The following is a 57,671-nucleotide window of genomic DNA, read 5'->3' on the forward strand; positions in this document are numbered from 1 at the left end:
ATTGGAATCAAGAAATGCTCTTCTCAACTTTAAAATGGTAAAGTAATAGCGAATAGCGTTCCTAATGCCTTTATGTGCTTTGTTACGAATTAACCAAATAATAATTTGTATCAAAAATAAGATGATTACAATGCTAACGAACAGAATGTAAATATTTTTGTTGACTCCCAAATTAAACTGGGAGTCAACGTAGTGGATTACTATTGTTCCTACAGCAATCAGAAAGCACACGCCATAAAAGAATCTTCCGTTTTGTTTTCTGATTGTCGACAATTTATTGTTTTTTAACATTGATTTTCTCAACGTCTTTGAATCGAAGTATTAAATCAAACCCAATAACAAATGACTTTTCTGGTAAAAAGTCTAGCAAGCGGAGATAATCCCCTTTTTGAATATCGATACGTTCTTTGTTGTTTAGGGCGGTTACATCAAATGTATTTAAGATGTTATTATCCCGTTTAAATCCAGTTTTTTTATCCACACCGTAATCAGTGTCATCTTTAGTGATTTGTAGAGTTAAAGTAACGCCTTTCTCATTTGGATCTTTTTTACTTACATACGGTCGTTGTGAAACTAGTCTGAACATATTTCCTGTGTTGTTTAGAAATTCCTCTGCTTTAAACTTTGTTTCGGTGAAAACCCATGCGTTTGCAATCGGCATTGTGCATAACCTCTTTCTCTGATTTAATTTTAAAACCAATGTGTTGATTGACTAAAAGTCCTTTCTAATAAATCTTCAAGAACTTCAATTGTTTCTTTCAATTCACTACTATCTTCAATCTCAAGGCTACATAAACCTAACAGTAAAGGTACTGTCTCTTTTTGGGGGAAACCTTTTAGTCTGTAACTCTTTAGCAGTTTAATACTGCTATAAACGAGTTTTTCTCGTAATGCCCATTGATATTCCGTCAAAAAATTAGTGATACTTGGAGCGTGTACATATGACCAATCTTGTGTATCAGTTTTAAGCACTTTGTATAGCGAGATAATCACCTCCTTTTTGAGTTTATATAGCCATTTATCAGTATTTGTTTCCTGATAATATTATTATATGGCATTTCATAAAACATCTGAATCCCTTTTAAATTGGAGATTTTCAATATGTTTTATCGTTATTTCTTTTTATTCGTGTTAAAATATAAGTAAAATTGAAAGAGGTAGATAGTATGTATGAAGAAATTCTGAACAAAGAGTATCTAACGACTAATGAAATATTACATTTGATTGACTTTAAGTTTAATTACACATTTGAGGGGAAAAACGAGGACGATCATTTGGTAACTGCAGATACATGGCGTAGTTATCTTAAACAGTTTTATGATGAAAAGGAAGATGAAGGAAAAGATATATCTGTATATTATGATAAATTAAGAGGTGGAAATAAAAATAGAACATACCAAATCGATTTTGTAGAAGAAATTATTGAATTTAGGTCGGACAGAATAAAAAAACTGCTTAATAGTGATCGTAAAACAATGATTGATAAAGATTGGGTTAGTTTAAATAAAGTGCTTATGGGATGGTCGGATAAGGAAGTGCCTAAAAGTGTTTATGACAAAAGAGTTATTATAACTGAATATGCACTTAGAAAAGAAAATAGATTTCCTACAATAACTGAAGAGGAAAAGGTAAGAGTCAAAGAGCAGTTCATTAATGCACTCGTTGATGAGTTGTTTGATAAAGAGAAGATAAATGAGGATGTAGAAGAATGGATTACAAATGGAGAACTTATTCATGGTTATGCAGAACCATTCGAAATGATTGAGGGTGATGAAGGTCCGATAGGTTTCAGACTCGATAGAAAAAACTATTTGAAGAATAGCGTTATTAATGAAATAAAAAACACTTGAACATAGAATATATTGTCGTTTTTCCTTTTCAGCTCCCCCAATTATAATCTTCTAATTCGTCTATAAAGCGGAGACGAATTATCGATTATGTAAAGGGTCTTCGTTCTTCGGATGTTATGAGTCAGCCAAGTAGGATAAGGGTGCGTAAGAAAGTAAATGACGCTTTTAACGCACCCTAATTCATTGGGCTTCCCCAAAACATATACGAATCACTTGATAGCTTTGCTACTTACGCCACTTGACATTAATCGATGCGGAAATTTTCTATGTGGTGACCAAAAAGGTCAAAAATTCATAGAGAGGTTGATCTACATGGAAACTATTTTAGAGATTGTTCGCATTGAACAAATTATTCGCGAGGCAGAAGAAGGAGTAGATTACATTATTCGTAGTCCAGAAGATGGAGCAAAGGTAGCATCTCGCTTTATAGGTCGTGATGATCGTGAAGTATTCTTTGTTATGTGTTTAAATACGAAAAACAATGTTATCGCAGTTCATCGCTGTCATGTTGGTTCGTTGAATGCTTCGATTGTACATCCACGTGAAGTGTTTAAATCAGCAATACTAAATAATGCAGCAAGTGTCATTGTTGCACATCAGCATCCAAGCGGTGATATTACACCATCGACGGAAGATATTAACATTACAAGAAGATTAGTCGAGGCTGGAAAGTTACTAGGCATCGAAGTGCTTGATCACTTAGTAGTAAATAGTGATAACAGTTTTACTAGCCTGAAAGAAAGAGGCTATATTTAAAAGGGAGAAACAACTCCCTTTTTTCTTCAAGATATATTTGTATTTGTCATTTAATAAATGTAAGCTTTAGTAGTTTTTTATAAAAATATCTACAAAAAACTTGTAACGTAATTGAAGTTCGGGAGTTAATAGAGTGAAGGGGGTGAAAAGGCATGGAATTTGAGGAAATATATGACCTCTACTTTCAGGATGTGTATTTGTTTACAACATCCTTATGCGGTAATAGAAGTTTAGCTGAAGAAATCACACAAGAAGCATTTTTTAAAGCATTGAAGTCCATTGATCGTTTCGATGGATCCAAAGATATCCGGGCTTGGCTGTTTACTATTGCTAGAAATACGTATTTTTCCCATCACAAAAAAAACAAAAGACTGATTCATTCTGATTCTTATAATGACGTACCGGATACAGGGGTCACCCTGCTAGATAGTTTAACGAACGAAGAAGATGCCTTTGTCATCCACCAATTCATTCACACGATGGCAGAACCCTATAAAGAAGTTTTTTCGCTACGAGTGTTTGGAGAATTACCCTTTGCGAAAATTGGTGCGCTCTTTGGGAAAAGTTCTGGATGGGCCAGGGTGACCTATCACAGGGCAAGAAAACAAATTGTAGAGTATACGGAGGCGATAAATGATGAAAGAGATTAACTGCCATATCATTCAGGACATTTTACCCCTTTATGTTGATGAGGTTGTCAGTGATGATACACGGGAAATGGTTGAAGAACATTTGAAGCACTGCGAGGAATGCAAAAAAGAAGTTGCGTTTATGAAACGGGAGCTATATCTTCCAGTCGAGAAGGAAGTCCCCATGATTAAAAATTTAAAAAGGAAATGGCGCAATAAAAAATTGATGGTTTCAGGATTATCCGTTCTACTGACAGGTTTAATACTGTTTGGAGCTAATTACCTTGTCTTCCATCATGACACGCTTATCCCTTATTCGGACTCTCTCGTTCAAATTGAATTGCAGGATGATGGCCGACTTGCTTCTCACTATTACGGAGAAGGTTATTATAGTGTTCATGTTGCCGGTCCCTTAACAGTAGAAATTGACGGTAAAGAAAAAAGGGCTGTTTTTTTACATTACACGAAAACCATTTCAAGTTCTCCTACCAAGAAGTTGTTTAATGGAAAGGATTCTAGAAACGAGCAAGATTTTATATTTTCTTTAGCATCATTAGATGATATCGATGTTGTTTATTACGCAGATTTTGATTCGATGGAAATATTTGACCAAGGGAATAATTGGGAACCTGTCATAGAGCATGCTGAATTGCTGTGGGAGAAATAATATGACCAAAGCCAAAACAATGATTGCGTTTTTTCTGTTTCTCGCTGGATTTTTATTTGTCGGAGAAAGTCATACGTTCTTTCTTGAAAACTTTCAAGATCGCTACGTGCAAGTTGCTTACTATTTAGAAACCGGGGATTCAGAAGATGAGATGCGTCAAACGATTTTAGATAAAGCAGAGAAATATGAAGCAGAAGCCTTTACGATTCAGAAGGAAAATGGAGGAGCATTTTCGCGTACGATTACGGTATACGGAAATGAAGCTGTTCAACAAAATTTAAAATCAGATTGGGGAATTGAGCAAGGGACAACCTCTTCTTTCTTCTCTGGAAAAACAACATTTGTATTCAAGCCTTATGCCGAAACAACAGAGAAAGAATTACAGAACGTTTGGTATATCGGGCAAACGGCAGAGCATCTCTTTCCAATGGTGTATCCTGAGATGGTCGAGTACTCTGGTAGTATTCAAAATAGCCCAATGCTGGATGTATCAGAAAAAGTTGTGGCAGCACTTTGGTTTATGTTAATCATAACCACCTTATTGCTCACCTATTACGACATCGTTTATAGCAAAAAAGAGCAACATATTCGAATCATTTTAGGTGCAGATTCAAATCGAATAATGATTCAAAAGTTTATAGCAGACACCGTCGGATTTAGTATTGCCGCTCTTGCAGCGGTGGTATTATTATTGCCATTTACGAATTCCTTGTTTAGGTGGAACGTATCGTTCATAGGGTTTTTAATTTTAATTTTTAGTAATGGTTTAATTATAGCGTTAGGTATGAGAATCGGAAAACACTTACAAATCAAATCTGTTGCCTCATCAGTAAAAGCTTTGCGAATCAGTCTTGTCATCAAAGGAGCCATTGCAATTCTAACGGCAATTGTATTATCGGTTACAATTCTTTTACTAGTTGAGGGCATCAAGCTTTATCAACAAAAAGACTACTATTCGACAAACTCTAATCGTGTGCATATCGATATTGATTATCCTTATGACTATGAAAAAATGGAATTTGGAGATGGATTTTTTGAAAATACTCCTCCTCTTAGTACAGATGATCAAGTTCGGGATAATTTCATGCGATATGGTTATCGTGAACTCGGTTTATCTCTAGTAAGTTATCAATCTCATGCCGAGGTTTCACCAAAATGGGGAGACAAATATACATTTGCTAATTTATCCGGATTAGTGCCCTATAAGGACCAGATTCCGAAGTGGGATTTCCTTAACCAAAATGAGGGCAATTATATTTTGGTTCCTGAAGGTGCAAATCAATCTGAAATTGCAAATGAGGTCCTAGAAGTTGGTAATATCCTTGGCTTAGATACAGATAACTTGGCAGGTGTATTCACCTACCAAGAGGGACTGTCTGTCATTGCAGAAGGCCATAATGAGGAACTTGAGTACTCATACAAGATTAAAAATCCAATTATTTTGTTGGATACCTATGACTATGGAGCATTGCCGGTTTACCCTGTAACTTATGAATTAAGAGAAGCCGACCATCCCAATGGGTTCATTGCCTACAATTTTGCCTATCTCATGCAATTTACAACTTTGAAACACAAACCAGAAAAAATTGTTGAGTTCAGCCATTTAATTTCCGGGGAAGCCATCAAGTCACCCTTAGTAGAATTCACAGTTATTCATGTAGAAAATTGGTTTGCTGGTCTATGGTCATTGCAAAATAGAAGTCTGTTGATAGCTGTTATACTAACAGTCCTGGTCCTTATCTTGGAAGTCCAAATTTCTATCCTTGCACTAAGAATGGCTTATGAATCGAATGCTCGGGAACTGACGATTAAAAAAGTAATGGGTTTTTCTTTATTTGAGCGTTTTAAAAATTTTTTCCTTTTGACCAGTATTTTGTGTGGACTTTCTTTTGTAGGTGCACTCGTTTGTGCATCAATCTTAAATATTGGCATGATTAACTATTTAGCTTGGGGAAGTATCCTTGTCTTTTTATTAGATATCGGCATTCTTCTCTACTTGACCCGAAAAAATGATTGCTTACAAATCCAAAAGGTATTGAAGGGAGGAATTTAGTTTGGAACAAACATTTATTGAATGTTATGATGTCGGTAAATCATTTGAAGATAAGGTTGTTTTTGATGATTATAATTGCCGTATTGGTAAGGGTGAATTTGTAATCATTACTGGTGAAAGCGGCTGTGGCAAAACGACTTTGCTAAATATGATTGGTGGGTTAGAACCTGTATCTACTGGCACCATCAGAGTCAATGACCTGGATATTACAGATACGAAAAATCTTAAAATGTACTATCGAGATACGGTAGGTTTTGTTTTCCAAAACTTTGCTTTGGTAGAACAGAAAACAGTTAAAGAAAACTTGGAAATGGTCCATCCGAAAGGAAAAACGGATATGACCATAGAAGAAGCTCTTGAGACAGTTGGTCTGGAAGATACATTGCAGCAGAAGGTATATGCTCTTTCTGGCGGTGAACAGCAACGGATCGCTTTAGCTAGACTACGTCTGAAAAATTGCCAGCTTATTTTGGCAGATGAGCCTACGGGCTCGCTTGACCACAAAAATGGGCAGATGGTGATGGAGGCTCTTCACCAATTAAATCGTGAAGGAAAAACTGTACTAATGGTCACCCATGATACAAGTTTGATACAGTCAGGTGATCGATTGATTAAGCTGTAGTATATAAGATTTGAAAATTAATTAAATTCTTATATAAAACAGGTTTTTACGGAAATCTAATAATTGTATTTTACAATCAGCACTATATCCTTTATACAAGCGATCTGGAGAAACTTCTAGAAATGTATGTAACTGTTCCCCTTTTTTCAGTGATGACTTCATGGTGTATAAGTCGTTTATGTTCAATTGATTCTCTAAAAATATTGATTTAACTAATTATCATGGTAAAGGAAGAGTCATCGATTCAAATTTGGTTGGTAGCTTTAATAGATTTAACCGATAAGTATAAATGTTTTACTAGAAATAAGTTTGTTTATCTTACGTTATTATGTTATTGAATTAGGATGATTGTATTCAACTAGCATCATTTTGGTTCAAATTGGTTCAAGTAATATCATTTTCAATCCTTTTTCATACATTTTCATCAATTTGAAAATGCATGAAACGTTGATATAAAGGGATTCCAATGGATTAGGTACACTTAGAATTTACCTGTATATTTCTCAAAACGTTAATTGCTGCAGCCGTTGCGAATTCATTCGCTTACGGATACAGTATGGGACGGAGATTTCGCAGAAATCGAGTACCATTCAATTATACAGTTCAAGGCATTTCTCATTTATTTGGGAAATGTCTTTTTTTATTTAAACACGACTTAGTCCACTAAAAAGTCCACTTTTATTTTTGTGAGAGCTTTTATATTTATTACACGACTATAATTGTTAATGGTCGTTTGGATATCTTCGTGCTTCAAACTGTATTGAATACATTTTAAACTAGGTATGTTATTTAAAAAGAAGAGAGTCATGGGTATATCTAAATTATCGTTGAAAGATTTGCAGTTATTTATAATATTGAATCATCATTCTAAAAAATCGTGTAGAGCTTAGACAAGTATCAGATTGATTAAAATTATAACACATTTTTGAGATAAAATAATTGAATATTTTATCTCAAAAATGTGTTATTATTAAAAATATTAACGGATATGCTGAGTAAGACTTGATTACACTGAAAATAATAAGGGAGGTATTAAATCAGAAAAAATTTAAAGAAGAATGGAAGTTTCATGAGGAAGTAATGATAATAAAGACCAACTAATTTACTGGATATAGTATCATGTTTTTGATTAAAGTATCCAAAATTATCATTACTGTGATAATTTTTTATAAAATGTAAAATAGTATCGAGAGGATTGGGGACTAAATTGGGCAACAAAATATTTTTTGATAATATCTACAAGTTATGTGAACAGATCCGAATGGCATCTGAAGAAAATCAAGAAAATCTGATTTTTCAAGCATGCTCAAATTTAATGAAAAAGCAAAAGGAATTTGGCTTCATTTATGATAATTCAGATTTTATTGAGTTGATTATTAATTATATTTATTATTTTCGACAAACTAAATTTTTTTATCCTGAGGAATATTTTCTTCAAGATACAGTTGTTAAAAAAGGATTATATATGCCTATTGTTGATCGAATGTTATTAAATAAAGAAGTTATAGAAAAAATTAAAAAATACCAGTTGAGAGAGTCTATATTAAAAAAACAACTGAATTTTGACAAGAATAAAAAGTTTTTATACAAATTGATACCGTACTGTGAAATTACTTATGATGATCCTAGCCGAACTAAAGTCCTCTCTGAAAGAATACTTAAATACTCTAAAAACTATAATTTTAATGAAAAGGATATACTCACTATATTTGAGAATTATAGATTATATCGGGAGGGACTTTTAGATTTAAATGAAGCTTTTCCATACAAAGGAAAAAAGGATGTTACTAATAAAAAATATTCTTTGAATAGCGTATATTGCTATTTAAATAAAAGTCTCAAAGATGTAGAAGTAAATCATCCGTCAAGGAAAAAACAAGTTATGTATAGAATAAATAGAGATAGCAATCTAATAGCGGACTTAAAAATCATACATAATCATAGGTGTCAGATTTGTGGAACCCAAATAAAGTTAAGTGATAACAATTATTATTCTGAGGGGCATCATATTAAGCCTATTGGTGGTCCTCATTTTGGTCCTGATACTTCAGATAATATACTTATTGTTTGTGCAAATTGTCATGTCATGTGTGATTATGGAGCTATAAAATTGGACATACATTCATTAAATACTATAGCTAAGCACATTATTAATCAGGAATTTATTAATTATCATAATACAAGTATTTATTTGAAGAACTAATAAATAATAACTTATTTAATATATTACGTTAGCAATAGAGAATTGAAATAAGTTTTTAAGATGTTTATAGATGTCAGGCAGCACACTCCATATAAATCAACTGAAATAGACTCAACTGCTTCATTTTATAATTGGGTGGGAATGATCTAATGAAAAACATAATAATATTAATTAGATACTATGTTGCTAAGATTTATTTGATAATATAAGTTGTAAAATTAAGTCAGATAAATAATAAGGTCATTTGTGGTATATTCAAATTGTATTTCCAATTAAAGAAAATAGAGAAGTAATCAAGATAAAATCATAAATATATTAACCTTAACGCATTAATGTTATTACGAAATTTTTTTATATTTTCAAATTTTTTCAGTATCTAAAGTGTTGAAGACAAAACATCTGTAAGATTATTTCATTCTCTAAGAAAGCTATATAGTTCTCGATTACTTGAAACAAAACAAATAAATAAGAATCAAATTTAGTTCATTGTGAATTATATACCCTGAAAGGAGAAGAAATATTTAAATGAATTACAAGCCGTTTATTTCAAAAGTTACTATAAAAAATTTCCGAAATTTTAAAAGCGTTTCTGTAGATTTGTCAAGACAACATCTGTTGATTGGAGAAAATAATGTAGGGAAATCAAATTTTATAAAAGCTATTCAATTAATATTGGATCCTTCGCTCTCTGAGGAAGAACGATATTTAAAAGAATGTGATTTTAATGAAAGCATTTTAAATCCTATGGATAACAAAGAAATAATTGAAATATCCATTGAGATACAAAATTACGAAAAAAACAATAAGTTGTTTGCTATGCTTAGTGATGCTTGTATTTCCAATAACCCTAATACTATAAAACTAACATATAGATATTTTCCTCAGGTTAAGGATAATGGAAAACAAGAATACGAATATATTATTTTTCAAGGGAATAATGAACATCTGCCCTTTGGTTATCGAGAAAGAAAATACTTAAACGCTAAAGTAATTCCTGCATTGAGGGATACAGAAAAGGAAATAAGAAACATCAGAAAATCTCCCATCAATACATTATTAAAAAATTATCAGTTTGATTTGGACGAACTAAATTTAATTACTGAAGAGCTTAAAAATGTAAGTTCTACAATACTTGATTTAGAAGAAGTAAAACATTTATTAAATATGGTAAATTCAAAATTTAATAATATAGTTTCAAGTGAAATAGATTTGCCAGCCTCATTCAGTTTGACGGACGTTCCATCTGAAAAGCTATTGAGCACTCTAAGGATAGTTTTAGGGGAAAAACAAAGAGGCCTTAGTGATACTAGTTTAGGTATAAATAATCTTCTGTATATAACTTTATTGTTGTTATCTGTAGAAGATAACACTGTTCCCTATATTTTATTAAACGAAACAAAATTAACATTAGATAAAGAAGAAAATTCCGACATTATAGGAAAGTGTTATACGGAAGATACAAATGGGAAATTTTTGATTAATAATGATATTGCAACTGAGGATTTTAAGCAATTATATAGCTTTATGGACAGTTATTATCAAAATAAAGGATTTCATGGATTTACTATACTTATAGTTGAAGAACCGGAGGCTCATTTACACCCAACGCTTCAACGAACTATTTACAAAGAGATATTTTCTCGAGGAATCCCGCTTCTATTTACAACTCACTCTCCACATATAGCTTCGATTGCTCCTATACAAAGTATTGTACATTTTAGCAATAAGGGTAACAGTACTATTATTAATAGTACTGTTAATATACAGCTTAGTGATAGAGAAGGTGCTGATTTACAAAGATACATAGATGTAAACCGAGGAGATATTTATTTTGGCAAAGGAGTTATTTTGGTAGAAGGTATTGCTGAAGAATATTTGATTCCAAAATTTGGTGAAGCTTTAGGGTATGATTTCGATAAAAGAGGAATTATTTGTTGTAATATTAATTCTACAAATTTTTTGCCTTATTATAAATTCTTAAAAGAACTGGGTATTCCTACTGCAATTATTACAGACGGTGATTTTTACTATTTACCTTCTAAAGAGAAAAAGGAATTCCATAAAATGGATTTTAAACATGCTGGGGCTCCGATGAGAGGATATGAAGGTCAAGAAAGAATGGAAACTCTATTAGTTAGATTAGGGAAAGCTAAGGAAGAAGAATTCCCAGAAAACTTTGAAGAAGTACGTGATTTATTGGATAAAACAGGGATTTTTGTGGGAGATAATACGTTAGAAACAGATATATTCAAACAGGCACACGACGAGATGCATAATGAAATTATTATATCCATATTTAATGAGTTAACAGAGGGGAAAGATGTCCATAAAGAAAATTTTAAACAAAATTTTCATAATATGGATTTTGATAAATGTTTAGAGGCAATTGAAGGTTCTACTTCGAAAATTGGTAAAGGAAGATTTGCACAGACTTTATCATTGTCTGTTAACAACAAAATGATTCCTAATTATATCAAGAAAGCGATTGAATATATTGAAAATTCAATTTAGGAGGGAGATTTTTGGAAATATATTTTGATTTATTAGAAAAAATTAAATCCGATCCATATCAATCTGCTGCTTATGAATACGAAGGTAATGCAATTGTTAAAGCCGGTCCTGGGAGTGGAAAAACAACTGTTATTATTATGAAGATTAAGAAGATTTTATCAGAGAAGGTTTTTTATCCAAGAGGATTAGCTTGTATTACTTACAGCAATGCAACAACAAATCACTTTTCAAAAAAGTTAGCAGAGATAGGAGTGTTTGTTAGAAAAAATGTAGTTTTATCCACTATACATTCCTTTTGTTTAAAAGAAATAATCATTCCCTTTGGTGACTTAAGCAATAGTCAAATATCATTTCCTTTAAAAATAATGTCTGATGAGACTAGGAAAATTATTTTAAATAAATGCTTAAAAAAGAAAAATCTCGGAACAATTTCATTAAATGACTTCGATATTTTACGAAGTGAATACCATTCTCCAATAAAGAAGCATAAAAAAGTATCAGAAGAAGAGATCGAAGTTATTATTGATTACGAAAACACATTATTGTTGAGTGGTTATAGTGATTTTTCTTTAATAGTTAGTGACTCCTTAAAATTAATAAATGAAAATGAATATATTCGTAAATGTATAGAAGCAAAATTTCCATGGATTTTAATTGATGAGTATCAAGATTTAGGACAAGGATTGCATGAAATAGTGTTAATACTGAGTCAAAAAACAAAAATTAAATTTTTTATCGTAGGAGATCCTGATCAATCTATATATAGTTTTCAAGGAGCTAATCCAGATTTATTTTACCAATTATACGATAACCCATCATTTAAACAATTTGAATTAAAGAGAAATTATAGGACAACACAATATTTAATTGATAAAACACTAGGTGCTTTGGATATGGACAATCGAGAATACGAATCAGGAGTTACTTCTGATTATGACTCTAAATTTTTCTTTATTGAATGTGAAGAGAATATGGTAAGTCAATATATGTATTTAGTTAACGATTTAATACCAAATTTAAAAGAAAAAGGAATATCGTTAGAAGAAGTATGTATTTTACTTGCCACAAATAATCAAATCAATGAATTGGCAGAAGTTTTCTCTGAAAATGGTATACCATTTTTTATAGAAGGTTCATATTTTTTGAAACTAAATTCCGCAAGTTGGATAATAAAAAGTGTAAATTATGTTAATCATAATTCAAATTTTAAAGATTTGTATTCAAATTGGGAAAGGCTAAGTAATAAAAGAATAAGAGATAAAGATGCTTACTTTAAGTTGTTCAAAGTTCTAAAAGATAGTAGAATGTATCAAGATAACTTAGCTGAATGGTATAATTTTATTAATACATCAATTGGATTTGAAGAGCTATTGAGTTCATCAGAACTAGCAATTGAACAAAAGCAATATGAACAATTTAAAGAGGAAGTTCTAACAAAAGAAATGAGTTTAGAAGAGTTTTGTAATAAAACAAGCAGTTCAAATAAAGTAACTATATGTACACGTCATAGCTCAAAAGGTCTAGAATTTGAAGTAGTAGCTTTGTTAGGTATGGAGGAAGGCAGTTTTCCTTATTTTTTACATAAGGAAGGTACAAAAGAATACAGAGAGCAAGAAAGAGTTTTTTTTGTATCATTAACTAGAGCGAAATACGGCTGCTACCTTTTAAGGTCTAAAGTTATATCGGGGATTAATAAGTATGGTAACAATTATGTGCATGAGAAAAATCCGTCTGTATTTTGGGAAAAACTATATCAAACAACACAAAATCTAGATTAATTACATTATGTTAACTCTGTCATAGTTTATTCGACTTAAAATTCACAGTAGTAAACTATTTTCTCGCTGCCCCTTTTTAGTTGAAATTTCGCCAATTTTTCACCAACTATTTCTGAATTTAATTGAAGTAAAAAAGTTTAATGTAAGCCTTTTGTATTAAACTTTTGACTCCTACTGACATCACTTGAAACCCTCGCAAAATAGAGAATCGTATTCGTAACTATGTTTGATTTTATTAGGAATGGCACAGCCATACATTGCTTAATTCGCTACTTTAAATAACCTTCTTAAGAATGAAAGTAAATGAAACTTATTTTAATTATAGACGGTCACTTTCTTGCTTTATAAAGAACATGTAATGATTTTTAATTTAATAATTTATAAAAGTCAAAAACAAGGTCTTAAGAAAGCTCGTAAAGTTTCTCAATTTTCAAAATATTAACTATGTTAACCCTTTTGAATAACACAATCCATCCATATCAAAAAGACACTTCCCATCTAAACTAAGAAGTGTCTTTTCGCTATTAATCTCTAAAACCCTAAACCTCAACCACCACACCCTCCACAACCTCAAACGGTCCTGGCGTTATCTACGATCTCTTGTTCCCAAAGAAGTCAGTATCAAAGTTATAGGGTAATCCATCAGCTTTTTCGTATGCCATATCGGCATGATAGCTTTTGCCTAATACGTCAGTGGAAACTAAATCAACGCTCGTTCCGCTCAAACATTCCGCGTCTTTAACTGTAATCTTAACAGCCCCAGTCGTTGGATCCGTTGTAATATCAAAACCATTGTTCTCATAGACTGTTGCTTCCGCTTCATGACGACTTGGCAAGGCATCATTCAGATAAAGATTACCATCTGCTGCTACAGGCAATATGGCATTTCCGACAAAGAAGTCTTTAGCATCGTCACCTAAAGCAATGAGTTCCTCTTTAGGGTATTCCCATAATTGTTTATCGTTGGCATTTGGATGCTTGTTATAGCTGCCTAGTCCAACAGGGTACAAGTAACAAATGGAATCGTCTGGCACGCCATCCATCACTGTTTTTCCATCATCGAGTACTTCGCGTGGTTTAAGTGATAAATGTTCAGATGATAGGTAAAGAGTTGCAAGCACCGTTCTATTGAATGTTTAAACCGATTAAAGACGCAAATTGTACGGCTTGAGATGTGGATACTTTACATCCTTTTAAATGCTCGATTGAAACAAGCAAGGAATCGAAAGTGGATGTACTAATATCACTATCTTTTAAGGGGGTATCTTCAAAATTAGCGCCATTCAGATTACACGACTGAAAATCTACTTTTTTAAGCTTACAGGCAAAAATATCGGCACCTTCTAATGAAGTATGATCAAAAATGACCTTTTCAAGTTTTGAGTCACTCAAGATAACCATATTCAGAATAGATTCGCTAAATAGGGTATTACCGATATAAGACTCAGTTAAGTCGCAGCCAAGCAATTTACAATTCAGAAACGCAACGCGATTCATGGATGCCTTACTCAAATTAGCGTTGGATAAATCACAATTCTCAAAGCGTACATCGGTAAGATCAATTCGGCTGAAATCCGTATTTGTGAACTGGCAATTTTTAATGACTGTTTTATAGAGTTGTACGCGACCAACTGATTCGTTGGCGAAATCTGAATCAGTAACTAGACACATTTCAAGAGAAGGTTCTTCTTGGTCAAAAATAGCTGTAAAGTTTTTCTCGGTGAGATTTTCTGGGATTTTGGGTGCATCAATCTTCATTTTGTATCTACCTGCCTTTGTTTTATATATGCTATATTAACATTAATCGTTTCATTTTAAACAGATTGAGAATCTTGTTTTTTATAAGAGCTAAACTTATAGAGCAAAAAGGAATGGTCATATTGAAAATAATTGAAACGGAAAGATTATATTTAAGGGAATTGGTCTTAGAAGATGCAGAGGAACTATCGAAGGTCTTGTCTGATCCAGAATCTATGACATACTATCCTGAACCATTTAGCAAAAATAAGGTGGAAAAGTGGATTGAGTGGAATCGTGATAATTATAAACGATATGGGCACGGTTTATGGGCTGTCATTTTAAAAGATGGCGAAACGTTCATTGGAGATTGTGTCATCACAATGCAAACGATTGAAGAAGAAACAGTACCAGAGATTGGCTTTCATATCATAAAGGACTATTGGAATAAAGGATATGCAACAGAAGCTGCTACTGCCTGTAAGGATTATTCGTTTCGTGTTTTAAAATATCCTCGGGTCTTTTCGTATACCACAGTTGAAAATATTTCCTCCCAAAAGGTAGCGAAGAAAATAGGAATGCAGGAATATAAGACATTCTTTAAAAATGGCGAACAACAAATTGTTCAAGTAGCCTTTAATACTGAAGATGAAGTGATTGTGTCCAGTGAAGGTTAGGGAAAAAATAGAGGAGAGCACTATGGATATTAGATTATTAAGTGATAAGGAAAAGCCACCTATGGATTTGTTATTGTTAGCAGATCCGTCTCCAAAAATGGTTGAGGAATATCTAAAAGAAGGAGAGTCCTATATTGCCGAAAGTGACAATCAGCTTATTGGAATTTATGTATTACTTCCTACAAGACCAGAAACTGTGGAGATAGTGAATGTTGCAGTTGCAGAAAAATATCAAGGTAGAGGCATAGGGAAATTCTTGGTAGTAGATGCAATCAAAAGAGCTAAGGGAAAAGGTTATAAAACAATTGAAATTGGTACTGGAAATTCAAGTATCGGACAACTTGCTTTGTATCAAAAATTTGGATTTAGAATAACTGGTATAGATATAGATTTTTTCATGAGACATTATCAAGAGGAAATAGTCGAAAATGGCATCCAGTGTAGGGATATGATCCGTCTATCGCAAGACCTATAAAAAATACTTACTTATCAGACATTATCCTCAATAACTGATTTAATATTTTGTTCTCTTTCTACTAAAACAAGCATGACATATACTTAGCTTGAGGAGAGTGAAGCATATGTCGAAATATAACTGTTCATGTTTTTGTGGGTCTGTAAGATTTGAAGCTAGCTTAACAAGTTATAATATGTCTGTTTGTCATTGCTCAATGTGTCGTAAGTTAACAGGATCTACTGGATTTGCCAGTTTAGAATTTAAAGATGATATCACTTATATTTCGAGAGAAAACTTAGGGACATATGATTCATCTCCTAATGCAACTCGAGGATTTTGTAAAAAGTGTGGTACAAGTTTGTTTGATCACTACAAACCAATGAATGCCTACTTTGTCCCGCCAGCAATTATAGAAAACTTACCTGATGAAAAAATTAAATTGATTGAAGAAATCTACTATGACAATAAACCGTGTTATTATGTGGTTGTTAATAATATCAAAAAATGTTAGTCGATTATACGTTAAAGACACCTTCCAATTTTTGGCAAGGTGTCTTTTTGATTTGGAATAAATGATCTTAACGAAACATAATTGCCCTCTAGAACTCCTTCAAATACCAAGCATCCATAGCTGAATGCTCTGACCCAGGTAAGGGTTCTTGTAACAATGTGAATCCAAATTTTTCATAAAGTAAACAGGCGGTTTTTAATTGCTGCATGGTTTCTAGGTAGCACATATCATAATGCGTAGCCGCAAATGTTAGGGCAGTTTCCATTAATTGATTGGCGAGTCCGAGACCTTGTGCTTGTGGGCTTAAATATAGTTTTTGTAATTCACAAACATTAGTGTGACCATTGAAGGGCGCTATCCCAATGCCACCAACAACGTCGCCGTCTTGTTCAACGACCCAATAGTTGGCATGGCTTAAATCATTATAATAAGTGTACAGATCATGAAGTTGTGGGTCAAAATAGGCTGAGCCAGTAATTGCGAGTCCAAGTGATTCTAATGAGCGTTGTATAATGGTTTTTACTTTTGAATTATCTTCTTTTTTCATTTTTCGAATCGTCATAACCAATCTCCTTAAGCGATACTTAGCGCTCACTTTCAACCTTTCGTGCTTCATTTTTAAGAACATCATCGATAATCTGATCAAGGGTGGTCGTTTCAAGAACCTGTTCGAGCGCACGTTGAGCACTAATAAAAATAGGATCAATTGTCTCTTGGATATTTCTGCCAACGATACAGTTGGGATTTGGATTGTCGTGGATGCTGAACAATTCATTGTCGTTCACAACATGAACGGCTTTATAAACATCAAGCAAGCTTATCTCAGCTAGTCCCTTTACAAGTTTAGCGCCTGCTACACCGGGGCGAACGCTAATTAAATGTGCTTTCTTTAGCATACCCATAATCTTTCTAATCATAGCTGGATTGGTATTAACGCTCTTGGCTAAACGTTCTGACGAACTGATGTCATCTTTATTAAGTTCAATTAGTGTGAGTATATGGATGCCAACTGAAAATCTACTGCTAATCGACATAATCAGTCTCCTTTCTATCAAAAAGCTGTCACTCTCTTAGTTACAAGTCTATTATAGCGCAAAAAACGTGATTTGTTGACATCACCCTAGCTTGTAACTATAATGATTACAAGTTAGAGTTTGTACTAAAAGTAAGTGGGAGGAAGAAACATGAAAATTGGAATTATTGGTGCCAGCGGAAAAGCAGGACAGTTGATCCTAGAAGAAGCAGCGACCCGTGGGCACGAAGTTACAGCGATTGTCAGAGACAAAACGAAAGTAAAAAATACAGAAGTAGCTGTCATTGAAAAAGACATTTATAGTCTGACAAAAAATGATACCACTCAGTTTGACAGTATCGTAAATGCGTTTGGTGCGCCTATCGGTGAAGAACAAGCTCACGTTGATGCAGGACATGCTCTAATTGAAGCTGTTAAGGGAACAGATACACGAATCATTGTCGTTGGTGGAGCAGGAAGCTTGTATGTAGACGAAAACAAGACGCTTCGTGTCATTGACACACCAGATTTTCCAGATGCGTTTAAACCAACCGCAAACGGACAAGCGAGAAACTTCGCTGAGCTCCAAAATACAACGGATGTGAAATGGACATTTATTAGTCCATCTGCCGTATTTGATGCAGACGGAAAGAGAACAGGATCATATCAAACAGGCAAAGACCAACTCCTTGTGAATTCAAAAGGGGAGAGCTACATCAGCTATGCAGACTACGCTGTTGCTGTTTTGGATGAAATAGAAAACTCACAACACATCAATGAACGTTTTACGGTTGTTGGTGAGAATGAATAGATTGAGAATATGGACGAAGACACTTCCGATTTTGGGAGTGTTTTTTTAGTAGACTAGGGGATTATACGTTCAGCCATCAATGTCTAGCTCCCAAGTCCTGACCTAGTGAAAAAAAGATAAATTTGCCCCATTGCGCGCTTCGCTGCTCGCTAACGCATATCATTCGACTAACCCGCTGAAGCGTGAAGTCTCCTGACAATTCAGGGTCAAATTTCCTATTTTTTCATAGGCCAAGGCGGACTTATCCGCAAAACAAAGATCAGATGGTGAGTTTGAAGAGGTGGATGACGATGTCGATTGGCATGGTAGTGTATGAGGCTAGTATCTTAGTCGTTATCTTAAATGGGATGCGCTTATTACGGTATCGGTGAATAAAGGTGTCAAACTTGATGCGGGTCAATTTTTTATCGATTCAATTCATTTATAATGGGGTTATCAGATAGAAATAAAGGAGAATGCCACATGAAAAAAGCAGTTATTCAACTGGAAACATTAGCCTGTCCATCCTGTATGCAAAAGATTGAGAATGCCGTCAAGGGATTAACAGGTGTTGACCAATCCAGTGTTAAAGTGCTGTTTAATGCGAGTAAAGTACGTCTAGATTTCAATTCAGCCTTAATCGAACTAGCTGACATTGAAAAAGCCATTGAAAAATCAGGTTATCAAGTGCTTAAATCTAAACTGAAGCCAGCCTAAATAACAAGGAAAGAGTGAGAAAAATGTCTGAAAAAACAGTTATTAACCAAATGAATCAATATGATGAGACACTAGATTTATATACTCATGCGATTAAGCGTGCGCATGGCGACCATCATCCAGAGGTTTTTGAAATAAGAGAGCTCTTTGAAACAATGAGACAAAAAATAACAAACGTAGCAGAGGGTCAGCTTTATTTAAATGAGGAATTTAATCGACTTAGAACGATTACGCATGATTACAGTGTTCCAGACGATGTTTGTCAAACCTATGAGAAAACAGTTGAGATGTTGTCAGAATTAGATAGAATATACTATGAGTAGAGTTGTTTAAAAAAAGGAGATGTTATTTTGGATCAAGACCAACACTGCCATCACCACCATGCACCCTGTGTTCGGATTGTACCGATTTTTAATCATTTAGAAGATGAGCAAATGGCTATTATTGCCCGTTCTGCCAAGTCCCGTCATTTGAAGAAAGGAGAAATCCTGTTTCGAGCCAACGAAGGGGGAGATACGTTGTATATTATCCATTCGGGAAAAGTTCGGATGTACCATTTGTCGGAATCAGGCAAGGAACAATTGGTTCGTATATTGAATCCGGGTGACTTTACAGGTGAATTAGCTATTTTTCAAGCAACGAGCCGCCATGAAAACTATGCCGAAGCTCTACTAGATACCGATGTTTGCTTAATTAAGCGAGAGGATTTGCAAAAATATCTCGTCGATTATCCGCAGATTTCATTGAAGATTCTATCGGAACTGACGATGCGCTTGAAAGAGTCAGAAAAACAAACGACCCAAGTTGCAATTGAGCAGGTTGAAAATCGCATTATCTCATTTTTAGCTGAGAATGTTGGTCAGGATAGTGGCAATAGCCCAACTGTTACCTTACCCATGACCAAAAAAGATTTAGCTTCCTACCTGGGAACCACCCCCGAAACCATCAGCCGCAAATTCAGAGACTTAGAAGAACGGGGACTCATTGAACAGCTTTCCCAAAAGACCATTAAAATCGTTGATTTAGATGAGTTGTTGCTTGATAGTTAATAATCAATACTCAAAGAAACGCCTCACACCACTACGAATAGGTGGTATGAGGCGTTTTTCTAGTCGACTGACTCGTTTTTATGCCTCTACTCGACATTTTACCGAGATTGGACTAGTCAAAATGTTAAGATGATTCACATAAAGTTTGTCTTGCGCCGACCACTTTTTACCCCTATACTATTGAAGGCATAGGTAGTTATTGAGAAGAGGGTATATCATGAATAAAAAAGAAAAAATGCAAGCACTGATTGCTAGCAAAAAAAGTAGCGGCAAAGTAAAGCATAAAACAACTGCTCCTAACGACGGCAAGTTTATGCGCAAAGCTCCTATTTTGCATAAATAAAAATGAATAAGCAAAAGCCTCCTATTTTTAATAAGAGGCTTTTTACTTATTGAAGAAGTTATTTTTTCTTTTGAATCACCATTTTGGTTGCTTCCATTAAGACAACGGCAACAACGGCTAGGCCAGCTGCAATGCTGAATGAGGTCCAACCAAACACTGCAGGGATAGAGAAAATGCTACGAATAGCAGGGAGTAGAGTCAATCCGTAAAGAGAAATCGATAATCCAACGGCTGCTAGAATGGCTTTATTAGAGAAGAAGCCTGCTTGAACAGCGGTTTGTGAATTCGAACGAGCTGGAAAACTTTGCAAGGTACGAGATAGAATCAAAGTTGTAAAGGCCATTGCGACACTTAGTTGTGGCGATTGTTGCAGGCCGATAAACTGGGAAATGATAACAGCCACTGCAATCAAGCTCCCGCGGTAAATGACTGAAACCAATGTATCCCCAGAAAAAATGCCTTCTTTAGGATTACGTGGCTTGCGTGACATCACGTCTGGTTCACCTTTTTCCATTCCCAGAGCAATAGCAGGGAAGGAGTCGTTCACTAAGTTGATAAAAAGGAGCTGGATGGCGGTAAAAGGGTTAGCCCAATCCATGATTAAGGCGAAAATAATCGCAATAATCGCACCTAGGTTACCTGCGAATAAATAGGCAACAGCTTTTTTAATATTGGCAAAGACATTTCGACCAACTTCAACTGCTTTAATAATAGAGACGAAATTATCATCGGTTAGGACCATAGCTGCGGCATCTTTGGCTACGTCAGTCCCACTTCCCATCGCAATCCCGATGTCGGCTTGTTTCAAAGCAGGGGCATCGTTGACGCCGTCGCCAGTCATAGCTGAAACATGACCTTTTCGTTGCCATGCCCGTACGATACGGATTTTATTTTCGGGCGATACACGCGCATAAACCGATACTTTTTCCAAAATAGAATCGAGTTCGTGGTCGCTTAAATGATCCAGTTCATTTCCGGTTAAAGCTAAATCATCTGCTTCAGCGATACCAATGTCCTTAGCAATCGCTTGCGCTGTCGTTTTATGATCACCTGTAATCATAACCGTTTTAATACCTGCGCCTTTAGCTGCTTCAACGGCAGCAAACACTTCTTCACGAGGCGGATCAATCATGGCAAGTAAACCAACAAAAATTAACTCATTTTCATCGTCAAAGGACAAATCACCGTCATGCGATAGAGGTTTATAAGCCATAGCCAGAACACGAAGGGCACGTTTGGCAAAGGCTTCATTTTGTTCTTGAATGGTTGCCAAGCGTTCAGGCGTAAGTGGCAGAACTTCGCCATTCACTAAGACAGATTGACTACGGTTGAAAATAACATCGGGACCGCCTTTTGTAAGTAAGACACGTTCGCCGTTTATTGTATGGCGGGTAGACATGAGTTTTCTTTCTGAATCAAAGGGTAATTCTGCTTCACGCGGTGCCTTATCACGCAAGTCAGCGGCTGACTGATTTAATTTTTGACTAAAGGCAACCATAGCGACCTCAGTTGGATCACCTAATTCATTGCCATCAGCACTAATCGTCGCATCATTTGCGAGAACGGCAATGTCCATTAAGCGCCTCTCATCCATGCTCCAGCTTTCTGGTTGACTACTGAACGAGCCTGTTTGACCATTTGCTAAATACGTATCAACAACCGTCATTTTATTTTGCGTCAGTGTTCCGGTTTTATCAGTTGCAATAATGCTCGTTGAGCCTAATGTTTCTACGGCAGGTAATTTACGAATAACGGCATTTTTCTTGGCCATCGTTTTCGTACCGATTGAGAGAACAATAGTGACGATCGACTGCAAAGCTTCGGGAATAGCTGCTACAGCAACTGCAACTGCGAACATGAAGGCGTTAAGCAGGGCCATGCCTGCATCTTGTGAGCCGTCGATAAAAATACGAGCAAGTTGAATCGCTAAAATGACAAGCGATAAGAGTAAAATCCCTAGACCAAGTCGTTTGCTAAAGTGATTTAAGTTTCGCTGTAGCGGTGTTTCTTGTTCATCGGCATTAGAAAGTAAGGTTGCAACTTGTCCAATCTCGGTATCGTTTGCTGTTTCGGTAACGATATAATTAGCACGACCGTAAACAACCAGTGAGCCACTGTGGACCATATTTAAGCGATCACCAACGGGAACAACTCCTGTAATATCAATGACGTCTTTCTCAACAGGCTCTGATTCACCAGTTAGCATTCCTTCGTCTACTTTTAGAGAGCTTTCTACCACTAGGCGGCCGTCTGCTGGAATGTAGTCACCCGCATCTAATATCACCATGTCGCCCGTGACTAATTCACGAGTCGGCACGGTTATTTTTTTACCATCACGCATAACTTTTGCTTCAGGAATGGACAACCTTTTTAAAGCATCCAGCGAGCTTTCTGCTTTACGGGTCTGAACGACGCTGACGATAGCGTTCAATAGCAACACCGCAAAAATAATGAGTGACTCGAGCGGATGGCCCATAACCATTTGAATAGTTGCAACGACTAATAGGACAATCACCATCGCATCTTTAAAGGTATCCATAAATAATTTAAAAAGAGACGCTTTTTCCTGAGACGCCAACTCATTGTAGCCATGAGTAGATAGGCGTTTTTTTGCTTCGTCAGAAGATAGGCCATTTTCAGATGTTTGCAGTTCCGATAATAGGTGGCTCAAGGATTTCTGGTAACTTGGCAAGTGGTAATCTTTCTCGGGCGACGGTTGGTTAGGTGTTTGTTGGTTTAATGTATTAATCTGTGGATGAATGTGTTGTTTTTTCATTTATCAAAGTCCTTTTCTATTTTTAGTTTTTTGTCAGTTTGATTCATTCAGTCGTTCGGTTACACCGTAGACACCTCCGGGTAGCTAAAAAGGGAGAAAAAAAGAGACTCATGCACCAATCTATCCTCTTAGGATAAATGGGCATAAGTCTCACTAATTAAGGCAAGCACAGATGATCGTGGATCAACTTATTGTTGACACTTGCCACAGCCGAAGCCGCTAGTTACTCCCTTATACGGGCTACTGATTAAGTTCTTACATAATATACTATAGCATTTAAAAAAATGCAAGAAAAAGATTTAGTGAAAAATATCTATTGTTAAAAAGTAAACGAAAGTATATAATGTTTGTAAAATAATAGACGTTATAAGGAAGTGTTTAAAAATGGATGTAAATGAGTTGTTTTGGGAATCATCAATTGAGGAAATATCTAATGGTTATAAAAAGGTAGATGACTGCTATACGTGTTTGCTATGTGGCGAGGCGTTTATGGATGGTATTATTTATCAAGTCGATGAGCAATTTTATGAAGCAAGTAAAGTTGTCCAGCTTCATCTTCATATGCAACATGACTCGGTCTTTGATTACTTATTAAAACTAGACAAAAAATACACTGGCTTATCGGACCATCAAAAAGAGCTGATGTGTTATTTCAAAGTGGGCATGGCTGACAAAGAGATTGTAGAGAAAATGGATTTAGGAAGCAGCTCTACCGTTCGAAACCATCGTTTTAAATTGAGGGAAAAAGAAAAACAAGCAAAGGTATTTTTAAGTTTGATGAGCTTATTAAATGATAAGGAAAAGAAACAAACAGAGGAACGTTTGGTTCATTTCCATAAGGGGGCTAAGATGGTGGACGACCGTTATATCACAACCGAAACAGAACGGGAAAAAATCCTGGCAACTTTTTTCAAAGATAACAAGTTGACTGTTTTTCCAAGCAAAGAAAAACGCAAGCTGATTGTTCTGCAACACATAATCACTTTTTTTGATAAGGATAAGCGTTACACGGAAAAAGAAGTGAATACAATTGTGAAAGACATCTATCCTGATTTTGCGACTATTCGACGTTATTTGATTCAATACGGCTTTATGGATCGGAATCAGGATTGTACCGAATACTGGGTAAAGGGGTAGGCGAGGATGAATATTGAATTGACACGTTTTAGAGTAAAGAGTGGTCAAACCGCTATGGTGGATGAGTGGCTGGCATTTTTAAATGAACATATGGCGGACGTCTTAGTAACGCTCGAAAATGAAAAAATGTATGTGGAAACAATCTTTAGAGAGGTGTTAGACGGTCAGGAGTATCTCTATTGGTACTCTGTTCAAGGCGAAGGTGGTCTGGAAGTGGAAGAATCAGACCATTGGATTGACAAGAAGCATCTCGAATATTGGGAAGCCTGTATCGATAAAACCTTTAGACCCGTCGATTTATCGACAGAAGTTGTCATGATTCCCCACCACATTCAGACAGCTATGGTAAAATAAACCTAATATAAAGAGGGAGCAAACATGGACATCAAAGCGATCTACAGCGATTTACCACAACTTGAAACAGACCGGCTCATTCTTCGAAAGTTAAAAAAAGAAGATGTTTCAGACATTTATGAATACGGCTCCAACGATCAAGTGTCTCAATGCACCACTTGGCCGACTCATCAAACACTGGCTGATTCACAACCCTATTGGGGAAAAGGCTTGATGACTGAGGCTGCAAAAGAAGTGATTCGTTTTGGCTTTCAACAGATGGATTTAGTTCGTATTCAAGCCAAATGTTTGACTAAAAACATTGGATCGAGACGAGTTATGGAAAAGGCTGGTATGACCTATGAAGGCACGCATCAAAAAGGTTTGAAAATATAAGGTCAACACTGGGATGTTCATGTTTGCGCCATTGTTAAATAAAGGAGGGGTTGGCTATGTCATCGATTCTATTTCAGCCTATTGATCAAACGAACGAAGAAGCAGTCAAATCACTTCGTATCAAAAAAGAGCAAGAAGAGTTTATTGAATCAGTAGCAGATTGCCTTAAAGAGGCAGAAGAAGTAGAAGAGTGGCAAACTGTAGCGATTTACTTTGATGATAGGCTTGTTGGTTTTGCGATGTATGGGTCGTTTGGCCCTAAACGGGACACATGGATTGACCGAATAATAATCGATCAGGCTTATCAGGGTAAGGGAATTGGGCGAGGCGCTATGCTAGCGCTAATTGACCGCGTTAGCAAGCTCTATGATGTTCATACCATCTATTTGAGTATCATCGAAACCAATCACGCTGCCCACCATTTATATAAAAGTATTGGCTTTAGCTATATCAACGAAAAAGATCCGAACGGCGAATTGATTTTTAAATATACGAAATTAGAATAGAGGAAACCAATGTACACAGATAAAGAAGTGACGATTCGTCCAATTGAAGATAAAGATTTGAAGCGCTTATGGGAATTAATGTATAAGGAAGAGGCACCCGAATGGAAAAAATGGGATGCGCCCTATTTTCCACATAAAGCAGTTGCTTACGATGTCTTTTTAACAAAAGCAACGAATTGGATCAATGAAAAAGATATTTGGGGAATCTGTCTGAATGATGAATTAATCGGAGTAGTGACCTATTACTTTGAGGATCAACAAAAGCATTGGCTCGAGTTGGGGATTGTTATTCATGAAGGCCAAAATTGGGGCAAAGGAATAGGAACGCGTGCTTTGAAAATGTGGATGGATCATGTTTTTCAATCGGTTGAGGTTGCTCGTGTTGGCTTGACGACTTGGTCAGGAAATGCGCGCATGATACGTGCTGCTGAAAAGTTAGGGATGCAGATGGAAGCGCGTATTCGAAAAGTCCGATTCTATGAAGGCGAATATTATGACTCGATTCGAATGGGTATCCTAAGAGAAGAATGGCAACAATAATAAAGAGGTTCAGCTGCAGAAATGTACTTGAACCTCTTTATTTACAAAAAATCCAGAGGTTCAGTGCTTGAAAGTAGCTTGAACCTCTTTATTTAAAAGGAATTCAGAGGTTCAGCGCTCAAAAGTAGTTTGAACCTCTTTATTTATAAAAAATCCAGAGGTTCAGCGCTCAAAAGTAGTTTGAACCTCTTTATTTAAAAGGAATTCAGAGGTTCAGCGCTCAAAAGTACTTTGAACCTCTTTATTTACAAAAAATCCAGAGGTTCAGCGCTTGAAAGTAGTTTGAACCTCTTTATTTATAAAAAATCCAGAGGTTCAGCGCTCAAAAGTAGTTTGAACCTCTTTATTTATAAAAAATCCAGAGGTTCAACGCTCAAAAGTAGTTTGAACCTCTTTATTTAAAAGGAATTCAGAGGTTCAACGCTCAAAAGTAGTTTGAACCTCTTTATTTAAAAGGAATTCAGAGGTTCAGGTGCAGAAATGTACTTGAACCTCTTAATTTACAAAGAATCCAGAGGTTCAGTGCTCGAAAGTGGCTTGAACCTCTTAATTTATAAAAAATCCAGAGGTTAAGCATCGAAAAGTAGTTTGAACCTCTTTAATTATCCCAAAAATAGAGGTTCAACCACGAAAACTCACTTGAACCTCTGAATTTCTCCAAAACCATCCAGTAATCATCCTATTGCGATGGCACACAACATATCCAAATCGTCACTGCATTACTTTTGTGCAAGCGCCTAATTTTTTTCTCTTTTTTGTGAATAGTATTGAAATGAAACGTTATTTAGAAGATGCTAAACGCTTAGTTTATTCAGCGGATGGGAGTCGTGTATACAACCCAAATGAAAGAACAATCTGGGTGAAAATTGACGATCAAGTGCTAGAAATCGAGTCAGGGCACCATCAATTATAGAAATATTAATAATTCACAAGAAACTTCCCCTTTTAAGATTAAAATCTGTTAAGATAGATGAAAGAATTTCTCATGGGAGGTTATGGAATGAGTTTCACGGCTTTGAGTAAACATATTAATATGGAATCAGTCAAATCAATTTCAAAATTAACAGAAAAAGAAGCTGCTAAAAAAGCAGCCCGAGATGAAGAATTACGCGCGATTATTGAAGGTAGAGACAAGCGCTTTTTATTAGTCATGGGACCTTGTTCCGCAGACAATGAAGACGCAGTCTTGGAGTATGCGAGACGTTTATCTAAATTACAGGATGAAGTAAAAGATAAAGTTTTTATCGTTCAACGCGTTTATACTAATAAGCCACGAACAAATGGCGATGGCTACAAAGGTTTATTGCACCAACAAGATCCTGCAGGCGAAATTAACTTAGTTCGTGGTATGGTAGCTGTTCGTAAAATGCACAAACGAGTGCTTACTGAAACGGGTCTGACAACAGCAGATGAAATGCTTTACCCAGATAATCTACAATTTGTAGAAGATTTAGTGAGCTATCATGCAGTAGGGGCGCGTTCTGTTGAAAACCAACAGCACCGTTTTGTCGCAAGTGGGATTGACCATCCAACCGGTTTGAAAAATCCAACAAGCGGCAATATCAATGTGATGTTCAATGCTGTTTATGCAGCTCAACAAAAACAAGAATTAATGTACAACGGTGCAGAAGTAGAAACGAGCTCTAACCCCTTGGCCCATGTTATTTTACGTGGTGGCTTAACCGATGCTGGGGAATTTGTACCTAATTACCATTACGATGACTTGTTGAAAACAATTAAGGCTTACCAAAAAGGAAACTTTAAAAATCCGTTTATTATGATTGATACGAACCATGATAATTCAGGTAAAAACTACAACGAGCAAATTCGTATCGTTCAAGAAGTTCTAACCAACCGGGACTGGAACGAAGACATTAAGGAATATGTTCGTGGCTTTATGATTGAAAGTTATTTGGAAGACGGCCGTCAAGAACCGGGCGGGAGCGTATTTGGCCAGTCGATTACTGACCCATGTTTAGGCTGGGAAAAATCAGAAGCACTAGTCAGATATATTGCGGACCATGTTTAATATGGCAGAATTATATTTGCGTTTTCCAACACGAGCAGACGGCGACAAGGTCATGGCTTATCGACAATCTTTTATTGATTCAAACGACTCCATGGATGGCACATCTGGCTTAGCTGATTATGACAATTACGATGATTGGTTCGTTCAGATTGAACTGTTTCAGAAAAAGGAAACCGTGCCAGCTGACAGAGTGTTATCTGATACCTTTTTAGTTGTTCGAAGAGAAGACGACGCCATTATTGGAATGGTCAATAACCGTTACGAATTAAATGATTATCTATTAGCGTTTGGCGGCCATATTGGCTACAGCGTTAAACCGTCAGAGCGCCGTAAAGGCTATGCTAGCCAGTTACTTCATCTGGCACTAGACCATTACCGTGCGAGGGGCATTGACCGTGTCCTTTTGACCTGTGACAAAGACAATATCGCCTCTGCCAAAGTCATTCAACACAATGGTGGCCAGCTAGAAGATGAACGCCAAGAAAACAATCGCATCACTCAACGCTATTGGATAGCTGTTTCCTAATGGGAGCAGCTATTTTTGTTTTTTTTTAAAATAAACAAGGTGAGTGCCTCGACTACGCTTGCGCCAGCCAAAAAAGAGAGGTTCAGCGTACGAATTGCCTTGAACCTCTTAATTTCCTCATAATCCAGAGGTTCAGCGACTAAATAAGCTTTGAACCTCTTAATTTCCTCATAATCCAGAGGTTCAGTGGCTAAATAAGATTCGAACCTCTTAATTTTCTAAGAATCCAGAGGTTCAGCGACTAAATAAGCTTTGAACCTCTTAATTTCCTCATAATCCAGAGGTTCAGTGGCTAACCAAGCTTTGAACCTCTTAATTTCCTCATAATCCAGAGGTTCAGCAGCTAAACTAACATTGAACCTCTTGATTTTCTTATAAAACAGCCTAAAACTAGTCCTAAAATTTTTTACAGTCATCTACATCTTCTTAAAACAATTCCGACAAGTTCAATACTCACTAAATCGCCGCACCACTCTTTTAGCAACTTTGGGCTAGGTTTGACATCTGGAAAAAGTAGTTCAAATTCTGCAATCATCCTGCTTACCGCTACAGACTTGCTTTCTCGGCAGCCACACTTGTCACAAACTAAATTTCGATGGCGACTGATGGTATAGGTCTTGTCGCAGTCTAAGCAGAATATCCCCTTATTCAAAGATTCAAAAGAGTATTTTGGCAGTTTTTCATAAGGATTACGCTTTAATTTTATATTTTCTAAATAGCTGCCAATCCGATGATGATAGTCAGTCAAAGGCCCTGAGACCTTCTCCAGATAATTGAAATAGTTGACGAGTTGCGACAGCAACACAATAGGTAAATCGGATTGATTGCCATACAAGCAAAATTGCTCGTGGGTAAAAATTAATTTCCGTTCAATCGGCATGTTGATGCCGCCATCTTTCAGAATAGCCTCCAGCACATTACTCGCTCGGTGGAGTTGAATGAGTGGGTTTGACCCTAACTTCTCTTTTTTTCGGTCGTAAAATTCGCCGTCTTGGTAAGTGTAACTGCCTTTGTAATGTTTGACATCCAATAATAAAATACGATCAGATAAAATAATGACAAAATCCAACTGAGTCGTGACGCCACGTGATAAAAGTAAATCATGGCAGACTAGCATAGGAAACGAGCAACGTTTAAGCTGAGCGAAGAGATAGGCCTCACCGTCATAGCCATCTTTTTGGCGTAGGTAATGTGGGTCATTTTCTGTCAATCGTTTGTTTAAATAATCATAACTAGTTAAATAATCTGATTTTTCTAGCATTTCAACACCTCCTATAATAAAATACGCAAAACCATCACTATTCCGTTTTATTCCCAGAATATTAAAATTAAATTAAAAATAACATTGACAAGTGAGAGTATTTTCATTAATATAATCTTATATTAATAAAAGGGAAGGAGAGAATAGATACATGGATTCGGTTAAATCAATCAACATCTTGGATATTTTATTATTAAGCGCGTTATTAGACTTGTAGAATTAGTCTTTATAAGGAGCTTAATGACCATGCTTGCTGTAAAGATTATTTTTTTCAAAAATGACATCTAAGCGGGCAATGGATAAGAATCTAGGACATGTATCAGTTCTTTCGTTCTATGCAACTATAAACCCCCGACTTAGCAACAGGTCGGGGGTTATTTTTGTATAGCAATCACACTACAGATAGAGAGGAATAACAACGATGACAGCAGACAAATATGTAAAATGGAACGGCACACCACAAACTGAGGCAATTGAACTATTAAAAACAGGCGGAAAAACAATCGTATGTCCCACAAAAGTAGGGTATATCATTGGTACGACAGATCGAGCGGGGCTAGAGCGAAAATTCTCAGCTAAAAACCGTAAGCGTAACAAACCGGGCGTTGTTCTCATTGGATCACTTGAACAATTGGATGCTTTAGCTGAAATGACTCCTGCTATTCGCGAATTCTATGAAAAATGTTGGCAAGAAGATGTGCTACTAGGCTGCATTTTACCTTGGAAAGAATCTGGTAAACAGTATATTCCAAATGATGGTTCGTCTGAATTAATGACAGACGTTCGCGGCACAAGCTGTTTTGTTATTAAATTTGGCGTTCCTGGTGAACAAATTGCCGCAGCGCGTTGGAGTGACGGAAACGGCATGTTCTTTGCTAGTTCTGCTAATCCTTCTGGAAAAGGAAACCGTGGTGTGGTTGCAGGAATTGGTGAACGTATTGAAAATGAAGCAGATTTAATTATTGAAGGCGACGACTATGTGCGTTCGATTCAACCAGAAAAAACAGTTGAAACACGCTACGAACAAGGTGTGATGATTTCTTTCGTTGATAAAGAAGGAAAGCTTGTGCCTGACCAAGGTGACCAACGTTCTGTTACACCAGCGCCTGTTTTAATCCGTAAAGGGTTGGATGTTGAACGTATTATGATGCACTTGTCTGATGGTTATAACTCATGGGATTACCGCCACGGTGAATACTACTAAAGCCCAATTACATTAAAAAGGAAAGTAGGGAGGAATCATTAATGAAGCAAACACTATTTGACAAAGTCTGGCAGCAACATGTGTTAACGGGAGAAGAAGGCAATGCCCAGCTGTTATATATTGACTTGCATATGATTCATGAAGTTACTACGCCTCAAGGGTTTGAGAGTCTACGTTTAGAAGGTAGGAAATTAAGAGCTCCCGACAAAACCATTGCGACTATTGATCATAACGTCCCCACTAAAAATATTTTTACTATTAAAGATGCCATTTCAAGAAAACAAATCGAAACCTTGCAAAGAAACTGCCACGAGTTTGGTATCGAGCTGATGGATCATGGGAGTGAAGGGCAAGGGATTGTTCATATGATTGGACCGGAGCAAGGTGCCACGCAACCTGGTAAAACAGTGGTCTGCGGCGATTCCCATACCGCCACGCACGGTGCTTTTGGAGCCATCTCATTCGGGATTGGCTCCTCAGAAGTGGAGCACGTTTTTGCGACACAAACACTTTGGCAAAAGAAACCAAAAAATATGGGCATCAAAATTACCGGGCAACTACAGAATGGTGTTTATGCAAAAGATATTATGCTGCATTTGATTCACTCTTATGGAACTGATTTTGCGACCGGCTATGCGATCGAATTTTATGGAGACACGGTTAGTAGTCTATCGATGGAAGCACGAATGACCATGTGTAACATGGCGATCGAATTTGGAGCTAAATATGGCATGGTCGCACCAGACCAAAAAACCTTTGATTATTTAAAAGGAAGACCTAAGGCGCCGAAAGACTTTGACCGTGCCGTCGCATATTGGGAGACACTGTATTCAGATCCGGATGCTGCCTTTGACTATGTTTTAGAAATCAATGTATCCGAATTGGCCCCTTATGTGACATGGGGAACAACGCCAGCTATGGGTCTACCGTTTGGAAAAGCATTTCCAGAGATTAGTGACCATAATGATGAGCGTGCCTACCAGTATATGGAGTTGAAGCCGGGCATGATAGCGACAGATATTCCGCTACAGTATATTTTCATAGGTTCATGCACCAATGCACGTTTAGAAGATTTGATTGAGGGTGCGAAGTATATTAAAGGTCGTAAAGTAGCTGATCATATTTCAGCTTGGGTTGTTCCCGGTAGTCGGCCTGTTAAACGTGCCGCTGAAAAAATGGGAATTGCTCAGCAATTCATTGACGCAGGCTTTGAGTGGCGAGAGCCGGGATGTTCAGCTTGTATTTCTATGAATGCGGACCGCGTACCACCAAAAACACATTGTGCTTCCACAACCAACCGTAACTTTGAAGGCCGACAAGGCAAGGATGCGCGCACACATTTATGTAGTCCTGCTATGGCTGTTTTAGCAGCTGTTAAAGGATACTTTTATGATACGCGGCTAGACGATAGGGAGGTGCCAGCACTATGAGAGCTTTTACCGTTCATACCGGTAAATCGGTGGCGATTATGGAAGATAATATTAATACTGACCAAATTTTACCGAGTGCCTATTTGAATCGTATTGAAAAAACAGGTTACGGCGAATTTCTTTTTGATAACTGGCGTTATTTATCGAAAAATCCAAGAGTTGATAATCCTGACTTCATCTTGAATCATCCAGATCGAAAAGAAGCATCCATCTTAATTACAGGAGATAACTTCGCTGGCGGGTCTTCAAGAGAACATGCTGTTTGGGCATTGAATGATTACGGCTTTAGAACTGTCATTGCCGGCGGTTTTAGTGATATTTTTTATATGAATAGTTTGAAAAACGGTTTGCTTGCACTTACTTTACCGTTGGAAGACCGCCAAGAACTTTCCTCGTTAACAAGCGAGGAGACAGTGACGGTAGATTTAGAAAAACAAATTGTGAGCTCTCCTTATAAGGAATATCCTTTTACAATAGAAGAAGAATGGCGCCACAAATTACTAGGCGGCATTGATGATATCACCGAAACAATGACTTACGAAGAATTGATAACCGCATATGAAGAAAAATGGAATGATTTTTTTGCCTTTAAGTAAAAGGAATGCAGAACCTCTCTAATTATACTAGGGGGTTCTGTATTTTTTTCTGGCAGACTAGGGGATTATAAGTTCAGCCATCAATGTCTAGCTCCCAAGTCCTGACCTAGTGAAAAAAGATAAATTTGCCCCATTGCGCGCTTCGCTGCTCGCTAACGCATATCATTCGACTAACCCGCTGAAGCGTGAAGTCTCCTGACAATTCAGGGTCAAATTTCCTATTTTTTCATAGGCCAAGGCGGACTTGTCCGCTTTTCTTATTTGTGTTTTTCGAAAACCCCTGGCTACGCCGGGGGTTCCAAAGAGCTTCCAGCGTGGGGCAAAAAAACCTCCTTTTATGCTAGAATATGGCTGGTTTCCCGACCGGCACATTCACAATAAAAGGAGGTCGTCCCATGCAGGACAAGAATAGTTTAGCACACAGCAAATGGAGATGTAAGTATCATATTGTTTTTGCCCCAAAATATAGAAGACAAATCATTTATGAAAAGTACCTCTAAAGCATCGGTCAGATTATTCGCGAACTTTGCGAGCGAAAAGGTGTCGAAATCCATGAAGCAAATGCTTGTCGGGATAATATCCACCTGTTGGTTAGTATCCTGCCTAAGCTGAGTGTTTCCCAATTCATGGGTTATTTGAAAGGTAAGAGTAGCTTAATGATAGTCGATCGGCACGCCAATTTGAAATATCGGTATGGTAATCGGAAGTTCTGGTGCCGTGGATACTTTGTGGACACCGTGGGCCGGAATAAAGAACAGATTCAAGCGTATATTCGAAATCAGCTGAAAGATGATTATATGAGTGATCAATTGACGCTTTTTGAAGAGTTTGATCCATTCACCGGAGAAAAGAATAAGAAAAAATAAGAGATTCTTTAGAATCAGCGCGTGAATGTGGTGCAGGAGGGAGACTTTTCAGTAGGCCTTTCAGGCCCAGGCCGGCAATAGAGGCTTTCAGCCGAAGAGCAAGAGAGTGGGAAAAAAGGCGTTTAGCCCCGAATCGTTGGACCGAAAAAACGCAGGGTGGTCGTAGACCATCCGAGTATTATTCGGGAAACGCATGTCGGGGCTGCCTTTTTGAGCACGTTTGCGCAACAATTATTCGTATATAAAAAAGGGACTGGAGTTATTTCCCAGTCCCTTGATTATTATGGTTTGATGTAGGCGTAACCCGCACTTTGAAGCTCAATGAGATCAAGTACACCTGCTGGAACGATAACGACATTTTCTGGAAGCTGTTCCTTCGTTATATTGTTAGCATGGAGAGCATTATTGCAAGCATGAAAGTGAACTCCAGACATTTTAATAAAGGAGAGATGTTTCTCTTCTAGAAATCCATTGATTGCGATTCCGTTGACTAAAATGACAGTGTCTATTTCTGGAGCGATTTTTACCAGGTTTTTGACGTTTTTTGTAGTTTCTTCCCATTTCTTTAATTCATCGATATGAAAGACAACTTTCATAATAACACCTTCTTTTTAATTCTTTTCTACCTTTTTCGAAAGGCTGCTTCAACAAATCCAAGAATGTAAGTTTCTAAATTTTTTGAACCTTCTTTTCTTTTTTTCAATATGTATATATGAGAATCGAACAATAATCCTACTAACAAAAATTAGGTATGGTGAGACTCCTGTGGAAAGATCCTTTTTTATTTTTGCCATGAGTTCATTAAAGGGGTTGCTTCTGTAATCAGCGGAGGAGAGATTCAGAATAAGGTTTAGAATTTTTTTGTTTTACTATAGTAGAAGCGATAAATAACAAAAAGTAAAAAAGATGGAATGATAAGGTATTTTTACCGTATCATTCCATCAAAGAAACCTTTCTGAATTTTAAAACGTCTTAAATTAAATTGTTTCTAAATGCTGTTTCTTTTTGTGAGTAAAGAAGAGAATCATGCAGATATTACTTATTAGTAATAATGCTACAAATAAAAAAACATCTGCTCTTATTGTACCTCCAATGGAAATAGATTGTCTCAAGGCATCAATTGCATAGGTCATTGGTAAGAACCGGTAAATACTTTGGAAGAAGTTATTTGATAAAACAATTGGATAAGTTCCTCCTGAACCTGCTAATTGTAGGATCATGAAAAGTAGCATGACGAATGAACCGACTTTTTCTAATAAAAGATTGAACAGCGTTACGATTGACATAAACGTCAATGATTCTAAAATCAAGAAACCGAAAACTCTCAAGGGATGGAGGGTAGTCATTCCTAAAATATTTGTTAAAACAAGGAATACAAGAGCAGCTTGCAAGATAGCAACAATCCCTAAAACAGACATCTTGCTTGCCCACCATCCGATAGCTGAACTTGGCTTTTTCTTTGGATCGAAAGCATCATACATCATATTGACAGTTAATGAACCGATGAATAATGCTACAGACATCATATAAGGCGCCATCGAGGTACCATTATTTGCAACTCTGGCTTTATCCTCATGCATTGTTTCAATAGGTTCTGAAACAGCCTTAGCCGATTTTTTATCGGTATTGATTTGCTGAATTTGTTCAGAACTTGCAGAGAAACGTTCACTCAATTGTGATAGTCCCGTTTTCACTTCTCTTAACGAATGTGTCACTTGCTTTTCGCCATCTGCCAATTGTGTGCTGCCGTGAGCGATTTGAGATGCTCCCAAAGTGAGCTGACTCGTGCCCGAAACAAGATGATCGCTGTTTTCAGTTAACTCCTCGATGCCTGCTGATAATGATTTTGATCCGGTCAAAAGGGCGTTTACTCCTTCATTTAATGCTGGAATACCATCATTTACGGTTAATAGCCCTTCAGATAAGGAAGTTGCACCCTCTGTTAAAGTTGGAGAGTTCTGCATTAGTTGGCTCGTCCCGTCTTTCAAAGATTGGCTACCTGCCTGCAATTGTTGTAAGGAAGCAACTAAAGCAGGGATACGATTGTTTAACTGACTGGTTCCGTCAGCGATTGCTTGAGCAGCGGGTGCCGCTTGCATTTGGATATTGTATAAACCATTGACTGCAGCAGTCAAAGCTGTTGTTGCTGCGGAACTACTAGTAGACAATTGGTCAGCTCCGGATTTTAGTTCACTGACTTTGTCCATGGGGATATTTTCTAGAGCAGACAAAGCATTAGCAAGATTTTGCAGATCAACTTGTGAGCTGCTTAAGGCTGACATAATTCCTGAAGTATCGATTGATAAACGATCCGCAGCTGCTTCTGTATTGCTCATCTGATTTTGCATGGTTGACAGAACCAAAGATTTTTGTTCATCTGTTAAAGATAAGCCGCTTTCTGTCAAAGCTTGTATAACTGCGATTGCATTCGTAGCCAAATCTTCTTGGTAACTAACTTTGAGCGTATCTTTAGCCGCATCCAAATTAGCATTTAATTGAAAAATACTTTCCTGCATGAGTGCTAAATCATTGCTGATAGCTGGGAAGAAGGCGGTGATTTGGTCACTGTTATTTAAGCTGCTTAAATCCAAGTCGGTAAGAATTTGAGAGACTTGTTGAACATAGGACTGAACACCCACAACATAATTCGTTAATTGTTCTTTATCTTCTGCACTCATAGTCACTGCTTGTAAACTTTCAGCTAATTTTTGAGCACCATCATTTAGCTCTTTGGTTTGGTCTGGAAAAGATTTCGTTTGTTCCACCACTTGACTAAGACCATCGTTTAATTGTGATGTACCACTATTGATTGTATCAACGCCATTTGTATACTGTTGAATCCCTGAAGTTAATGAACGAGCACCGGAACTCAAATCTCCCATTCCCAAACTTAATGTTGGAAGTTGACTGGACAGTGAACGAATCCCACTCGTTAATTGATTAGCGCCATCATTTACTTGATCAACACCCGTTACGTATTCTTGCAAGCCAGCTTGAAGTGTTTGGCTGCCTTCCGAAAACTCCAATGAACGAGCGGCTAATGTTTCTAGATTTTCTTGAATCATTTGAGAGGCATCTGTTAATTTGGCAGTACCATCTTCTAATTTTTGGCTCCCCTCTGCTGCTTCTGTCATACCTAGCCCGATTTTATCGAATTGCTTCAAAAGTGTTTCACTGTACATTTCAGTAACTTCTGCAGAAACTTGGTTCTTTAATTCAGTCACAGCAGAATCTGCCATCTTAGAGGCGATTAGATTGTGGCCTTCTGAAGTTTGATAATCGATCACCATTTTTTGCGGATTATCTGTTAATAATGTCGTAGCATTCTCAGAGAAGTTTTCTGGAATGGTAATAATTAAATAGTAATCACCATTTGATAGTCCTGTTTCTGCTTCTTCAGCAGAAACAAAATGGTAATCCAAACTCTCATTTTCTTTCAAGTTGGTTATCAATTCATTTCCAATCTCCAATGTTTGTTCTTGAAAGGCTACCGCTTGATCCTTATTTACAACAGCTACAGGCAAATTTTCAACACTTCCATAAGGATCCCATAATGCTCCTAAAAAAATCAAATTATAAAGTGCCGGAATCAACGCAACGGCACCTAGTACAACCAAAAGAAATTTATGTTTCCAAATAAACTCCCATTCCTTTTTGATCATAAAATATCCCCTCATTTCATCAATATAGCTATGTTTTTTCACAAGTGTGAAATTTTTCAATAGCACATTTTTAGACACTTGTAAAAGCAGCTAATTCATGATAAATTGTATTCGAATAGAAGGCAAGAAACAAAATTTTATATCTGTTTGAATTTAGACAGAAATAAAAAAATGCAAAAGGGCCGTGAAAAAATGAAGTATGATTTATCTAAAAAGCCGACGCGTGGTGCACAACGAACGCTGGAAGCTTTTTCCAAAACGATGTTTGCACTTTTAGCAAAAAAAAGCTTTGAGACCATTAGTGTGAATGAAATTTGCGAAATCAGTAATTTTCCTCGCGCTACATTTTATAACTATTTTGATGATAAGTATGACTTGTTAACCTATTGTTGGTATCTATTGAGCCACGAAGTCAAGATTGAAGAAACTTCTTCTAATTCTTCTCAAAAGATACTAACAGTCTTTTTCGATCGTGTTTACGATTTATTTATGGATCACAGCGAATTATTGAACGGTATTTTCAGGAATAATCCCATCAATAGTCCTTTAATTAATAATTTTAGTGCATACTTAAAACAAATCATGCAAGAAATTTTTTATGAATACCTTGATTTTGACAATAAAAATGTGCCTCTCCAATTAGTTGCAGACCATTTTAGTAATACCGTGATGTTAATTTTAGAGGCAATCTTTTTAAAACAACAACCAATAAGTCTAGAACAAGCTCACGAATACATGCATTACCTTGTGGGACACCTATTAGTGGATTCTCCAAGTGACGAAGGATGAGGAAATTTCATTTTTCAAATCAATAAATAACCTTCGATTATCTTCATCTGTTAGCTCGAAAATATTATTTACGTTAACTGCATAAAGTCTACATTTCTTTTACTTAAAAAGAGTTTCTTATATAATAATAAAAACCATAAGAAGCGGAGAGCCCTAATATGAATCGATTTGGAAAAACAATGAAATTTCTTTGTTTTCTGTTGTTTCTAAGCGGATGTGAGCAAAATGTAATTCAGGATATGGGAAAAAATGAAATTAGTTCTGGTTATCGAGTTATTTTAAGTCTACAAGGAAGCGACGCAGTAATGGCTGGTGAGGGTTACGAAACGGTTGTGGTTGACGCTCAGTATCTTTCAGCAGCAGAAATTGCCTCTATGCAAGAACGTGGCCAAAAGGTATTCACTTACCTGAATATTGGATCATTAGAAACCTTTCGCTCCTATTACGAAGAGTATCAGCATTTGACCATGAAACCCTATCTTAACTGGGATGATGAGTACTGGCTGGATGTGACAAATAAGGAATGGCAGAAATTTATAACTTCTACACTGACCAATCAACTATTAGAAAAAGGTATCGATGGTTTTTGGATAGATAATGTAGATATCTATGGACAATCTCCCAATGAGGATATTTATGAGGGAGTGGAAGTCATGCTAAAAGAACTGATGAGCCATGGAAAACCAGTAATTATTAATGGAGGAAATGAATTTGTTCAGTTGTATCTTCAAAGAAATCAGCAAGTGGATGATATTTTAACTGGTGTAAATCAAGAAACAGTATTTTCATCCATTAACTTTGGTGAACAAACATTTGGAACTCAAACGAGTGAGAATCAAAACTATTATTTAGACTATCTGGATGCCATGGATAAACTGGAGAAAGATGTTTTCCTGCTGGAATATATCACTGACAGTCAACTCTCAAAAGAAATACAAAGATATGCTAATAAACGAGATTGGGAATACTATATTTCGGATTCGATTGAGCTGGATGGCAATTAATAGGGATAGGGTTTTACAACATGTAAATAGCACCTTAAATTTTGTTCCACGGTAACTTATTCACTGTGTAGCATTATTTAGGGTGTTTTCTGTAACCTAAGTATTGTAAAGAAACTTTATTGAAATCTATGTATCAATGGTTTCGCGACTACGTTTTTTGTTTCATAGAAGGCGACATAATTTCAGAATAGTTTGAAGGTGCTACCAGAGTCGTCTATGACAACCGAAATTTGCGAAGCAATGATTTTCACTAACTAAAAAGGTCACGGATTATTAATCCAAGATGTCTTTAGTTTTGTCCTGATCAGAATTATTATAATGGAGGATTTTAAAAAAATATGGTGACATAGAGAATTATAGTGAATAGGCTACACTAAGTTAGACAGTAAAATTAAGGTCTAGTAGAATGAAACAAAAGAACCTGAAACGGAGAGAATCTACCATGACCGAAAAAAGAGTACGCAGAACGTTTACGCCAGAATTTAAAAGCCAAGTAGTACGACTTTATGAAAGTGGAAAACCACGTGCAGACATTATACGTGAATATGATCTTACAGCCTCTGCATTTGATAAATGGGTGAAACAAAGCCAAGCTTCTGGCTCCTTCAAAGAAAATCAACGTCTAATGATGGAGAATGATAGTTTAAAGCAAGCCGCGCTGATCAGCTGGAACTTGAATTAAATGATTATGTAAATTGGTTTAATAACATTAGAATCCACGGAACACTTGGTTATAAAATCCCTGTGGAAAATCGATTACAGACCTTATAATATTTGTTTGAAATAGTGTTGACAATCCAATTCCTTTATCTTTTTTCAAGGTAATGTTCAATGACCTAGATATAAAGTAAATACAAAAATCAGTGAAAGGCAGAAGCTTATGAAAAAATTGCTTGCTATATTTTTATTTATTTTTTTCGCATTAGTATTATTAGCTGGAATAGCTTTTGATATTTATACAAATAGTCAGGGAATAAAGGATATCTTTTACGGAACAGCAATAACAAGTCATATGGGGTATAAATCAAATTTCGTTGGAATGTTTACAGCTATCTCATTTATCGTCCTTAATCTACTATTAGTTGCAGGCTATGGCTACTTTTTCTATACAAAAGAGAAAAAAATTAAAATTTTTCCGGCTTTATATGTCAACTAGGGTAACCATATTTAGTTTGGCGAGAATTTTTATGCGAATTTCGATTGTATTTTTATGGATCGGAATAAAATAATTTTTGGTGGTAACGTTTTAATTGGTCCGAGAGTCAGCTTTTTTACAGCCGGTCATCCAACCAATCCTGATCTACGAGCAAAAGATTTTTAATTTGGACTTTCCATCCTAGTAGGAAATCAAGTTTGGATTGGGGGAACGCTGCTATTTTGCCAAGAATAACAATCGTAAAAAACTCAATTGTTGCGGCAGGAGCAGTTGTTACAAAAGATGTTCCCGCTAATTCAATTTTTGGTGGCAATTCAGCTAAAATCATTAAGAAAATAGGAAGGACCGATAAAAAAATAGGAAAAAGAAATGCAAGCGTATTATGAAAAATTAGAAGAAGGGAATCATCCTATGAATCATGATATAAATCTCTAAAAACTTTATTTTCATTCTTGGATAAACGTGTTAAACTTTTCACGAGGTGACAGAATGAAAACGCAACAACAGAAACGGTATCATACTTGGAACGAACATTTAAAAGAAACATTTGGTGAAAAAGTATTTAAGGTAGCTTTAGATGGGGGCTTTGATTGTCCTAATCGAGATGGAACAGTAGCACATGGCGGTTGTACGTTCTGCAGTGTTTCTGGATCAGGAGATTTTGCACAAAGTAGATTGGATCCTTTACCCGTTCAGCTTAGAAAAGGAATCGACATGATGCATGAAAAATGGCCGAATACTACTAAATATATTGCTTATTTTCAAAACTTCACAAATACTCATGCTGAAGTTGAAGTTTTGAGGCATCGCTATGAACAAGTGGTCAACGAAGAAGGAGTAGTCGGTATCATGATTGCTACCCGTCCGGACTGTTTGCCAGACGAGACTATTGCTTATCTGAGCGAATTGAACGAAAGAATGTATATGTGGGTAGAACTCGGGCTGCAGACCGTTCATGAAGAAACAAGTGAGAAAATCAATCGCGCTCATGACTATGAGACCTATCTGGAGGCTGTGAGAAAATTACGTGCCCATAACATTCGTGTCTGCACTCATTTAATTAATGGCTTACCGGGTGAAACTTACGAAATGATGCTGGAAAATGTGGAACGAATGATTGAAGATTCGGATATTCAAGGCGTAAAGCTTCATTTATTGCATTTGATGAAGAACACAAAAATGGTTCGAGACTACGCTCAAGGAAGATTGGAATTCTTGGACATGGATACCTATGTTCAGCTGATATGTGATCAATTAGAGATGATTCCGAAAGAGATTGTTATTCATCGTCTGACAGGGGACGCACCAAGAGACACGTTAATCGGTCCAGAATGGAGTCTGAAAAAGTGGGAAGTGCTGAATGCGATAGATGCTGAAATGGAAAGAAGAGGCAGTTTTCAAGGGTGCAAGGATGTAAGGCTGAAATGAAACAAGGCTAGAAAGATATTCAGACTCTAAAATGATGTTCAGAGACAAAAAAGACTCTGAACGTCTTTTTAGCTAATTTGATTGAAGATTTTTCCTTAAAACTCTACCGCATAAATCAAGGCTGACTACATTTCCACACCACTCTTTGAGAATCGTCGGCGTTTTACCAGCAAGCGTTTCTCGTGTTTTGAACCTTGATGAAACCTTTAGCAGTGTGGGGTTATAAAGCTGTTAATGAAGCCAAACTAGATATTCCAGAAGATATCTCAGTTGTCAGTTTCGATGATACTGAAATGGCCCGTTACATGACACCGTCTCTCACAAGTATTCGCATGGATGTTATCAGAACGTCAGATGGCAAATTGTATCATTTGATCTACCACACTCTAAATAAGAAAATCAATTAAATCGTTATAAATACAATCACAACAAACTTTCGAGCAATATGGAAAGCTTGTTGTGATTTTCTAGCGGACTTTTTGTGCAACCATCAGTGATGACTTGGCTTTAACTCGAAATCAAGTGATCACTTCTAATGAGGCTGTTTCTGTTTAAAGCCGCATTAAAAACGGCTAGCGCTACAAGGTTGTGATGAACTTTTCTGATGAAAAGCAGTCTGTTCAATTGAAGTCAGCACTAAGAGATCGTCTTAATGAGGAACTGTTAGATGAGGAGATACAATTGGATCCGTAAGCTGTGGTAGTATTGACCGACATAATCCACTAATATTTTATAGACATATGGGCTTTTGACAATATGTTGACTAATGTTAGCAATCTTATTAACATTTGCAATAAAAAAACCGATAATAGCATTGAGCCGATGACAGTTATGTCATTAATGGATCCCAAATAATCTGAGAATTATTTGAATTAAAGAAAGATGAGGAATGTTAAGTGAGAGAAAGAAGTGAAGTTGAAATGATAATTCAGTCTTTTTATCTTATATTTCAACCGATTATGGAAGTTCTTTCTGAAACGGAAAGTGACCTCTATGCCTATGAAGTATTATTACGTTCACAAGAAACAGGACGCTTTCCTAACGACTTGTTTTCTGAGTTTATAGATGAAGAAAGTAGCAATCAACTGTTGATGAATTGGTATGAACAGGAATTGAAACATTATTTGCCGCGCTATCCTGATGTTCATTTTGATTTTAATATTCATCCGCAACAGTTAGTCCACGCATCAACTTGGCAATTTCTAAAAAATATGCAGCCATTTAACAAGCAACTAAAAGTTGAATTAACTGAACATGTTCCCATTTTTAAACATGGACATCATTCTAACGATTATAACCTCAATTATTCTATCAAAAGGATTGCAGATATGGGTTATGATATCGCTATTGACGACATTGGTAGCGGTCAAAATACTTTAGATCTCGTTTTAGAAAACAGTGATTTTATTTCATGTTGTAAATTTTCATTACTGCCGTTTAAAAAACTAGAGTTAAAAATGATTTTGAATTTCTTGGAAGTTTGGTTTCAAGTCGCTCAAAAACAAAAGTTTACTTTTATTGTAGAAGGTGTAGATAGTTCATTCATTAAAAATACATTACTTGAAAACAACATTCGCTTACAGCAAGGGTTTTATTGGTCTAAAGGCGATCATCTTTAATAAAGTCATGAACAGGTCTCTTATTTTGAGGCCTGTTATTTTTGTTTGAAAATAAAAAGAAATGGTTGATTTTTTTGCTTTGTTTATGTAACTTTAATATTATAGAACAATAAGCAATTTTTGGTGGTTTTGAGTTAATCAGATAGGTGGGGAAAAGATGCTTCTTCAAACAGCTGCAAATCTAGGAATCCTGGTCTTAAATTGTTATTTCTTACTTAAATCAAGTCATGACTTTACTAATACAAAGTCATTAACTCTTCAAAAAAAACTATTTTATATTTTTATTCAAACGCTAACGGGTCTCTTATTATTAAACTTCGCGACCGTATCAGAAGGAATACCGATTGATTTTCGTTTTGTATTTTACGCAGTTACAATCAAGTATTTAGGTTGGCAAATTACAACGCCGGTGATGTTCTTAGTGACAATAAGTCGATTTTTGTTTCCTTACAATGATGCAGCTATTGTGGCGTCCGGTTTTTCTCTTCTACTAATGATGACCCTTCCATTCGTGGATAGTTGGCTTTCTAAAACGGTAGATGAATTCAGACATCTGTTTGTGTTAATTTCATACGGTCTGATGACGAGTTTAATAATGATATTTTTGATTTTTGATGACTTTAAAAATGCGACTTACCTAGCTATCTCATTGGTTGGCTACACTTATTTATTGACCTTTATTTTGTATGGGCTGATGAGTGAATTTAGAAATTTGGTTGTCTTGGTCCATAAAGATTATCTGACTAATCTTTATAATAAAAAAAGCTTTGAAGATGATTTAGAGCATCTCTCAAAACAAAATGACCTCTTCTCTTTGATTATTTTAGATATTGATTTTTTTAAAACAGTTAATGATCAGTTTGGTCATCATGTTGGTGATATGGTCCTAAAAGAAGTAGCGGAAAGATTTCAGGTGTTCATAGAATCTTCAAGAAAATTGTATCGTGTAGGTGGTGAAGAATTTGCCATTATCATGTCTGGAACGAATCAAGAAGAGACGGTTGAATTGGCTTGCTCTATTCAAAAGCAAATTGAAGATATGACAATCAAATTGGAAAATGATCAGCATGTTCGAATAACCATTTCAGCAGGAATAGCAATACAAGAAGAAAATGAGCATTTAAAAACAACTTTCTATCGTGCAGATTCAGCACTCTACCATTCTAAAAATAATGGACGAAACAAAATTTCAATTGCAGAAGCGACAGAATGCCAGTCACTCCCAAGTATCCCGTGATACATGGGAGTTTTTATATAGACTAGGAGATTATAAGTTCAGCCATCAATGTCTAGCTCCCATTTTTCATAGGCCAAGGCGGACTTGTCCGCTTTTCTTACGAAATAAACGAAAGTTTGCTATACTTCCCAATTTATTTTGGGTAAAATGAGCTGACAAGATGCGTCTTTATTACTATTAGTTAGGGGTTGTTTAACGACGTGAACCAGATAGTCGAACAATTAATTTTTATTAGTTTCTTTCTTCCGATGATGATCGCCAGTTTGTTGATAACAGCTGATCTATTTTTGAAAAGTATCAAGAAGGCGGTTAAACGGAAAGAAGTTCAGTTTTTCTTGATTACGATTTTAATTTTTACTTACCTTTACTTTGTTCTCTCGTTTTCGATGAACTTAGTTGGTTTTATTACCTATCACTATGCGTTTGCGCTGTTCTTTTATTATTATTTTAATAGGAAAATTGGGGAAATCTTGACAATTGCGACACCTGTAATGGTCTGGTTTTATTTATTTTTAGTCGATCTTCCAAATCGAGAGCACATGGTTTATCTGATTTTATTTAGTGTGTTCTTGCTGATAGTGATGATCGTTTTAGACAAGATAAACGTTATTGCCGATAAAACAAAATTCTATCTGATTTATGTCATAACTATGGTGGCATCCCCAAAATCAGCTATGATGGTTTACCATAAAGTTGAATATGAATGGTATCAGTTAGTGCTTGTTTTATTAGGGTCTTTTGTTTTAATGTGTGGATTTACTTGGCTTCATCAACTCATCGAGAAAGAAGAGAAAGAAGTGATTGATGAGTTACTGAGCAGCAGGCGAGATTCACTAACGGGTGCATATAATTTTTATACATTCAACAAGGATTTAGTTATTTATAACCAAATACCGATGAATCGGTCAATTGCTATGATCGATATTGATCACTTTAAAGCCTTCAATGATGAGCATGGTCATTTGGCTGGTAATGATTTATTACGTGAATTCACTCAATTGATGGAGGCATATCTGGGTCAAACCGTTGGCTCAAACCATTATAAGTTGTATCGCTATGGTGGCGAAGAATTTTGTATCATTTTTGAGGATATTTCTATAGCCTTTATTTATGAAACATTAGAATCCTTACGGGTGCAAATCCATCATCATGCCTTCAATATCTCTAACAAGCAAGTTAGTGGTATTTCGTTTTCTGCGGGTATTGAGAACTGTCAGGAAGGGGAGGGTAGTTTATTAGATGCTCTGCATCTAGCCGATTTAGCCCTTTATCAAGCAAAAAATAATGGCCGAAACCAAGTAAGAATTTACTGCGAGCGTTAAAGTGTCAATCAAATAAGGAGTGTGCGGTCGTGCTGAGAACTTTTTTTAAGTATTTATTTTCTTCAGGCGCATCATTTATAATCGATATTAGTCTCTATGCTTTTTTTATGTATAGTTTACCCCATACTAGTTTATCCACTATCTTTATAGCATCGCTGCTATCGCGTTTTTTATCAGCATTGTTCAACTACTATGTCAATCGTCGGTTTGTCTTTTCGTCAGCTGCTAAAAACAGCATGCTTCACTATTTTAGTTTAGTTGTCGTTCAAATATCAGCATCGGCATTATTTGTTTATTTGCTACATCTTTTGTTTAAAGAAGTAGATACCGCAATAATCAAGGCTATCGTTGATGTGGGTCTATTCTTTGCCAGTTATTATATTCAAAAGACTATTATTTTTAAGAGGTGAGTATGTGCCAAATTCAAAAACGTATAAAAAATTCGTTTATTTGCTCGCTTTTGTTTTATCTGTTATTTATCTTGTCTGGCGTGGAATGTACACACTACCATGGTCGGAATCGTTATTTGCAATTTGTTTCGGAATTGCCTTGTGGGTAAGTGAGATCGTTTCGAACGTTACCGCAGTTATTTTAATTTGGAGTAAAAATAAAGTGAAAAGCATTGAAAAACCTCTTGTAGAAGATGGTGACTACCCTGACATTGATGTCCTAATTGTAACCCATAATGAGGATGTTCCGTTATTATTAAAAACAGTCAATGCTGCTTGTCATATGAAATATCCTGACCCCTCTAAAGTTCATATTTATTTATCGGATGATAAGAATCGACCAGAAGTAAAGGCATTAGCAGACAAATTTCAGATTGGTTATATTGGGCTAGAGGGTAACAAACATGCTAAATCAGGTAACATCAATAATGCCTTAGCGCATACTTCTTCACCCTTAGTTGCGACCTTTGATGCGGATATGATTCCTTATTCCGATTTCTTGCTAGAAACGGTTCCTTATTTTATCGGTAACAAAAAAGAGCGTGAAGCTGGTGAAAAGGTAAAACCGCTTGGGCTAGTGCAAACACCACAAAGTTTTTACAATGCCGACTTATTCCAACTCAATCTCTTTTCTGAAAAGACATTGACCAATGAACAGGATTTCTTTTCACGTGAAGTTAATATTTTAAATAATGCGCACGATGCAGCTATTTACACGGGATCGAACACGGTCATTTCTCGTCAAGCGATCGAAGATGTAGGCGGTTTTCCAACGGATACCATTACAGAAGATTTCCAACTAGGCGCATTGATCAATGCGAAGGGGTATAAAAATATCTCGACGATTGAACCAATGGCGAGTGGGCTAACCCCAACTGACGTTCCCAGTGTACTAAAACAACGGATTCGCTGGGGAAGGGGTGTTGTTCAGAGTATAAAAAATATCCATCTTCTAACCAACAAAAATTTAACCTTGCAACAAAAAATGGTCTTTTTAAATAGTTTCCTTTATTGGTGGTCATTTATTTGTCGCTTAATCTTTATTTTTGCGCCGATTTTATTTACGGTTTTTGACATTATGGTAGTGGACACGAACTTTTGGACGTTATTACTATTCTGGTTGCCAAGCTATTATTTCGTTTATTTGTCCATGCAAGATATGTCAACAGACATTCGAACACAGCGGTGGGGAGAAGTGCAAGAAACCATTTTTGCGCCTTACTTAGTGCTACCAGTCTTTTTACAAACGATTGGTATTAAAGAAACCAAATTCAAAGTAACTAACAAAGCCGCTACCCAAACCCGAAAAGATTTGCTCTATGTGATTCCACACGCGATTATGCTTGTGTTAACAATTATCGGCTTAGTTAAATTTAATTACGGCAAGTTTGGTTCTGAGATCTTTTATGGTAGTGTGATTACGTTTTGGTTGTTAACCCACTTTATTAATTTGTTATTTTCTGTTCTCTTTTTCTTAGGGCGACCACTTTATCGTAAAGCAGAACGGTTTCAAGCAAGTTATGATGTTAAAGTGAGTTATAAGGGGGCGGATTATGATTTAAAAACAATCAATATTTCTGAATCGGGCTTGTCATTTGTTTCTGAATACCCGATTTATTTCCCAGCAGATGCTGATTTATCATTTGACGTGACCAAGGAGAATTATCATGCTCATTTAGAGGGGAAAATCATGCGAGTTATTTCAGAACGTGACCAATGGGTGTATGGCGTAGCATTAGATGAGATATCTGAAAAGGACTATTTACAATATTTGCAGATTATTTATGATGGGTTCAATCGAAGCTTGCCTCAGGTCAGAGACCCATGGATGACCCCATTCGATCATTTGATTGAAACTATTCATAGACGTTACAAGCAAGCCGGCAAACACACGGACTTCGTTAGTAAGACACCTGTATTATGGACCAACCATATTATTTCACTAGATGAGTTTGATGTTGTACTCCATCGTTTTAATTTTGAAACAATGACCATGAGCGCAATGGAGGATTTATCTAAACGGAAGAATTGGACGGTAATGATCGATGAGATTGATTTCCAATTAGCCTATGATGACCAAAATCAATCTGGTGAATATATGTTTAAGGTAATCAATCTACAAGAGGTAATGATGTCGCCTCATTTTGAAAACCTTATAAACAAATGGATGTCCGAAAGAGGTGAGAGTTTGTATGTTGCTAATCATTTTGCGTCTTAGTTTGTTTTTATTTTCAGTTTATGGCTTCTCGAGGCTGTTTATAAAATGGGTAGGACTTGATGAAAAAATCAGTTGGATAGCAGCTTGTTCTGCCATCAGCCTCACACTCTATGTAAGTGCCTATGTCAAACTGCTATTCCCAACAGCTGTTGGATTGGCTATTGTAGGCGGTCTAATTGGTCTTTATCAGCTCTATCAATCCTATCTAGTCGAAAAAAATAGCTTTCAGCTACCACGATTGATGACGATTTGGCTGGGTGTATACTTTCTTCTTTTTTCATGGACTTTATTGAACAGTGGTTTAGAGCACTATGACAATTATTCCCACTGGGCAGTTATCGTGAAGTTTCTCTTCACCGAAGGGCGCCTTCCTGAGGCGAGTGATGTTTTAATCAGTTTCAGCTCTTACCCAATGGGCAGTAGCTTGTTTATTTACTTTGCGACAGTTATTGCTGGTTTCAGTGCGCCCGTTATGCTGATGGGGCAATTTGTGTTTATTTTTTCTTGTATTTACGCACTGTTTGTTGTGGTCCGCGATTCATCACGTCAATTGGTGGTTGCCATGATGTTTGCTGTGGTTGCATCCTTCAATTACTTTAATATTGCCATTCGGGTCAACAACTTGTTGGTTGATTTCTTACTACCTCTTTTAACATTGGCGGGTTTGGCTGGTATCTTTTATTTACAGAAGAAATTGGGACTATTGTCGCTCTATACCATTTTAGTGGCTGGTTCACTGAGTTTAGTTAAAAATAGTGCACTATTCTTTGTCGTTGTTTTACTATTATATTATGTGTATACGGTTATTAAAATGAGGTCGTTTAGCAGACATAAGATTCACTTAATGGTCACAGGCTTAGTAAGTGTCTTGTTATCATTTTTACCTTATCTGCTTTGGAGCCGTCATGTGACCTCGAACTTTACACAGTCTAAACACGATGTACGTTTAACATCCTATCAACAAATCTTTGCCGAGAAGGATGGCGGGGTAATCCAAGCCATTACCGATTTGTTTTTATCGACGATTGCTGATGTGAGAACCATCTCAACTCAAGGCATTATTTTAGCGAATATGTTGTTGTTTGGCGGTTATCTAATCATCCGTTTCGTTCTGAAACGTAAGAATCAATTGTTAAAGGTAGGACTTCTTGTCGATAGTATTGTTATCGCCTATTATATTGGGATTTACTTGATGTTTCTCTTTTCCATGCCAACTGAAGAGGCGCTTTATCTAGCCGGGTTTGAGCGTTATGCATCGAGTATTGTTATTCTAGCTTTAGGTATCGCCATGATGGCACTTGCTCGCGAAATGGATTATTCATTTTATGAACAAAATGTTTTAGCGCGGAACTATCGTAGTTTTAAGAGCATGAAAACAAAGAAATGGTATCAGTACGCGACAGTTGTGTTGTTACTATTCTCTAGTTTATTGGTCTTATCTGAGAACAATGGCATGATCTATAATAAAAATCAGTATTTGGATTCCCTTCCTGCTCAATTTGATCAAGTTGTTGGCAATCAGATGGTATTAAATAATGACCGTTACTTGGTTGTTTCTGATCGAAAGGCAGATGGTGATAGTTATGACGTTGAGTTTATTGGCCAATACTACCTCTATACGCCCAATGTGGTCGGACGAGAAGACTTTGTGATGGATGATCAACCATTCCTTGATGTACTGAAGGAGTATGATTATATCGTTATTTTAGACGACCATTTCACCTTTAATGCCATGACAGAAAAATTATTTAATCAAACCTTTGAACCGGGTATTTATCGGACAACTGATGTGATTCAGACTAATGAATAGAATATGCCGCTAGCGAATGGAGCTAGCGGTTTTTAATGCTTAAAAGACTAGTCTTAACGGTTGTTTATCTAAAAATGCTTGTGTAGAATAAGACGTATTGAAAAAGATGAATAGGAGAATAGATCCGATATGGTTCAATTATTATTAGCAATTATTTATTTGGGTTTCATTAGCTTAGGCTTACCCGATGCCTTGTTAGGGTCGGCATGGCCAACTATGTACCAGGAGTTTGGCGTACCAGTTTCTTTTGCTGGAGGCATCGCCATGATTATTTCAGTGGCTACTATTTTATCGAGTTTGCAGAGTGACCGATTAACGCGCAAATTCGGAACTGGAAAGGTAACAGCTATAAGTGTGGCATTAACGGCTACAGCCTTATTTGGATTAATCGCTAATTATGTTCATCCAGGTCTATTTCCCTTCTATTTGGGAGCTATTTTAGTTGTTATGGTTATAATGTACGAAACACTATTAAAGAAAAAATCAGCAGTTTTAGTTGAAAATTAAGGAGTCATGATATGGTAGGGAAATTTTATGCAGTAAAAAAAGGGCGTCAACCGGGGATTTATCGGACATGGCCAGACGCACAAAAACAAGTGGCTGGATTTTCTGGCGCACAATTTAAATCTTTTACGACAGAACAAGAGGCAAAGGATTATATTAATCCTCCTCAACAAGCTGCTGTTGATTGGACGGCAGACGATACTATCGAAGCTTATGTCGATGGGTCTTTTGACCGTCAGTCAAATCGTTACAGTTATGGCGTTGTGATGGTAAAAAATAGCGAGGTGGTCAAACAATTTTACAAAGCCGGTTCTAACCCTCGCTATGTGGAAAGTTTCCAAATTGCGGGAGAAGTCTTTGGCTCGATTGCAGCCATTAAGTGGGCAATTGCAGAAGGCTACAAAGCTATCAATATCCGCTATGATTATATGGGAATTGAACAGTGGGCAAGAGGACTTTGGCGTGCCAATAAGCCCGTATCGCAGGACTATATCGCACAGTTTAGAGAATTAGAAAATCAGATTGCCGTTCACTTTAAAAAAGAAAAAGCACATAGTGGCATTACCTATAATGAATTAGCTGACCAATTGGCGAAAAAAGCCTTGCAATCAGTTAGTTAACTAAGGAGGTAACAGGATGGACTGTCTTTCTTTATTTTTATCGGTTCTCTTGCTTAATTTTTTTGCTTACATCACTATTCGTATTCGGCCCTTTATTTATAAAACCAACGTATACAAACCAATGATCTGGAATATTAACTTATCGATTATGCCATTTGTGATTCTAGTCGGCAATACGATTTTAGCGATTATCTTGTCTTATATTGGAACGTATGTTGAGCTTTCTTTTATGTATGTGATTCGAACGATTATTTTCATCATCGGCTTAATAGTATGGTTACTAGCTTTGCCAAATTCAGGCTATCTTGTCACCGAGTTAAACTTAAGCCACTGAGAAGCGGATCAGGTTGAGGTGCCCATCTGGTATGACATCATTTTGTATTTTGTAGGGTAGACAAGCAAATTGGGAAACTAAGTTGCTTTTTATATGGAGAAAGAATCGATACAGCTCCATATTTTTGGCTGTAAGTCACATTTGGTAGTCGAAATGTCAGTTACAGCTCTTCAAAAAGTTCTGTAACTGACATTTAGGGGTGTGAATGTAAGATACAGGGCTTTTTTTAAAGTTGTATCGACATCTATAAAGTAAATCAATGATATGTGATTAGTATTTCCAATGATACTAACGGTTTCAGTCATGTTATAATGAGTCTAATTCATTCAACACAAAGTTAACTAATAGAAAAGGGGAACTACCATGGCTAAAATTGTAAACAATATTCTTGAACTAACAGGCGACACACCGATTGTAAAATTGAACAAGGTTGTACCAGAAGATGCAGCAGATGTTTACGTTAAACTTGAATCTTATAACCCAGCTGGATCGGTTAAAGACCGCATTGCATTAGCAATGATTGAACGAGCTGAAAAAGATGGACTCTTGAAGCCGGGTGGAACCATTGTAGAACCAACTTCTGGTAATACAGGCGTTGGCTTAGCCTTCGTTGGAGCCGTAAAAGGTTACAAAGTGGTTATCGTTTTACCGGACACCTTTTCGATTGAACGCCGCAAGCTGATTCAAGCTTACGGTGCAGAACTTGTTTTAACACCGGGTGCTGACGGAACAGTCGGTGCGATTAAAAAAGCAACGGAATTAGCAGAAGAAAATGGTTGGTTCTTACCATTACAATTTGATAATCAAGCAAATCCAACGGTTCATAAAAATACAACGGGTCAAGAAATTGTTCAAGCGTTTGGTGAAGATGGGCCAGATGCCTTCATTTCAGGCGTTGGAACAGGTGGAACGGTAACAGGAGCAGGCGGCGTCTTAAAAGAAGCTTATCCTGACATTGAAATTTATGCTGTTGAATCAGCAGAGTCACCGGTTTTATCAGGTGGTCAACCGGGACCTCATAAAATTCAAGGTATCTCAGCTGGATTTGTTCCTAAAGTATTAAACACAGCTGTCTACCAAGATGTCCTTAAAGTTGCTGGAGATGACGCTATCGCAATCGCACGTAAAGTTGGCACAACAGAAGGTATTTTAGTTGGTGTATCAGGCGGCGCAGCTATTAAAGCAGCCATTGATATTGCCCAAAAACTAGGTAAAGGTAAAAAAGTATTAGCGATTCTTCCAGATAACGGCGAGCGCTACCTATCTACAGTCCTTTATGATTTTGAATAAGCTCATTTTGAAACTAGAAGGAAACTTCTAGTTTTTTTTATCCATAAAAAAACTAATGGCTATTAATAGGTTTTAACAATTATCATTATTTTTTAATGGGTATTATTCTTACCTTTAATCAGTGAATAAGGACAGATGCAATGATAAGAAGAGTAAGCTGACGAGCTTTGCTAAGCGAGTCCGTGGTGGTGAGAACGGATCAAATGATCAACTGAAGATGGTCTTGGAGTAATCGACATTGTTGACGGTTGTATTACGACAGTCCCGTCCTTCTCTATGAGAGTAGAGAAGGTGGGGCTGTCGTTTTGCTTAAAGGAGAATTGAAAAAAATAAGTTCACATGTCATTGACATGATGATGTTAAAAGTAACTCTGGTACAGAAGCGATGCGACAACATTGGTCGGATGAGAACCGCTTGGCGCAACGACACAAGATATTGTTGATACAGCTGTTTGGTTAACTAATTTGTACAGCCAACCGCTATCGACAAATGGTCTAGTCAAGTCGGCAATCATGCGTTGACATTTACTTTGGCTATGCTAGTATGAAATTAATCAAAATCTAATGAAGGAGTGGCCTATGAATATCCAACAATGCCGTTATGTGATTAGCATCGCCAAAGCAGGCAGTTTCAGTGAAGCAGCTAAGCGATTATTTGTGACCCAACCCAGTCTTTCAACCGCTATGAAGGATTTGGAAACCGAATTAGGCGCCCAATTATTTATCCGTTCCAAGTCTGGCGTTAGTTTGACGGAAGAAGGAACTGACTTTTTAGTTTATGCCAATCGCATACTCGATCAAGTTGATTTATTGGAGCACCGTTATCGGACTAATTTCAAAAAAGACTTTACTATTACTACTCAACGCTATGATTTCTTATCGCAACCTTTTTTAAAGGTAATCGAATCCTTTAAAGAGGACTATCAAAATTTCCATCTCGTTGAAACAACGACTCAAAAAAATTTGAAGAATGTCCGTGATTTTAAAAGTGAGCTGGGAATCTTATATATAGATGAAACCAATCGTCGTGTCTTAGAACGTTATTTTCAGCAAGAAGAGTTACAATTTGAAGCACTAGGAGAATTTACAACGCGTATCTTTTTGAGAAAAAACCATCCTTTAGCTAACAAAACAAGCATTAAACGAGCGGATTTATTAGCTTATCCACAAGTGCGCTTTAGCCAAGAAAACCAAACAGCCCCCGACTTTAATGAAGATCCAATCGAAGCGGATGATAGCCAACCGGTTATTTTTACCAATGACAGAGGCACATTAATGAACCTTTTATGTGAATCAGATGCATATGCATCAGGCTTAGGGATTGTGAATGGCTTTGTCAGCCAGCACATCGTGTTAAAACCACTTGAAAATTCAACAACGCATACACTCGGTATCATTACGAATAAAAAAAGGAAACTGACTGCGATTGGAAAAGCCTTTATCGATGAGGTCAAACAAACACTAGAAAAAAGAGAAAAGTGGACTTAAATGTCTTCCAGAATAAGTAGAAAAAAACTTTCTATTTATTCTTTTTTTTGCTAATATACTTACTTGAGGTAATTATCTGAGGTAAAGGATTTGAAAGGAGTAAGATATGCCTAATAAATTATCAGAAGACTATATTGATGCGTGTATAGTTGCGAAGCGTACGGTGCAATTCCTACCAGAATCGCCGGCGGAATTGCAGAAGCGCCATATTTATATCATCAAGATTTGCTATGATTTGTCTCAAGAATTGGACGAAGTTCGCGTGAGTGATGTCGCAGAAGCCATCAATGTCACTCTGCCGAGTATCACCCGCAACATTACGACTTTGGAAGAAGAAGGCTACCTAATTAAGGAAGAAAATAGTAAAGACAAACGCGTTGTCAATATCCGCCTAAGTGAAAAAGGACTGGAAACTTACCATGCCTTGATTTACGACTTCCACAAGAAAAATAGTGAGGTCTTGAGTACGATCCCCCAAGAGGATATCGAAATCACCATCAAAACCATTAACAAAATCTATCAAGCGATGGAAAAAGAATATAGGCAAGACTAAAAGGGGAGAAACTGAAACATGTATAAAACGTTAGCGAAATCGCTTCGGCAATACAAAAAGCCGTCATTTCTAACGATGCTATTTATGGCTTTAGAAGTATCAATGGAAATTTTCATTCCATTTCTAATGGCTAAAGTGCTCGATAGAGGCTTATTAACAGGAGACATCCAGTATGTCTTAAGAATAGGGGCATTAATGTTTGTTATCGCCTGCCTATCAATGGTATTTGGTGTCTTAGCAGGGAAATTCTCATCTGATGCCGCAGTTGGTTTCTCAACTAATATCCGTCAAGATGTTTACGAGAATATCCAAACGTTTGCTTTTGACAATATCGACAAATACGCATCATCGAGTTTGATTACCCGTTTAACAACGGATATTACAAATATTCAAATGGCTTTCCAAATGATTCTTAAAACAATTATTAGAGCGCCATTTATGATTGTCTTTGCCTTTATTATGGCAAGTTATACGAACTTGAAATTATCATTAACAATTGTCTTTGTGATTCCGATTATCGGTGGCCTCTTAATTTGGTTAGTTTACAAAGTCCACCCTTATTTTATTGAGGTCTTTAAAAAATATGATCGCTTAAACCGTACCGTTCAAGAAAACATCAATGGTGTACGCGTGGTGAAATCATTCGTCCGTGAAGACCGTGAAATTGAACAATTTAAAGAAGCATCAAGCGATATTAAAGCACTCTTTATGAGAGCAGAAAAAATTATCGCTTTAAATGGACCTGTTATGCAAATTGCTATCTATTCAACATTATTGATTGTCTATTGGTTTGGTGCGAAACAAGTCGTTGGAGGCACCATGTCAACCGGTGAATTAACGAGCTTTATCACTTATATGATGCAAATTTTGAGCAGCTTAATGATGATGTCATTGATTTTTGTTATGATTGTGATTTCAGAAGCGTCTGTTGAACGTGTAGCTGAAGTGTTAAATGAGAAAGCAAGCTTAACAAACCCAGAACAAGCTGTAACAAGCATTGAAAATGGTGATATTGAATTTAGAAATGTTCGCTTCAATTATAATACGTCATCAGAAGAAGCAGATTTATCTCATATTAATTTAACGATTAAATCTGGTGAAACGATTGGGGTTTTAGGTGGAACAGGTAGTGGTAAGAGTACCTTAATTCAATTAATTCCTCGTCTCTATGATGTAACTGAAGGAGAAGTGTTTGTTTCCGGACGTAATGTTAAAGATTATGATTTGGTGACCTTACGTGATCAAATTGCCATGGTTCTGCAAAAAAATACGCTGTTCTCTGGTACAATCGCTGAAAACTTACGTTGGGGAGACGAGGACGCATCCGACGATGAAATGAAACGTGTCGCAAATCTTGCTCAAGCAGATGGCTTCGTTCAAGCTTTCCCAGAAGGCTATGAAACAGTCCTTGACCAAGGTGGGACAAACGTATCAGGTGGTCAGAAACAACGGTTGACCATTGCGCGTGCTTTATTGAAGAAACCTAAAATTTTGATTTTAGATGATTCAACAAGTGCCGTTGATACGAAAACAGATGCTTATATTAGACGGTCATTTGCCCAAGAGATTCCTGATACAACAAAAATTATTGTGGCGCAACGTGTGTCTTCCATTCAAGATTCAGACCGTATCATTGTCTTAAATGAAGGTAAGATTAACGGTATTGGTACCCACGAAGAGTTGCTTGTCAACAATGCCATTTACAAAGAAGTTTACGATTCACAAGTAAAAGGAGGGACTATCAGTGAAGAATAGACCAATGAAACCAACAGAAAGTCCCTTGAAAATTTTAAAACGATTATTTACTTATGCTAGAAAAGAATATAAGTTAAGACTGATTATTGTTGTATTAAGTATTATTGTGAGTGCAGGAACAAACGCAATTGGAATCAGCTTTACCCGTGTCTTAATCGATGATTACATTGCCCCCTTAGCCTTGCAAGAAACACCTGATTTTTCTAATTTAGCACGTATCATTAGTCTGATGGCGGGCTTATATGCAACTGGTGCCTTGTTTATTTATATTTACAATCGGACGATGGTAACTGTTGCACAAGGTATGTTGAAAGATATTCGTGACGACATGTATGCGCATATGGAAAAGCTACCCGTTCGCTATTTCGACAGCCATGCAACCGGTGATATCATGAGTCACTATACTAATGATATTGATACATTGAGACAAATGATTAGCCAATCAGTGCCACAAATTTTTGCGTCATTGAT

Annotated in this window: 57 protein-coding genes and 5 pseudogenes (2 of these 62 cut by a window edge); 52 read left to right on the forward strand and 10 right to left on the reverse strand. The window is 36.6% G+C overall.

Features of this window, described 5'->3' with window-relative positions; translation table 11 throughout:
* Positions 1-291, reverse strand: partial view of an FtsK/SpoIIIE domain-containing protein gene (locus BW721_RS11190; RefSeq protein ID WP_083686882.1) — the 5' portion only. 1,023 nt of this gene lie to the left of the window's left edge; 291 of the gene's 1,314 nt are visible here — the first part of the coding sequence; it begins with the start codon at positions 289-291; its stop codon lies beyond the left edge, outside the window.
* A complete protein-coding gene (locus BW721_RS11195) occupies positions 275-661 on the reverse strand; it encodes a hypothetical protein (protein WP_076768538.1) in 387 nt (128 codons plus the stop codon). The genes BW721_RS11190 and BW721_RS11195 overlap by 17 nt, the downstream gene beginning before the upstream one ends.
* Positions 662-1,166: 505 nt before the next feature.
* On the opposite strand from BW721_RS11195, the gene BW721_RS11205 reads away from it, so the two are divergent.
* From BW721_RS11205 to BW721_RS11245, 9 genes are all read left to right on the forward strand, one after another.
* Entirely contained in the window at positions 1,167-1,850 is a 684-nt protein-coding gene (locus tag BW721_RS11205; protein ID WP_076768540.1) for a hypothetical protein, read from the forward strand.
* Between the two features lie 312 nt (positions 1,851-2,162).
* Complete coding sequence (gene radC / locus BW721_RS11210) at positions 2,163-2,606, forward strand: RadC family protein (RefSeq protein ID WP_076768541.1); 444 nt, start codon at positions 2,163-2,165, stop codon at positions 2,604-2,606.
* 152 nt (positions 2,607-2,758) lie between these two features.
* Entirely contained in the window at positions 2,759-3,256 is a 498-nt protein-coding gene (locus BW721_RS11215) for an RNA polymerase sigma factor (RefSeq protein WP_076768542.1), read from the forward strand.
* Complete coding sequence (locus BW721_RS11220; RefSeq protein ID WP_083686883.1) at positions 3,240-3,902, forward strand: zf-HC2 domain-containing protein; 663 nt, start codon at positions 3,240-3,242, stop codon at positions 3,900-3,902. Before BW721_RS11215 ends, BW721_RS11220 begins: the two co-directional genes overlap by 17 nt.
* A 1-nt stretch (position 3,903) precedes the next feature.
* On the forward strand, positions 3,904-5,955 hold the full coding sequence (locus BW721_RS11225) for a hypothetical protein (RefSeq protein ID WP_076768543.1): 2,052 nt from the start codon (positions 3,904-3,906) through the stop codon (positions 5,953-5,955).
* A gap of 1 nt (position 5,956) precedes the next feature.
* A complete protein-coding gene (locus BW721_RS11230; protein ID WP_227004635.1) occupies positions 5,957-6,577 on the forward strand; it encodes an ATP-binding cassette domain-containing protein in 621 nt (206 codons plus the stop codon).
* A gap of 1,261 nt (positions 6,578-7,838) precedes the next feature.
* The gene (locus tag BW721_RS11235) at positions 7,839-8,780 is read left to right on the forward strand and encodes an HNH endonuclease (protein WP_156892248.1); all 942 of its coding nucleotides are present in this window, start codon (positions 7,839-7,841) and stop codon (positions 8,778-8,780) included.
* A 525-nt stretch (positions 8,781-9,305) separates the two neighbouring features.
* Positions 9,306-11,291, forward strand: a complete 1,986-nt coding sequence (locus tag BW721_RS11240; RefSeq protein WP_076768545.1) for an ATP-dependent nuclease — start codon at positions 9,306-9,308, stop codon at positions 11,289-11,291.
* 11 nt (positions 11,292-11,302) lie between these two features.
* On the forward strand, positions 11,303-13,069 hold the full coding sequence (locus BW721_RS11245; RefSeq protein ID WP_076768546.1) for a UvrD-helicase domain-containing protein: 1,767 nt from the start codon (positions 11,303-11,305) through the stop codon (positions 13,067-13,069).
* Between the two features lie 590 nt (positions 13,070-13,659).
* On the opposite strand, the gene BW721_RS11250 is transcribed toward BW721_RS11245, so the two are convergent.
* Positions 13,660-14,190 (reverse strand): hypothetical protein, encoded by a 531-nt coding sequence (locus tag BW721_RS11250; RefSeq protein WP_156892249.1) that lies wholly within the window; start codon positions 14,188-14,190, stop codon positions 13,660-13,662.
* A 4-nt stretch (positions 14,191-14,194) separates the two neighbouring features.
* Complete coding sequence (locus BW721_RS11255; RefSeq protein ID WP_076768548.1) at positions 14,195-14,827, reverse strand: pentapeptide repeat-containing protein; 633 nt, start codon at positions 14,825-14,827, stop codon at positions 14,195-14,197.
* 122 nt (positions 14,828-14,949) lie between these two features.
* Between BW721_RS11255 and BW721_RS11260 the strand changes: the two genes are divergently transcribed.
* The 3 genes from BW721_RS11260 (at position 14,950) to BW721_RS11270 (ending at position 16,451) form a co-directional block, all read left to right on the forward strand.
* Positions 14,950-15,483 (forward strand): GNAT family N-acetyltransferase, encoded by a 534-nt coding sequence (locus BW721_RS11260; RefSeq protein WP_083686884.1) that lies wholly within the window; start codon positions 14,950-14,952, stop codon positions 15,481-15,483.
* Between the two features lie 22 nt (positions 15,484-15,505).
* Positions 15,506-15,958, forward strand: a complete 453-nt coding sequence (locus tag BW721_RS11265) for a GNAT family N-acetyltransferase (RefSeq protein WP_076768550.1) — start codon at positions 15,506-15,508, stop codon at positions 15,956-15,958.
* Between the two features lie 106 nt (positions 15,959-16,064).
* Entirely contained in the window at positions 16,065-16,451 is a 387-nt protein-coding gene (locus BW721_RS11270) for a GFA family protein (RefSeq protein ID WP_076768551.1), read from the forward strand.
* Between the two features lie 88 nt (positions 16,452-16,539).
* Here the strand turns inward: BW721_RS11270 and BW721_RS11275 are convergent, their stop codons facing one another.
* Positions 16,540-17,013: a GNAT family N-acetyltransferase gene (locus tag BW721_RS11275; RefSeq protein ID WP_076768552.1), complete on the reverse strand. Its 474-nt coding sequence runs from the start codon at positions 17,011-17,013 to the stop codon at positions 16,540-16,542.
* Between the two features lie 22 nt (positions 17,014-17,035).
* Complete coding sequence (locus BW721_RS11280) at positions 17,036-17,485, reverse strand: Rrf2 family transcriptional regulator (RefSeq protein ID WP_076768553.1); 450 nt, start codon at positions 17,483-17,485, stop codon at positions 17,036-17,038.
* A gap of 150 nt (positions 17,486-17,635) precedes the next feature.
* Here BW721_RS11280 and BW721_RS11285 point away from each other — a divergent pair, with 150 nt between their 5' ends.
* The 5 genes from BW721_RS11285 (at position 17,636) to BW721_RS12220 (ending at position 20,362) form a co-directional block, all read left to right on the forward strand.
* A complete protein-coding gene (locus BW721_RS11285; RefSeq protein ID WP_076768554.1) occupies positions 17,636-18,274 on the forward strand; it encodes an NAD(P)-dependent oxidoreductase in 639 nt (212 codons plus the stop codon).
* A gap of 462 nt (positions 18,275-18,736) precedes the next feature.
* On the forward strand, positions 18,737-18,970 hold the full coding sequence (locus BW721_RS11290) for a heavy-metal-associated domain-containing protein (RefSeq protein WP_076768555.1): 234 nt from the start codon (positions 18,737-18,739) through the stop codon (positions 18,968-18,970).
* A 23-nt stretch (positions 18,971-18,993) separates the two neighbouring features.
* Entirely contained in the window at positions 18,994-19,293 is a 300-nt protein-coding gene (locus BW721_RS11295; RefSeq protein ID WP_076768556.1) for a hypothetical protein, read from the forward strand.
* 27 nt (positions 19,294-19,320) lie between these two features.
* A complete protein-coding gene (locus BW721_RS11300; RefSeq protein ID WP_076768557.1) occupies positions 19,321-20,019 on the forward strand; it encodes a Crp/Fnr family transcriptional regulator in 699 nt (232 codons plus the stop codon).
* A gap of 217 nt (positions 20,020-20,236) precedes the next feature.
* Positions 20,237-20,362 carry a hypothetical protein gene (locus BW721_RS12220; protein WP_257787742.1) on the forward strand — a complete coding sequence of 42 codons (126 nt, stop codon included), beginning with the start codon at positions 20,237-20,239 and terminating at the stop codon, positions 20,360-20,362.
* Positions 20,363-20,420: 58 nt separating this feature from the next.
* Here BW721_RS12220 and BW721_RS11305 read toward each other — a convergent pair whose 3' ends face one another.
* The gene (locus tag BW721_RS11305) at positions 20,421-23,138 is read right to left on the reverse strand and encodes a cation-translocating P-type ATPase (protein WP_269466482.1); all 2,718 of its coding nucleotides are present in this window, start codon (positions 23,136-23,138) and stop codon (positions 20,421-20,423) included.
* Positions 23,139-23,522: 384 nt separating this feature from the next.
* Between BW721_RS11305 and BW721_RS11310 the strand changes: the two genes are divergently transcribed.
* The 8 genes from BW721_RS11310 (at position 23,523) to BW721_RS11340 (ending at position 28,605) form a co-directional block, all read left to right on the forward strand.
* The gene (locus BW721_RS11310) at positions 23,523-24,275 is read left to right on the forward strand and encodes a DUF2087 domain-containing protein (RefSeq protein ID WP_076768558.1); all 753 of its coding nucleotides are present in this window, start codon (positions 23,523-23,525) and stop codon (positions 24,273-24,275) included.
* Positions 24,276-24,281: 6 nt separating this feature from the next.
* Positions 24,282-24,629: a DUF6176 family protein gene (locus BW721_RS11315; RefSeq protein ID WP_076768559.1), complete on the forward strand. Its 348-nt coding sequence runs from the start codon at positions 24,282-24,284 to the stop codon at positions 24,627-24,629.
* A 24-nt stretch (positions 24,630-24,653) separates the two neighbouring features.
* Positions 24,654-25,004 (forward strand): GNAT family N-acetyltransferase, encoded by a 351-nt coding sequence (locus BW721_RS11320; protein ID WP_076768560.1) that lies wholly within the window; start codon positions 24,654-24,656, stop codon positions 25,002-25,004.
* Between the two features lie 56 nt (positions 25,005-25,060).
* A complete protein-coding gene (locus BW721_RS11325; protein WP_076768561.1) occupies positions 25,061-25,510 on the forward strand; it encodes a GNAT family N-acetyltransferase in 450 nt (149 codons plus the stop codon).
* A gap of 9 nt (positions 25,511-25,519) precedes the next feature.
* On the forward strand, positions 25,520-26,050 hold the full coding sequence (locus BW721_RS11330; protein ID WP_076768562.1) for a GNAT family N-acetyltransferase: 531 nt from the start codon (positions 25,520-25,522) through the stop codon (positions 26,048-26,050).
* Positions 26,051-26,822: 772 nt separating this feature from the next.
* A complete protein-coding gene (locus BW721_RS11875; RefSeq protein ID WP_156892250.1) occupies positions 26,823-26,963 on the forward strand; it encodes a hypothetical protein in 141 nt (46 codons plus the stop codon).
* Positions 26,964-27,050: 87 nt separating this feature from the next.
* Positions 27,051-28,079, forward strand: coding sequence for a 3-deoxy-7-phosphoheptulonate synthase (locus BW721_RS11335; protein WP_076768563.1), 1,029 nt, complete (start codon positions 27,051-27,053; stop codon positions 28,077-28,079).
* 1 nt (position 28,080) lies between these two features.
* A complete protein-coding gene (locus tag BW721_RS11340) occupies positions 28,081-28,605 on the forward strand; it encodes a GNAT family N-acetyltransferase (RefSeq protein ID WP_076768721.1) in 525 nt (174 codons plus the stop codon).
* 412 nt (positions 28,606-29,017) lie between these two features.
* Here BW721_RS11340 and BW721_RS11350 read toward each other — a convergent pair whose 3' ends face one another.
* The gene (locus BW721_RS11350) at positions 29,018-29,866 is read right to left on the reverse strand and encodes a nuclease-related domain-containing protein (RefSeq protein WP_076768565.1); all 849 of its coding nucleotides are present in this window, start codon (positions 29,864-29,866) and stop codon (positions 29,018-29,020) included.
* A 421-nt stretch (positions 29,867-30,287) separates the two neighbouring features.
* Here BW721_RS11350 and BW721_RS11355 point away from each other — a divergent pair, with 421 nt between their 5' ends.
* From BW721_RS11355 to tnpA, 4 genes and pseudogenes are all read left to right on the forward strand, one after another.
* Positions 30,288-31,070: an L-threonylcarbamoyladenylate synthase gene (locus BW721_RS11355; RefSeq protein WP_076768566.1), complete on the forward strand. Its 783-nt coding sequence runs from the start codon at positions 30,288-30,290 to the stop codon at positions 31,068-31,070.
* A gap of 41 nt (positions 31,071-31,111) precedes the next feature.
* Positions 31,112-32,500: a 3-isopropylmalate dehydratase large subunit gene (gene leuC, locus BW721_RS11360; RefSeq protein ID WP_076768567.1), complete on the forward strand. Its 1,389-nt coding sequence runs from the start codon at positions 31,112-31,114 to the stop codon at positions 32,498-32,500.
* Positions 32,497-33,096 carry a 3-isopropylmalate dehydratase small subunit gene (gene leuD, locus BW721_RS11365; RefSeq protein ID WP_076768568.1) on the forward strand — a complete coding sequence of 200 codons (600 nt, stop codon included), beginning with the start codon at positions 32,497-32,499 and terminating at the stop codon, positions 33,094-33,096. The genes leuC and leuD overlap by 4 nt, the downstream gene beginning before the upstream one ends.
* A gap of 395 nt (positions 33,097-33,491) precedes the next feature.
* A pseudogene (gene tnpA, locus BW721_RS11370) lies at positions 33,492-33,962 on the forward strand (IS200/IS605 family transposase).
* Positions 33,963-34,243: 281 nt separating this feature from the next.
* Here the strand turns inward: tnpA and BW721_RS11375 are convergent.
* The gene (locus BW721_RS11375; RefSeq protein WP_076768569.1) at positions 34,244-34,558 is read right to left on the reverse strand and encodes a DsrE family protein; all 315 of its coding nucleotides are present in this window, start codon (positions 34,556-34,558) and stop codon (positions 34,244-34,246) included.
* Between the two features lie 381 nt (positions 34,559-34,939).
* A complete protein-coding gene (locus BW721_RS11380) occupies positions 34,940-37,624 on the reverse strand; it encodes a YhgE/Pip domain-containing protein (protein WP_076768570.1) in 2,685 nt (894 codons plus the stop codon).
* A 171-nt stretch (positions 37,625-37,795) separates the two neighbouring features.
* On the opposite strand from BW721_RS11380, the gene BW721_RS11385 reads away from it, so the two are divergent.
* The 23 genes and pseudogenes from BW721_RS11385 to BW721_RS11490 all read left to right on the forward strand — a co-directional run.
* Entirely contained in the window at positions 37,796-38,413 is a 618-nt protein-coding gene (locus tag BW721_RS11385; protein WP_232222924.1) for a TetR/AcrR family transcriptional regulator, read from the forward strand.
* A gap of 158 nt (positions 38,414-38,571) precedes the next feature.
* Positions 38,572-39,417: an endo alpha-1,4 polygalactosaminidase gene (locus tag BW721_RS11390; protein ID WP_076768571.1), complete on the forward strand. Its 846-nt coding sequence runs from the start codon at positions 38,572-38,574 to the stop codon at positions 39,415-39,417.
* Between the two features lie 442 nt (positions 39,418-39,859).
* A pseudogene (locus BW721_RS11395) lies at positions 39,860-40,066 on the forward strand (transposase); the annotation flags it as partial.
* An 11-nt stretch (positions 40,067-40,077) separates the two neighbouring features.
* Positions 40,078-40,188: pseudogene (locus tag BW721_RS12360) on the forward strand (IS3 family transposase); the annotation flags it as partial.
* Between the two features lie 109 nt (positions 40,189-40,297).
* Positions 40,298-40,573 (forward strand): hypothetical protein, encoded by a 276-nt coding sequence (locus BW721_RS11405; RefSeq protein WP_076768573.1) that lies wholly within the window; start codon positions 40,298-40,300, stop codon positions 40,571-40,573.
* An 18-nt stretch (positions 40,574-40,591) separates the two neighbouring features.
* A pseudogene (locus BW721_RS12140) lies at positions 40,592-40,959 on the forward strand (sugar O-acetyltransferase); the annotation flags it as partial.
* A gap of 103 nt (positions 40,960-41,062) precedes the next feature.
* A complete protein-coding gene (locus BW721_RS11415) occupies positions 41,063-42,001 on the forward strand; it encodes a TIGR01212 family radical SAM protein (protein WP_076768575.1) in 939 nt (312 codons plus the stop codon).
* 203 nt (positions 42,002-42,204) lie between these two features.
* Positions 42,205-42,336 (forward strand): annotated as a pseudogene (locus BW721_RS12270) (substrate-binding domain-containing protein); the annotation flags it as partial.
* Between the two features lie 256 nt (positions 42,337-42,592).
* The gene (locus BW721_RS12365) at positions 42,593-42,694 is read left to right on the forward strand and encodes a hypothetical protein (RefSeq protein WP_156892253.1); all 102 of its coding nucleotides are present in this window, start codon (positions 42,593-42,595) and stop codon (positions 42,692-42,694) included.
* A 203-nt stretch (positions 42,695-42,897) separates the two neighbouring features.
* A complete protein-coding gene (locus BW721_RS11425) occupies positions 42,898-43,620 on the forward strand; it encodes an EAL domain-containing protein (protein ID WP_083686887.1) in 723 nt (240 codons plus the stop codon).
* A 157-nt stretch (positions 43,621-43,777) separates the two neighbouring features.
* Positions 43,778-44,857, forward strand: a complete 1,080-nt coding sequence (locus BW721_RS11430) for a GGDEF domain-containing protein (RefSeq protein ID WP_076768577.1) — start codon at positions 43,778-43,780, stop codon at positions 44,855-44,857.
* 200 nt (positions 44,858-45,057) lie between these two features.
* The gene (locus tag BW721_RS11435) at positions 45,058-46,179 is read left to right on the forward strand and encodes a GGDEF domain-containing protein (RefSeq protein ID WP_083686888.1); all 1,122 of its coding nucleotides are present in this window, start codon (positions 45,058-45,060) and stop codon (positions 46,177-46,179) included.
* Positions 46,180-46,208: 29 nt separating this feature from the next.
* Entirely contained in the window at positions 46,209-46,589 is a 381-nt protein-coding gene (locus tag BW721_RS11440; RefSeq protein WP_076768578.1) for a GtrA family protein, read from the forward strand.
* 4 nt (positions 46,590-46,593) lie between these two features.
* Positions 46,594-48,846 carry a glycosyltransferase family 2 protein gene (locus tag BW721_RS11445; RefSeq protein ID WP_076768579.1) on the forward strand — a complete coding sequence of 751 codons (2,253 nt, stop codon included), beginning with the start codon at positions 46,594-46,596 and terminating at the stop codon, positions 48,844-48,846.
* Positions 48,821-50,656 carry a hypothetical protein gene (locus BW721_RS11450; RefSeq protein ID WP_076768580.1) on the forward strand — a complete coding sequence of 612 codons (1,836 nt, stop codon included), beginning with the start codon at positions 48,821-48,823 and terminating at the stop codon, positions 50,654-50,656. Before BW721_RS11445 ends, BW721_RS11450 begins: the two co-directional genes overlap by 26 nt.
* A 129-nt stretch (positions 50,657-50,785) precedes the next feature.
* The gene (locus BW721_RS11455) at positions 50,786-51,163 is read left to right on the forward strand and encodes a hypothetical protein (protein WP_198031363.1); all 378 of its coding nucleotides are present in this window, start codon (positions 50,786-50,788) and stop codon (positions 51,161-51,163) included.
* 11 nt (positions 51,164-51,174) lie between these two features.
* Positions 51,175-51,780, forward strand: a complete 606-nt coding sequence (locus BW721_RS11460; RefSeq protein ID WP_076768581.1) for a ribonuclease H1 domain-containing protein — start codon at positions 51,175-51,177, stop codon at positions 51,778-51,780.
* A gap of 16 nt (positions 51,781-51,796) precedes the next feature.
* Complete coding sequence (locus BW721_RS11465; RefSeq protein WP_076768582.1) at positions 51,797-52,114, forward strand: hypothetical protein; 318 nt, start codon at positions 51,797-51,799, stop codon at positions 52,112-52,114.
* Between the two features lie 363 nt (positions 52,115-52,477).
* Positions 52,478-53,404 carry a cysteine synthase A gene (cysK, locus tag BW721_RS11470; RefSeq protein WP_076768583.1) on the forward strand — a complete coding sequence of 309 codons (927 nt, stop codon included), beginning with the start codon at positions 52,478-52,480 and terminating at the stop codon, positions 53,402-53,404.
* A gap of 579 nt (positions 53,405-53,983) precedes the next feature.
* Positions 53,984-54,892 carry a LysR family transcriptional regulator gene (locus BW721_RS11475; RefSeq protein ID WP_076768584.1) on the forward strand — a complete coding sequence of 303 codons (909 nt, stop codon included), beginning with the start codon at positions 53,984-53,986 and terminating at the stop codon, positions 54,890-54,892.
* A gap of 106 nt (positions 54,893-54,998) precedes the next feature.
* Positions 54,999-55,445, forward strand: a complete 447-nt coding sequence (locus BW721_RS11480) for a MarR family winged helix-turn-helix transcriptional regulator (protein WP_076768585.1) — start codon at positions 54,999-55,001, stop codon at positions 55,443-55,445.
* 18 nt (positions 55,446-55,463) lie between these two features.
* Positions 55,464-57,200 carry an ABC transporter ATP-binding protein gene (locus BW721_RS11485; RefSeq protein WP_076768586.1) on the forward strand — a complete coding sequence of 579 codons (1,737 nt, stop codon included), beginning with the start codon at positions 55,464-55,466 and terminating at the stop codon, positions 57,198-57,200.
* A protein-coding gene (locus tag BW721_RS11490) for an ABC transporter ATP-binding protein (protein ID WP_442905235.1) crosses the window boundary here: on the forward strand, positions 57,190-57,671 show its 5' end (the start). It continues 1,399 nt past the right edge of the window; 482 of the gene's 1,881 nt are visible here — the first part of the coding sequence; the start codon lies at positions 57,190-57,192; its stop codon lies off the right edge, out of view. The genes BW721_RS11485 and BW721_RS11490 overlap by 11 nt, the downstream gene beginning before the upstream one ends.

Source organism: Jeotgalibaca sp. PTS2502 (genome assembly GCF_001975685.1).
Lineage (GTDB): Bacteria > Bacillota > Bacilli > Lactobacillales > Aerococcaceae > Jeotgalibaca > Jeotgalibaca arthritidis.

What these genes read in the sequence shown, in the direction of transcription:
- BW721_RS11195 (WP_076768538.1), bottom strand. Translation starts at nt 661, where the DNA reads ATGCCGATTGCAAACGCATGGGTTTTCACCGAAACAAAGTTTAAAGCA.
- BW721_RS11205 (WP_076768540.1), top strand. Translation starts at nt 1,167, where the DNA reads ATGTATGAAGAAATTCTGAACAAAGAGTATCTAACGACTAATGAAATA.
- radC (WP_076768541.1), top strand. Translation starts at nt 2,163, where the DNA reads ATGGAAACTATTTTAGAGATTGTTCGCATTGAACAAATTATTCGCGAG.
- BW721_RS11215 (WP_076768542.1), top strand. Translation starts at nt 2,759, where the DNA reads ATGGAATTTGAGGAAATATATGACCTCTACTTTCAGGATGTGTATTTG.
- BW721_RS11220 (WP_083686883.1), top strand. Translation starts at nt 3,240, where the DNA reads ATGATGAAAGAGATTAACTGCCATATCATTCAGGACATTTTACCCCTT.
- BW721_RS11225 (WP_076768543.1), top strand. Translation starts at nt 3,904, where the DNA reads ATGACCAAAGCCAAAACAATGATTGCGTTTTTTCTGTTTCTCGCTGGA.
- BW721_RS11235 (WP_156892248.1), top strand. Translation starts at nt 7,839, where the DNA reads ATGGCATCTGAAGAAAATCAAGAAAATCTGATTTTTCAAGCATGCTCA.
- BW721_RS11240 (WP_076768545.1), top strand. Translation starts at nt 9,306, where the DNA reads ATGAATTACAAGCCGTTTATTTCAAAAGTTACTATAAAAAATTTCCGA.
- BW721_RS11255 (WP_076768548.1), bottom strand. Translation starts at nt 14,827, where the DNA reads ATGAAGATTGATGCACCCAAAATCCCAGAAAATCTCACCGAGAAAAAC.
- BW721_RS11265 (WP_076768550.1), top strand. Translation starts at nt 15,506, where the DNA reads ATGGATATTAGATTATTAAGTGATAAGGAAAAGCCACCTATGGATTTG.
- BW721_RS11270 (WP_076768551.1), top strand. Translation starts at nt 16,065, where the DNA reads ATGTCGAAATATAACTGTTCATGTTTTTGTGGGTCTGTAAGATTTGAA.
- BW721_RS11275 (WP_076768552.1), bottom strand. Translation starts at nt 17,013, where the DNA reads ATGACGATTCGAAAAATGAAAAAAGAAGATAATTCAAAAGTAAAAACC.
- BW721_RS11280 (WP_076768553.1), bottom strand. Translation starts at nt 17,485, where the DNA reads ATGTCGATTAGCAGTAGATTTTCAGTTGGCATCCATATACTCACACTA.
- BW721_RS11285 (WP_076768554.1), top strand. Translation starts at nt 17,636, where the DNA reads ATGAAAATTGGAATTATTGGTGCCAGCGGAAAAGCAGGACAGTTGATC.
- BW721_RS11290 (WP_076768555.1), top strand. Translation starts at nt 18,737, where the DNA reads ATGAAAAAAGCAGTTATTCAACTGGAAACATTAGCCTGTCCATCCTGT.
- BW721_RS11295 (WP_076768556.1), top strand. Translation starts at nt 18,994, where the DNA reads ATGTCTGAAAAAACAGTTATTAACCAAATGAATCAATATGATGAGACA.
- BW721_RS12220 (WP_257787742.1), top strand. Translation starts at nt 20,237, where the DNA reads ATGAATAAAAAAGAAAAAATGCAAGCACTGATTGCTAGCAAAAAAAGT.
- BW721_RS11305 (WP_269466482.1), bottom strand. Translation starts at nt 23,138, where the DNA reads ATGAAAAAACAACACATTCATCCACAGATTAATACATTAAACCAACAA.
- BW721_RS11310 (WP_076768558.1), top strand. Translation starts at nt 23,523, where the DNA reads ATGGATGTAAATGAGTTGTTTTGGGAATCATCAATTGAGGAAATATCT.
- BW721_RS11315 (WP_076768559.1), top strand. Translation starts at nt 24,282, where the DNA reads ATGAATATTGAATTGACACGTTTTAGAGTAAAGAGTGGTCAAACCGCT.
- BW721_RS11320 (WP_076768560.1), top strand. Translation starts at nt 24,654, where the DNA reads ATGGACATCAAAGCGATCTACAGCGATTTACCACAACTTGAAACAGAC.
- BW721_RS11325 (WP_076768561.1), top strand. Translation starts at nt 25,061, where the DNA reads ATGTCATCGATTCTATTTCAGCCTATTGATCAAACGAACGAAGAAGCA.
- BW721_RS11330 (WP_076768562.1), top strand. Translation starts at nt 25,520, where the DNA reads ATGTACACAGATAAAGAAGTGACGATTCGTCCAATTGAAGATAAAGAT.
- BW721_RS11875 (WP_156892250.1), top strand. Translation starts at nt 26,823, where the DNA reads ATGAAACGTTATTTAGAAGATGCTAAACGCTTAGTTTATTCAGCGGAT.
- BW721_RS11335 (WP_076768563.1), top strand. Translation starts at nt 27,051, where the DNA reads ATGAGTTTCACGGCTTTGAGTAAACATATTAATATGGAATCAGTCAAA.
- BW721_RS11340 (WP_076768721.1), top strand. Translation starts at nt 28,081, where the DNA reads ATGGCAGAATTATATTTGCGTTTTCCAACACGAGCAGACGGCGACAAG.
- BW721_RS11350 (WP_076768565.1), bottom strand. Translation starts at nt 29,866, where the DNA reads ATGCTAGAAAAATCAGATTATTTAACTAGTTATGATTATTTAAACAAA.
- BW721_RS11355 (WP_076768566.1), top strand. Translation starts at nt 30,288, where the DNA reads ATGACAGCAGACAAATATGTAAAATGGAACGGCACACCACAAACTGAG.
- leuC (WP_076768567.1), top strand. Translation starts at nt 31,112, where the DNA reads ATGAAGCAAACACTATTTGACAAAGTCTGGCAGCAACATGTGTTAACG.
- leuD (WP_076768568.1), top strand. Translation starts at nt 32,497, where the DNA reads ATGAGAGCTTTTACCGTTCATACCGGTAAATCGGTGGCGATTATGGAA.
- BW721_RS11375 (WP_076768569.1), bottom strand. Translation starts at nt 34,558, where the DNA reads ATGAAAGTTGTCTTTCATATCGATGAATTAAAGAAATGGGAAGAAACT.
- BW721_RS11380 (WP_076768570.1), bottom strand. Translation starts at nt 37,624, where the DNA reads ATGATCAAAAAGGAATGGGAGTTTATTTGGAAACATAAATTTCTTTTG.
- BW721_RS11385 (WP_232222924.1), top strand. Translation starts at nt 37,796, where the DNA reads ATGCAAAAGGGCCGTGAAAAAATGAAGTATGATTTATCTAAAAAGCCG.
- BW721_RS11390 (WP_076768571.1), top strand. Translation starts at nt 38,572, where the DNA reads ATGAATCGATTTGGAAAAACAATGAAATTTCTTTGTTTTCTGTTGTTT.
- BW721_RS11405 (WP_076768573.1), top strand. Translation starts at nt 40,298, where the DNA reads ATGAAAAAATTGCTTGCTATATTTTTATTTATTTTTTTCGCATTAGTA.
- BW721_RS11415 (WP_076768575.1), top strand. Translation starts at nt 41,063, where the DNA reads ATGAAAACGCAACAACAGAAACGGTATCATACTTGGAACGAACATTTA.
- BW721_RS12365 (WP_156892253.1), top strand. Translation starts at nt 42,593, where the DNA reads ATGAACTTTTCTGATGAAAAGCAGTCTGTTCAATTGAAGTCAGCACTA.
- BW721_RS11430 (WP_076768577.1), top strand. Translation starts at nt 43,778, where the DNA reads ATGCTTCTTCAAACAGCTGCAAATCTAGGAATCCTGGTCTTAAATTGT.
- BW721_RS11450 (WP_076768580.1), top strand. Translation starts at nt 48,821, where the DNA reads ATGTTGCTAATCATTTTGCGTCTTAGTTTGTTTTTATTTTCAGTTTAT.
- BW721_RS11455 (WP_198031363.1), top strand. Translation starts at nt 50,786, where the DNA reads ATGGTTCAATTATTATTAGCAATTATTTATTTGGGTTTCATTAGCTTA.
- BW721_RS11460 (WP_076768581.1), top strand. Translation starts at nt 51,175, where the DNA reads ATGGTAGGGAAATTTTATGCAGTAAAAAAAGGGCGTCAACCGGGGATT.
- BW721_RS11465 (WP_076768582.1), top strand. Translation starts at nt 51,797, where the DNA reads ATGGACTGTCTTTCTTTATTTTTATCGGTTCTCTTGCTTAATTTTTTT.
- cysK (WP_076768583.1), top strand. Translation starts at nt 52,478, where the DNA reads ATGGCTAAAATTGTAAACAATATTCTTGAACTAACAGGCGACACACCG.
- BW721_RS11475 (WP_076768584.1), top strand. Translation starts at nt 53,984, where the DNA reads ATGAATATCCAACAATGCCGTTATGTGATTAGCATCGCCAAAGCAGGC.
- BW721_RS11480 (WP_076768585.1), top strand. Translation starts at nt 54,999, where the DNA reads ATGCCTAATAAATTATCAGAAGACTATATTGATGCGTGTATAGTTGCG.
- BW721_RS11485 (WP_076768586.1), top strand. Translation starts at nt 55,464, where the DNA reads ATGTATAAAACGTTAGCGAAATCGCTTCGGCAATACAAAAAGCCGTCA.